Annotated in this window: 55 protein-coding genes (1 of these 55 running past the window's edge); 41 read left to right on the top strand and 14 right to left on the bottom strand. The window is 61.8% G+C overall.

Annotation, left to right across the window (positions count from 1 at the left end):
• A protein-coding gene (locus FQV27_RS14150; RefSeq protein WP_147099709.1) for an FAD-binding oxidoreductase crosses the window boundary here: on the bottom strand, nt 1-626 show its beginning. 862 nt of this gene lie to the left of the window's left edge; only the first 626 of its 1488 coding nucleotides appear in the window; its start codon is at nt 624-626; its stop codon lies off the left edge, out of view.
• Between the two features lie 188 nt (nt 627-814).
• Between FQV27_RS14150 and FQV27_RS14145 the strand changes: the two genes are divergently transcribed.
• From FQV27_RS14145 to FQV27_RS14115, 7 genes are all read left to right on the top strand, one after another.
• Entirely contained in the window at nt 815-3109 is a 2295-nt protein-coding gene (locus tag FQV27_RS14145; protein WP_147099707.1) for a bifunctional salicylyl-CoA 5-hydroxylase/oxidoreductase, read from the top strand.
• Nucleotides 3106-3849, top strand: a complete 744-nt coding sequence (locus FQV27_RS14140) for an SDR family NAD(P)-dependent oxidoreductase (RefSeq protein WP_147099705.1) — start codon at nt 3106-3108, stop codon at nt 3847-3849. The genes FQV27_RS14145 and FQV27_RS14140 overlap by 4 nt, the downstream gene beginning before the upstream one ends.
• A complete protein-coding gene (locus tag FQV27_RS14135; RefSeq protein ID WP_147099703.1) occupies nt 3850-4650 on the top strand; it encodes an enoyl-CoA hydratase family protein in 801 nt (266 codons plus the stop codon).
• Nucleotides 4650-5810 (top strand): acyl-CoA dehydrogenase family protein, encoded by a 1161-nt coding sequence (locus tag FQV27_RS14130; RefSeq protein WP_147099701.1) that lies wholly within the window; start codon nt 4650-4652, stop codon nt 5808-5810. The genes FQV27_RS14135 and FQV27_RS14130 overlap by 1 nt, the downstream gene beginning before the upstream one ends.
• A 1-nt stretch (nt 5811) precedes the next feature.
• Nucleotides 5812-6222: an acyl-CoA thioesterase gene (locus tag FQV27_RS14125; protein ID WP_147099699.1), complete on the top strand. Its 411-nt coding sequence runs from the start codon at nt 5812-5814 to the stop codon at nt 6220-6222.
• Nucleotides 6219-6620 carry a RidA family protein gene (locus tag FQV27_RS14120; protein WP_147099697.1) on the top strand — a complete coding sequence of 134 codons (402 nt, stop codon included), beginning with the start codon at nt 6219-6221 and terminating at the stop codon, nt 6618-6620. The genes FQV27_RS14125 and FQV27_RS14120 overlap by 4 nt, the downstream gene beginning before the upstream one ends.
• A 111-nt stretch (nt 6621-6731) precedes the next feature.
• Entirely contained in the window at nt 6732-7874 is a 1143-nt protein-coding gene (locus FQV27_RS14115) for a hypothetical protein (protein ID WP_147099695.1), read from the top strand.
• Here FQV27_RS14115 and FQV27_RS14110 read toward each other — a convergent pair.
• Entirely contained in the window at nt 7871-9391 is a 1521-nt protein-coding gene (locus FQV27_RS14110) for an indolepyruvate oxidoreductase subunit beta family protein (protein WP_147099693.1), read from the bottom strand. The genes FQV27_RS14115 and FQV27_RS14110 overlap by 4 nt on opposite strands.
• Nucleotides 9388-11535 (bottom strand): thiamine pyrophosphate-dependent enzyme, encoded by a 2148-nt coding sequence (locus tag FQV27_RS14105; RefSeq protein WP_147099691.1) that lies wholly within the window; start codon nt 11533-11535, stop codon nt 9388-9390. The genes FQV27_RS14110 and FQV27_RS14105 overlap by 4 nt, the downstream gene beginning before the upstream one ends.
• A gap of 335 nt (nt 11536-11870) precedes the next feature.
• Between FQV27_RS14105 and FQV27_RS14100 the strand changes: the two genes are divergently transcribed.
• From FQV27_RS14100 to FQV27_RS19285, 15 genes are all read left to right on the top strand, one after another.
• Entirely contained in the window at nt 11871-12344 is a 474-nt protein-coding gene (locus tag FQV27_RS14100; protein WP_147099689.1) for a MarR family winged helix-turn-helix transcriptional regulator, read from the top strand.
• 164 nt (nt 12345-12508) lie between these two features.
• Nucleotides 12509-13684, top strand: a complete 1176-nt coding sequence (locus tag FQV27_RS14095) for a thiolase family protein (protein ID WP_246133112.1) — start codon at nt 12509-12511, stop codon at nt 13682-13684.
• Nucleotides 13681-14934 (top strand): SDR family NAD(P)-dependent oxidoreductase, encoded by a 1254-nt coding sequence (locus FQV27_RS14090; protein WP_147099685.1) that lies wholly within the window; start codon nt 13681-13683, stop codon nt 14932-14934. The genes FQV27_RS14095 and FQV27_RS14090 overlap by 4 nt, the downstream gene beginning before the upstream one ends.
• Entirely contained in the window at nt 14931-15707 is a 777-nt protein-coding gene (locus FQV27_RS14085; RefSeq protein ID WP_147099682.1) for a cyclase family protein, read from the top strand. The genes FQV27_RS14090 and FQV27_RS14085 overlap by 4 nt, the downstream gene beginning before the upstream one ends.
• A gap of 195 nt (nt 15708-15902) precedes the next feature.
• The gene (gene dctP / locus FQV27_RS14080; protein WP_147099681.1) at nt 15903-16880 is read left to right on the top strand and encodes a TRAP transporter substrate-binding protein DctP; all 978 of its coding nucleotides are present in this window, start codon (nt 15903-15905) and stop codon (nt 16878-16880) included.
• 96 nt (nt 16881-16976) lie between these two features.
• Nucleotides 16977-17489, top strand: coding sequence for a TRAP transporter small permease (locus FQV27_RS14075; RefSeq protein WP_147099679.1), 513 nt, complete (start codon nt 16977-16979; stop codon nt 17487-17489).
• Complete coding sequence (locus FQV27_RS14070) at nt 17489-18799, top strand: TRAP transporter large permease (RefSeq protein WP_147099677.1); 1311 nt, start codon at nt 17489-17491, stop codon at nt 18797-18799. The genes FQV27_RS14075 and FQV27_RS14070 overlap by 1 nt, the downstream gene beginning before the upstream one ends.
• 2 nt (nt 18800-18801) lie before the next feature.
• Entirely contained in the window at nt 18802-19473 is a 672-nt protein-coding gene (locus FQV27_RS14065) for an EthD family reductase (RefSeq protein WP_147099675.1), read from the top strand.
• On the top strand, nt 19463-19888 hold the full coding sequence (locus FQV27_RS14060; protein ID WP_147099673.1) for an organic hydroperoxide resistance protein: 426 nt from the start codon (nt 19463-19465) through the stop codon (nt 19886-19888). Before FQV27_RS14065 ends, FQV27_RS14060 begins: the two co-directional genes overlap by 11 nt.
• 4 nt (nt 19889-19892) lie before the next feature.
• Nucleotides 19893-20693 carry an aspartate/glutamate racemase family protein gene (locus tag FQV27_RS14055; protein WP_147099671.1) on the top strand — a complete coding sequence of 267 codons (801 nt, stop codon included), beginning with the start codon at nt 19893-19895 and terminating at the stop codon, nt 20691-20693.
• Nucleotides 20690-22291, top strand: coding sequence for an ATP-dependent acyl-CoA ligase (locus FQV27_RS14050; RefSeq protein WP_147099670.1), 1602 nt, complete (start codon nt 20690-20692; stop codon nt 22289-22291). Before FQV27_RS14055 ends, FQV27_RS14050 begins: the two co-directional genes overlap by 4 nt.
• Nucleotides 22292-22461: 170 nt before the next feature.
• Nucleotides 22462-23907: an oligosaccharide flippase family protein gene (locus FQV27_RS14045; RefSeq protein WP_147099668.1), complete on the top strand. Its 1446-nt coding sequence runs from the start codon at nt 22462-22464 to the stop codon at nt 23905-23907.
• A gap of 14 nt (nt 23908-23921) precedes the next feature.
• Entirely contained in the window at nt 23922-24956 is a 1035-nt protein-coding gene (locus FQV27_RS14040; RefSeq protein WP_147099666.1) for a hypothetical protein, read from the top strand.
• A 47-nt stretch (nt 24957-25003) separates the two neighbouring features.
• The gene (locus FQV27_RS14035) at nt 25004-26107 is read left to right on the top strand and encodes a cellulase family glycosylhydrolase (protein ID WP_147099664.1); all 1104 of its coding nucleotides are present in this window, start codon (nt 25004-25006) and stop codon (nt 26105-26107) included.
• 75 nt (nt 26108-26182) lie between these two features.
• The gene (locus tag FQV27_RS19285) at nt 26183-27670 is read left to right on the top strand and encodes a cellulase family glycosylhydrolase (protein WP_147099662.1); all 1488 of its coding nucleotides are present in this window, start codon (nt 26183-26185) and stop codon (nt 27668-27670) included.
• Between the two features lie 24 nt (nt 27671-27694).
• On the opposite strand, the gene FQV27_RS14025 is transcribed toward FQV27_RS19285, so the two are convergent.
• Together FQV27_RS14025 and FQV27_RS14020 are read right to left on the bottom strand one after the other, a co-directional pair.
• On the bottom strand, nt 27695-28810 hold the full coding sequence (locus FQV27_RS14025; RefSeq protein ID WP_147099660.1) for a glycosyltransferase family 4 protein: 1116 nt from the start codon (nt 28808-28810) through the stop codon (nt 27695-27697).
• Nucleotides 28797-29747, bottom strand: coding sequence for a glycosyltransferase family 2 protein (locus FQV27_RS14020; protein ID WP_186827311.1), 951 nt, complete (start codon nt 29745-29747; stop codon nt 28797-28799). Before FQV27_RS14020 ends, FQV27_RS14025 begins: the two co-directional genes overlap by 14 nt.
• Before the next feature lie 220 nt (nt 29748-29967).
• Here FQV27_RS14020 and FQV27_RS14015 point away from each other — a divergent pair, with 220 nt between their 5' ends.
• From FQV27_RS14015 to FQV27_RS14000, 4 genes are all read left to right on the top strand, one after another.
• Complete coding sequence (locus tag FQV27_RS14015) at nt 29968-30996, top strand: glycosyltransferase family 2 protein (RefSeq protein ID WP_147099656.1); 1029 nt, start codon at nt 29968-29970, stop codon at nt 30994-30996.
• A 284-nt stretch (nt 30997-31280) separates the two neighbouring features.
• Nucleotides 31281-32297, top strand: coding sequence for a Wzz/FepE/Etk N-terminal domain-containing protein (locus tag FQV27_RS14010; RefSeq protein ID WP_147099653.1), 1017 nt, complete (start codon nt 31281-31283; stop codon nt 32295-32297).
• Nucleotides 32294-33127: a glycosyltransferase gene (locus FQV27_RS14005; protein WP_147099650.1), complete on the top strand. Its 834-nt coding sequence runs from the start codon at nt 32294-32296 to the stop codon at nt 33125-33127. The genes FQV27_RS14010 and FQV27_RS14005 overlap by 4 nt, the downstream gene beginning before the upstream one ends.
• Nucleotides 33124-34518 carry an O-antigen ligase family protein gene (locus FQV27_RS14000; protein WP_147099647.1) on the top strand — a complete coding sequence of 465 codons (1395 nt, stop codon included), beginning with the start codon at nt 33124-33126 and terminating at the stop codon, nt 34516-34518. The genes FQV27_RS14005 and FQV27_RS14000 overlap by 4 nt, the downstream gene beginning before the upstream one ends.
• Here FQV27_RS14000 and FQV27_RS13995 read toward each other — a convergent pair.
• The 6 genes from FQV27_RS13995 to FQV27_RS13970 form a co-directional block, all read right to left on the bottom strand.
• Nucleotides 34490-35185: a sugar transferase gene (locus FQV27_RS13995; protein WP_147099644.1), complete on the bottom strand. Its 696-nt coding sequence runs from the start codon at nt 35183-35185 to the stop codon at nt 34490-34492. The two genes, FQV27_RS14000 and FQV27_RS13995, sit on opposite strands and share 29 nt — an antisense overlap.
• A gap of 310 nt (nt 35186-35495) precedes the next feature.
• Nucleotides 35496-36005: a MarR family winged helix-turn-helix transcriptional regulator gene (locus FQV27_RS13990; RefSeq protein WP_147099642.1), complete on the bottom strand. Its 510-nt coding sequence runs from the start codon at nt 36003-36005 to the stop codon at nt 35496-35498.
• A gap of 86 nt (nt 36006-36091) precedes the next feature.
• Nucleotides 36092-36811 (bottom strand): SDR family oxidoreductase, encoded by a 720-nt coding sequence (locus FQV27_RS13985; protein WP_147099640.1) that lies wholly within the window; start codon nt 36809-36811, stop codon nt 36092-36094.
• Complete coding sequence (locus FQV27_RS13980; protein ID WP_147099637.1) at nt 36808-37275, bottom strand: aromatic-ring-hydroxylating dioxygenase subunit beta; 468 nt, start codon at nt 37273-37275, stop codon at nt 36808-36810. The genes FQV27_RS13985 and FQV27_RS13980 overlap by 4 nt, the downstream gene beginning before the upstream one ends.
• The gene (locus tag FQV27_RS13975) at nt 37272-38591 is read right to left on the bottom strand and encodes an aromatic ring-hydroxylating dioxygenase subunit alpha (RefSeq protein ID WP_147099634.1); all 1320 of its coding nucleotides are present in this window, start codon (nt 38589-38591) and stop codon (nt 37272-37274) included. The genes FQV27_RS13980 and FQV27_RS13975 overlap by 4 nt, the downstream gene beginning before the upstream one ends.
• Before the next feature lie 11 nt (nt 38592-38602).
• Nucleotides 38603-39559 (bottom strand): PDR/VanB family oxidoreductase, encoded by a 957-nt coding sequence (locus FQV27_RS13970; RefSeq protein WP_147099630.1) that lies wholly within the window; start codon nt 39557-39559, stop codon nt 38603-38605.
• A gap of 168 nt (nt 39560-39727) precedes the next feature.
• On the opposite strand from FQV27_RS13970, the gene FQV27_RS13965 reads away from it, so the two are divergent.
• The 5 genes from FQV27_RS13965 (at nt 39728) to FQV27_RS13945 (ending at nt 43726) form a co-directional block, all read left to right on the top strand.
• A complete protein-coding gene (locus FQV27_RS13965) occupies nt 39728-40354 on the top strand; it encodes a nucleoside/nucleotide kinase family protein (RefSeq protein ID WP_147099629.1) in 627 nt (208 codons plus the stop codon).
• A gap of 121 nt (nt 40355-40475) precedes the next feature.
• The gene (locus FQV27_RS13960; protein WP_147099628.1) at nt 40476-41495 is read left to right on the top strand and encodes a TRAP transporter substrate-binding protein; all 1020 of its coding nucleotides are present in this window, start codon (nt 40476-40478) and stop codon (nt 41493-41495) included.
• Nucleotides 41492-41971: a TRAP transporter small permease gene (locus FQV27_RS13955; RefSeq protein WP_147099627.1), complete on the top strand. Its 480-nt coding sequence runs from the start codon at nt 41492-41494 to the stop codon at nt 41969-41971. Before FQV27_RS13960 ends, FQV27_RS13955 begins: the two co-directional genes overlap by 4 nt.
• Before the next feature lie 9 nt (nt 41972-41980).
• Nucleotides 41981-43267 carry a TRAP transporter large permease gene (locus FQV27_RS13950; protein ID WP_147099625.1) on the top strand — a complete coding sequence of 429 codons (1287 nt, stop codon included), beginning with the start codon at nt 41981-41983 and terminating at the stop codon, nt 43265-43267.
• A gap of 12 nt (nt 43268-43279) precedes the next feature.
• Nucleotides 43280-43726 carry a MarR family winged helix-turn-helix transcriptional regulator gene (locus FQV27_RS13945; RefSeq protein ID WP_147099623.1) on the top strand — a complete coding sequence of 149 codons (447 nt, stop codon included), beginning with the start codon at nt 43280-43282 and terminating at the stop codon, nt 43724-43726.
• A 1-nt stretch (nt 43727) separates the two neighbouring features.
• Here the strand turns inward: FQV27_RS13945 and FQV27_RS13940 are convergent, their stop codons facing one another.
• Complete coding sequence (locus FQV27_RS13940) at nt 43728-44387, bottom strand: helix-turn-helix domain-containing protein (protein WP_147099621.1); 660 nt, start codon at nt 44385-44387, stop codon at nt 43728-43730.
• A 95-nt stretch (nt 44388-44482) separates the two neighbouring features.
• On the opposite strand from FQV27_RS13940, the gene FQV27_RS13935 reads away from it, so the two are divergent.
• From FQV27_RS13935 to FQV27_RS13920, 4 genes are all read left to right on the top strand, one after another.
• On the top strand, nt 44483-46771 hold the full coding sequence (locus tag FQV27_RS13935; protein ID WP_147099619.1) for a cytochrome P450/oxidoreductase: 2289 nt from the start codon (nt 44483-44485) through the stop codon (nt 46769-46771).
• A 23-nt stretch (nt 46772-46794) separates the two neighbouring features.
• A complete protein-coding gene (locus tag FQV27_RS13930) occupies nt 46795-47889 on the top strand; it encodes a TRAP transporter substrate-binding protein (protein WP_147099617.1) in 1095 nt (364 codons plus the stop codon).
• A gap of 62 nt (nt 47890-47951) precedes the next feature.
• Nucleotides 47952-48452, top strand: a complete 501-nt coding sequence (locus FQV27_RS13925; protein ID WP_147099614.1) for a TRAP transporter small permease — start codon at nt 47952-47954, stop codon at nt 48450-48452.
• A 7-nt stretch (nt 48453-48459) separates the two neighbouring features.
• The gene (locus FQV27_RS13920) at nt 48460-49749 is read left to right on the top strand and encodes a TRAP transporter large permease (RefSeq protein WP_147099612.1); all 1290 of its coding nucleotides are present in this window, start codon (nt 48460-48462) and stop codon (nt 49747-49749) included.
• On the opposite strand, the gene pyrF is transcribed toward FQV27_RS13920, so the two are convergent.
• The gene (pyrF, locus tag FQV27_RS13915) at nt 49744-50436 is read right to left on the bottom strand and encodes an orotidine-5'-phosphate decarboxylase (protein ID WP_147099610.1); all 693 of its coding nucleotides are present in this window, start codon (nt 50434-50436) and stop codon (nt 49744-49746) included. The genes FQV27_RS13920 and pyrF overlap by 6 nt on opposite strands.
• Before the next feature lie 83 nt (nt 50437-50519).
• Between pyrF and FQV27_RS13910 the strand changes: the two genes are divergently transcribed.
• The 4 genes from FQV27_RS13910 to clpB all read left to right on the top strand — a co-directional run bounded on the left by FQV27_RS13910 (nt 50520) and on the right by clpB (nt 54731).
• Entirely contained in the window at nt 50520-51413 is an 894-nt protein-coding gene (locus FQV27_RS13910; RefSeq protein ID WP_246133111.1) for an SPFH domain-containing protein, read from the top strand.
• A complete protein-coding gene (locus FQV27_RS13905; protein ID WP_147099608.1) occupies nt 51413-51682 on the top strand; it encodes a hypothetical protein in 270 nt (89 codons plus the stop codon). Before FQV27_RS13910 ends, FQV27_RS13905 begins: the two co-directional genes overlap by 1 nt.
• 24 nt (nt 51683-51706) lie before the next feature.
• A complete protein-coding gene (locus tag FQV27_RS13900) occupies nt 51707-51970 on the top strand; it encodes a hypothetical protein (RefSeq protein ID WP_147099606.1) in 264 nt (87 codons plus the stop codon).
• Nucleotides 51971-52094: 124 nt separating this feature from the next.
• Nucleotides 52095-54731, top strand: a complete 2637-nt coding sequence (gene clpB, locus FQV27_RS13895) for an ATP-dependent chaperone ClpB (protein WP_147099603.1) — start codon at nt 52095-52097, stop codon at nt 54729-54731.
• Between the two features lie 65 nt (nt 54732-54796).
• Here clpB and FQV27_RS13890 read toward each other — a convergent pair whose 3' ends face one another.
• The gene (locus FQV27_RS13890) at nt 54797-55393 is read right to left on the bottom strand and encodes a hypothetical protein (RefSeq protein WP_147099601.1); all 597 of its coding nucleotides are present in this window, start codon (nt 55391-55393) and stop codon (nt 54797-54799) included.
• Between the two features lie 31 nt (nt 55394-55424).
• Between FQV27_RS13890 and msrP the strand changes: the two genes are divergently transcribed.
• Nucleotides 55425-56321: a protein-methionine-sulfoxide reductase catalytic subunit MsrP gene (gene msrP, locus FQV27_RS13885; protein WP_147099599.1), complete on the top strand. Its 897-nt coding sequence runs from the start codon at nt 55425-55427 to the stop codon at nt 56319-56321.
• Between the two features lie 50 nt (nt 56322-56371).
• Nucleotides 56372-56926, top strand: a complete 555-nt coding sequence (locus FQV27_RS13880) for a protein-methionine-sulfoxide reductase heme-binding subunit MsrQ (RefSeq protein WP_246133110.1) — start codon at nt 56372-56374, stop codon at nt 56924-56926.
• Nucleotides 56927-57065 lie beyond the last annotated feature (139 nt).

Raw genomic sequence — 57065 nt, 5'->3', positions numbered from 1 at the left:
GCGAGGTTGAAAAGCTCTGGGTTTTCGTCACGGGAACATGTGACCAGATCCCCCCGAGGCAGGATCATGCGCAGCGACCGGACGGTCGATCCCATCGGTCCGAACGGCACCGGCCAGCCATGCGCGTTCACGCTGAAGGTCGCCGCGACGCCGAAATCGTGATTCGACTGCATCACCGCTGGCGAAAACCCCTGCGGATCAAGCGCATGTATGACCTGCGACCAGCGAGCACCCGCATGGACACGATAGGTCCCGGCGCTCGTATCGGTTTCGACCAACCCATTGTCCAACGTCACGGCGATGCCGTCGCGCGGGATTGCCTGTCCGCCCATCGAATGACGCGCCGCGCCAATATTGAACGCGCGGCCATCGGCTGCGGCCGATTTCATCTCTGTCCGGAGGGCGTCGATCAATGCGTCGCCGGGGTCCTGTTCAAGCGTGATATGGCGATGAATCGGCGTTGGCGACAGCCCGCTGGCGTCGTTCAGCATGCCGTCATCGGTGCGCGGCACGATCGAGGCAGCGCCTGCCAGAACTGGCAGCCGGGCATGGAACAGGTCAGAGGCAGCCCATCCGGCAGCGCCACCCGCAGCGAGCAGCAGAGAACGGCGGCTGAGGTTACGCATTGAAACTCCGACACTGGATATATCATGTTTCTAGGGTGCATCCGTGCCGGATGTCGAGACTTGGCGCGGTGGCAACGGCACTGATTACAATTTGTGTTTAAATATTTTGAGATTGAAGTTAATACAGGATTGGCCTAGCCTGCCCCACACTGCCAAAGTGGCAGCGCGCTGATCCAGGGGGAAATCTGATGCGAGTCGCCTGTCTCGGGGGTGGGCCAGCCGGTCTTTACTTCGCGATCTCGATGAAGGTCCGCGATCCCGGCCACGAGGTCGTGGTGATCGAGCGCAACCGCGCCAATGATACGTTCGGATGGGGCGTTGTCCTGTCGGACGAGGCGCTGGAAAATCTGCAGACCAACGACCCCGAAAGCGCACAGGCCATTCGCGACCATTTCGCCTATTGGGACGATATCGCGGTGATCCATGATGGCGTGCGCACCGTTTCGGGCGGGCATGGCTTTGCCGGCATCGGACGCAAGCAGATGCTGATTCTGCTGCAGCAGCGTGCCCGCGAATTGGGCGTCGACCTGCAGTTTGAAACCGAATTCCGCTCGGCCGAGGATTATCGTCGCGAATACGATCTTGTCGTCGGCTGCGACGGGCTGAATTCCCGCGTCCGCAGCGAATATGCCGATGTGTTCAAGCCCGATATCGAAACCCGCGAATGCAAGTTCATCTGGCTGGGCACGCATCAGAAATTCGACGACGCCTTTACCTTCATATTCGAAAAGACCGAACATGGCTGGGTCTGGGCGCATGTCTATCAATTCGATGCCGACACCGCGACCTTCATTGTCGAATGCCAGCAGGACACCTGGGATAGCTGGGGGTTCGAGGGTATGTCGAAAGAAGAAATCGTCGAAACCTGCCGCAAGATATTCGAACGCCATCTGGGCGGGCACAAGCTGATTTCAAACGCGGCCCACCTGCGTGGCTCGGCTGTCTGGATGAACTTCCCGCGCGTGATCTGCGAGAAATGGCACCATGAAAATGTCGTGCTGATGGGCGATGCGGCGGCGACGGCTCATTTTTCCATCGGATCGGGGACGCGGCTGGCCTTCGAAAGCGCGATCTCGCTGGCGAACTATCTGCACAGCGAAACCGATATGGAAGCGGCCTTCGAACGCTATCAGGAAGAGCGTCGGCTTGAAGTGCTGCGCCTGCAATCCGCAGCTCGCAACAGCCTTGAATGGTTCGAGCAGGTCGAGCGCTACCTTGGCCTTGACCCCGTGCAGTTCAACTATTCCCTGCTGACGCGCAGCCAGCGGATCAGCCACGAAAACCTGCGCCTTCGGGATCCAAAATGGCTGAAATCGGCCGAGAAGTGGTTTCAGGAACAGGCGGGTGCGGGGGCCGATGCGCCGGTGCGTCCGCCGATGTTCGCGCCTTTCCGTCTGCGGAACATGAAGCTGCAGAACCGCATCGTTGTCTCGCCCATGGCGCAATACAAGGCCGTGGACGGCACGCCAACCGATTGGCATTTCGTCCATTATGCCGAACGTGCCAAGGGCGGGGCGGGGATGATCTATACCGAAATGACCTGTGTTTCGCCGACAGGCCGCATCACGCCGGGTTGCCCCGGTCTTTATGCGCCTGAACACGAGGCCGCGTGGAAGCGGCTGGTCGATTTCGTGCATACCGAAACGGATGCCAGGATCTGCTGCCAGATCGGCCATTCGGGGCGCAAGGGCTCCACGAATGTCGGCTGGGAAGGCATGGACAAGCCGCTGGCATCCGGCAACTGGGACCTGATTTCGGCATCGGCGATACCGTGGTCGGCAGGGAATGCCACACCACGAGAGGCGACGCAGGAAGACCTTGATGCGATCAAGGCGCAGTTTGTGGCAGCGGCGGAAATGGCCGAACGCGCGGGCTTCGACATGATCGAACTGCACGCGGCGCATGGCTATCTGATTTCGTCTTTTATCTCGCCTGTGTCCAACACACGGACCGACCAATATGGCGGCAGTCTGGAAAACCGTCTTCGCTGGCCGCTGGAGGTGTTCGAGGCGATGCGCGCCGTCTGGCCCGAGCATAAGCCCATGTCGGTCAGGATTTCCGCGACTGACTGGCTGGGCGAGGACGGCGTGACCCCCGAAGACGCGGTGGAAATCGCCCGCGAGTTTCGCGCTGCAGGGGCGGACCTGATCGACGTGTCTGCGGGCCAGACCTCGGCCGAGGCGCGGCCAGTCTATGGACGCATGTTCCAGACCCCGTTTTCCGACCGCATCCGAAACGAGGTGGGCATTCCGACGATGGCGGTGGGTAATATCTACGAGGCGGATCACGCCAATTCGATCCTGATGGCGGGGCGCGCCGATCTGGTGGCGGTGGGCCGTCCGCATCTGGCCGACCCCTATTGGCTGATGCACGAGGCCGCGAAGATCGGCGACCGCGCGCAGGCATGGCCGCTGCCCTATCTGGCGGGCCGCGATCAGGCGTGGCGGCTTGCCGACCGTGAAGCAGAGGCGATCCGGGCATGAAAGCATCGGGCAAGCATATCGTCGTGACTGGTGGCGGTTCGGGCGTGGGCGCGGAAATCGCGCATGCGCTGACACTGGCGGGCGAGAAAGTCACAATCATGGGGCGCAGCGAGAAGCCCCTGCGCGATCAGGAACTGCCGTATCAGATTTGCGACGTGACCGATGCGGCGCAGGTCGCAGCGGCCTTCGATGCCGCACGAAAGGCGCAGGGCCCGATCCTTGGTGTCGTCGCGAATGCGGGCAATGCCGAAAGCGTGCCTTTCGCCAGGATGACGCCCGACCAGTTGGGCGCGATGCTGGCCGTCAATCTGGTGGGCGTTGCAAATGTCTGGCAGGCCGCGTTGCCCGATATGAAAGCGGCAGGCTGGGGGCGGATGATCGCCGTCGCTTCGACCGCGGGGCTGAAGGGCTATCCCTATGTCTCGGCCTATTGTGCAGCGAAACACGGCGTGGTGGGGCTGACCCGTGCGCTGGCATTGGAACTTGCGCAGACCGGCATCACCGTCAATGCCATATGTCCCGGCTTCATCGACACGCCGCTGCTGGACCGTTCGATTGCGAATATTGTCGAAAAGACCGGGATGACCGAAGATGACGCCCGCAAATCCCTGACCAAAGGCAACCCCCAGCGGCGCTTTATCCAGACGGACGAGGTGGCGAGCGCCGCGCTGTATCTGCTTTCGGATGCCGCGCGTTCGGTCAATGGTCACACCCTGACCCTGTCGGGAGGAGAAATCTGAATGCGCAGCAACGTGAAGCACTTCAAACTGTCGACAAAGGACGGGATTGCCACCGTCTCGCTCGACCGGCCGGAACGAAAGAACCCGCTCAGCTTCGACAGCTATGCCGAGCTGCGCGACTGGTTCCGTGACCTGCATTACGCGGACGATGTGAAGGCGGTGATCTTCGCCCCGAATGGCGGCAATTTCAGCTCTGGCGGGGATGTGCACGAAATCATCGGCCCGCTGACCAAGATGAACATGAAGGACCTGATGCGCTTTACCCGCATGACGGGCGATCTGGTCAAGGCGATGATCGGCTGCGGCAAGCCCATCATCGCGGCGGTGGACGGCGTCTGCGCGGGTGCGGGCGCGATCATCGCCATGGCGTCCGACCTGCGCGTCGCCACGCCCGAGGCGAAGACGGCGTTCCTGTTCAACCGCGTGGGTCTGGCCGGTTGCGACATGGGGGCCTGCGCGATCCTGCCGCGCATCATCGGGCAGGGCCGGGCGGCGGAACTGCTGTATCTGGGGCGCGCCATGACGGCGGATGAGGGCCTCGCATGGGGCTTCTTCAACCGCGTCGTGCCGCAGGCGAAGCTGATGGATGAGGCCGGCGATATGGCGGCGCGCATCGCTGCGGGCCCGAATTTCGCGAACATGATGACCAAGACCATGCTGGCGCAGGAATGGTCGATGAGCCTCGATCAGGCGATAGAGGCCGAGGCGCAGGCGCAGGCGATCTGCATGCAGGGCCAGGATTTTCACCGCGCCTATCACGCCTTTGTCGCCAGGGAAAAACCCGTGTTCGAGGGCGACTGATGGCAGATAAATCCTTCCTCGACTGGCCCTTTTTCGATGACCGCCACCGCGAACTGTCGGCGGCGCTGGAAGCGTGGGCGCCCGATGCGCTGGCGCAGATCGACCATCACGACACCGATGCCGCCTGCCGTTCGCTGGTTTCGGCGCTTGGCGATGCGGGGTTTCTGACCCATTCCGCAGTCGATCCGGCCGGCGGCACGCTGGATGTGCGCAGTCTGTGCCTGATCCGCGAGACGCTGGCGCGATATGACGGGCTGGCCGATTTCGCGTTCGCCATGCAGGGGCTGGGGACGGGCGCCATTTCGCTGTTCGGGACAGACGAGCAGAAGGCGGAATGGCTGCCCCAGACCCGCGCAGGCAAGGCGATTTCGGCCTTTGCCCTGACCGAGCCGCGATCGGGATCGGACGTGGCCAATTCGACCATGACGGCCACGCGCGACGGCGGTGATTATGTGCTGAATGGCGAAAAGACCTGGATTTCCAACGGCGGCATCGCGGATGTCTATACGCTGTTCGCCCGCACCGGAGAGGCGCCGAGCGCGAAGGGCCTCTCGGCCTTCATCCTGCCCGCCGGTCTGCCGGGGTTCGAGATCGCAGAGCGGTTGGAAACCATCGCGCCCCATCCCCTTGCCACGCTGCGCTTCACCGATTGCCGCATCCCGGCAAGCGCAATGGTGGGCCAGCCGGGGCAGGGGTTTCGCATTGCCATGTCTGTGCTGGATGTGTTCCGTTCGACCGTTGCCGCTGCCGCGCTTGGCTTTGCCCGCCGCGCGCTGGATGAGGCGCTGACCCGAGTTATCAGCCGTCAGGTGCAGGGCGCGCCGCTGTTCGATCTGCAGATGGTGCAGGGTCATATCGCCGACATGGCGCTGGATGTGGATGCCAGCGCCCTGCTGGTTTACCGCGCCGCATGGACCAAGGATTCCGGCGCGCCCCGTGTCACGCGCGAGGCCGCGATGGCCAAGCTGTTCGCCACCGATCAGGCGCAGCAGGTGATCGACAAGGCGGTGCAGCTTTTCGGCGGCGATGGGGTGCGTTCTGGCGAGGTGGTTGAAAGGCTTTACCGAGAAATCAGGGCCTTGCGCATCTATGAAGGCGCCAGCGACGTGCAGCGCGTGGTTATCGCAAGGCAGGCGCTTTCGGCGCATCAGGGGGGTTAGGATGGCGCATTTCACCTTTCCCCAGAAAATCCTGTTCAAGCATTGCGACCCGGCGGGGATCGGCTTCTACCCCCGCTATGTCGAAATCATCAATGACGCGGTCGAGGCGTTGTTCGGCGACTGCCTTCGCTGGTCCTTCGCGGAAATCGTGAAGGTGGGCGGCGTGCCGACGGCCCGGCTGAACATCGACTTCAAGGCACCCTGCCGCCTTGGCGAACAGATCCGGCTGGACATCACCATCGACAAGCTGGGCCGGTCCAGCATGGGCCTGACAATCGTCGCGCATGGCGAAGGTGTGACGCGCTTCACCGTCGATCAGGTCATCGTCTGCATCGGCAATGACGGCAAGCCGCGCAGCTGGCCGGATGCCGTGCGCAAGACAGTCAGCGACATCATGGAGGGGACGGCATGAAGCCAGAGACGATTCACCCGGACGGCTGGGCGCCCGCGCTTGGATACGCCAATGGCATGCTCATGCCAGATGGCACGCTGCATATCGGTGGGCAGATCGGCTGGAACCGCGACAAGGTGTTCGAGACCCACGATTTCATCGGCCAGATGGAACAGACACTGACGAATATCGCCGATGTGGTCCGCGCGGCGGGCGGCGAAGTGACCGACATTGGCCGCCTGACATGGTTCGTGAAGGACAAGGGCGAATACCTGTCCCGCCAGCGCGAGGTCGGAGAGGCTTATCGCCGCGTCATGGGCCGCCATTTTCCGGCCATGTCGATGCTGGTCATCAAGGACCTGATCGAGGACGAGGCCCTGATCGAGATCGAGGCGACGGCCTATATCCGCAAGGTATGAATGAAGGCAGCGTCAGATGCTGCCCGGGCGAATCGCCAACAGGCCGGTTTGAATTGCCTGCCGACACGATTTGACTAAGCTGGAAGGCGTTGTGTCTGTCGGGGAGTTACCTTGTTTTCCTTTCGCCATTTCGCGGCGGTTTTGGCCGCTGCATTCTTAACCAGTCTCGCCGCACCCGCGCTTGCCGTGCAGGATTGCACAACGGCCGAACCGACCGAAGGTCCGACTTTCCTCAGCGGGCCGGATTGCACCATCAGTTGGGTCGAGCGGGGCCAGTTGCATACAGTGATATGGCGGCAGGTGCAGGATGATTTTCAGGATGCCACGCTGGAACAGACGCCCGAAGGCGCGGTGCTGACGGCAAGCTATCTGCCCGATCTGATCGACGTGGATCAGGACGGCTGGCTTGATCTGGTGACATTCGTGCGCGTCGGCATGGTCAATGGGGTGTTTGGTATATTCTTCCAGAACCCCGACAGCGGACAGTTCATGCAGCCGGAATTGATCTATGGTCATTCCCTAAGCCGGGATCGCGACGGCTATATCGTCGCTGCCAGCCGTAACGGTGCCGGACAGCTTTTGCAGCTTTATACCGCCGCCAACCGGACGCTTTCCTTTCAGGTCGAGATAGATCCTTTCGCGATACCGCCATCTGGCGGGGATGGATTTGCATGTGACATAAGCGCTGCCATGCAAGGCGGCATCGCCGAGCCGCTGCCCGTTGGCAAGGTGCCGGATAATCCCGACCTGCTGGACTATTACTGCACGCCGACCCCGTCAGGAAAGCGTCGCGATGCCGACATCGAAGAAGACCCGGCGCAGGTGGACCGCGTCCCGACCGACACGGTGTTTTATTGCCGGCTTGAAGGCGGCACCCATGCGGTGACGATCAGCCGAACCGAAACGGGGATGCGCTACAGCTATGGCCCGCTGAACGGCGCGGCAGAACTGGTTCTGGACCGGGACTTGGACAAGCTTCGCATCCTGCCGGAAAACGGCGCAGGCCCAAGCCGCTTTGGCGAGATCAGCTTTGACAGCGGGGATTACACCTATACCGCCTTTTACAGTTATGAACCGTCCGACGATGCGGGCGACTTGATCCGGTCGGACCCTGACAGCCCCTATCCCAACGCCAGCTTCAAACGCGGTCTGGTCGTGACCAAGGGTGGCGACGCGGCCAATCCGGTCTTTGCGAAGGACTGCCTGCTGGCTCATTCCTATGACGCGCTGGCGACGCTGGAACCCCTGCCTTAGGCGAAGCTTTTCACCGTCTGCAGCGCGCCATCCAGCGCCTTGCCTTCCTCGTCCTGCAGCGCCGCCTCGCGCAGGCGGCGTATCCAGTCGGCGGCGTCCTCGCGATGCTCGACCAGGCGCGCACCCTCCATCACGCGGGCGAATTTCGACTGACCGCGGGCATGGGTGTCGGAATAGCCCTTGATGAGGCGCTGGTTTCGCAGAAGCTCGATCGCGACGGGTTCAGGCGCAGACTGCACGCGCGCAAGCCAGGCGTCGATATGCGCCATTTCCTGAGCGTGCCGCAGGGTGCGGCGTCGCCAGCCCTTCATGCCACCAAGGAGATACAGCATCGAAAACCCGATGATCCCGTCGCTGCGGATGCGCCGACCGCGATTGAACAGCCGGTCGATCAGCTTCATCCGCGACGGGTTCTGTTGCCAGCGTGCGCCCATTCTTGCCGGCAGGATCGAGACGATTTCCTCTGCGCGGGGATGCATGAATTCTGTTACCTGCATCAGTTGCCCGCCGGTCAGGCGCATATCCTGCGCGATGCGCGCGGTGCGGCCGGCGCGGGTCTTGGCATCGGCGACGCGGATCAGGTCGTCATAGGCCATGGCGTTGGCAATGTATTTCGCCGCCTCTCGTGTCAGGTTGCCGTCGCCGCTGTCCTGCGCCGCGATCACATCCAGACGATCCAGATATTCGCGGCCATAGGCGATGTCCTGAAAATCGACCACCTTGCGCAGACCGGCATCGGCAATATCGCGGGCCGGCGCCGGCGAGACGCCGAGCCGGTCCTGAAGATGCGCCCATTCGGCAAGCAGCTTTTCCGGCCCGCTGACCCGGTATGGAGCGTCTAGCGTTTCTGGTGGCGTTGCGTCGGTGCCGCTTCTGGCAGCGTCAAGGCCGACCGCAAAAGCGCGCAGGCTTGGCTCTACCCCTTTTCCACCGGCGCGGATCGCGTCCTCGAACGCCTCACGCCGGAAGGGAAGCGCGCCGGAGCCGGCAAGTGCGCCAAACAGAGTCGCAGAGATGACAGAGCCGCTTGCGATGGCGAGCGCGTCGAAATCAGCATGGATGACACGGCGTGCGGCAATCTCGGCGGCGGCCAGCACTTCTTCCGATGATGCGATGCCGTCGCCAGGCACCATCTTTTCGGATACCGCGAGCGCGCGATGTGTCGAGGTGATGAGCGTGGTCCGGTCCGGTGTGACGAAGCCGCGCATGATGGCGCGCCCGGCTTCCATCAGTTCGGCGGTTATCATGATATCCACGTCGCCAGCGGCGGGCATCAGGGAAAAGACCGTCTCCTTTTCGCCCGCAGGTGCCATCTCGACGTAATAAACCGTCGCGCCGGTGCGCTGCGCGACGCCAGCCACGCTGGTTGCCTGCGCCTCGTGGCCATTTGCGCGGGCAAGCGCTTCTATCCAGTTTGTCAGAACGCCGCCGCCCTGCCCGCCCACGGCAAGGATCGCCAGTTTGATGATCCCGCCTGCAGCATCATCAGACCGCATCGGACGGATCGGCGCATTCATGGCGAAACCCCCAGATCCAACCGGCGCTTCGCGCGTCGCGCGCTGAGATAGCTGGTGATACGGCCCCGGAATCGGGCGAGTCGCTGTTCGACCGGCCCCGGATTATGGATGACATCCGCGCGATAGAAGCTGGGGCACAGGATGGCGGCATCGGCGACCTCGCCGCAATTGCCGCAGCCGACGCAGCTTTGGTCGATGCTGGCAACAGGATCGTCGCGCAGAGGATCGTCCAGCTTCTTCAGCGACAGCGAAGGGCACCCGGACAGCCGCATGCAGGCGTGATCGCCCGTGCAGACGCTTTCATCCACGCCGAAACGCGGCACATCGACACGCCTGCCTTCTCGGATCGCGGCATTGCGCAGCGGCTTTTCCCGGCGCTGCCGGTTCAGCATGCATTCGGACGAGGCAACGATGACTTTCGGGCCCTTTTCGGCGGTCGTCAGCGCCTCGCGTATCGTGTCGCGCATCTTGCCGACATCATAGGTCCGGTCGATCTGGCGCACCCAGTCGATACCAATTCCACGCAAGGCCCTGCCAATGGGGTTCCTTGTCGATTTGGTCTTGCTTGCCGCGCGCGAGGACATGACGTCCTGCCCCCCTGTCGCCGCCGCATAGAAATTGTCCACGACGATTGCCAACCCGTCGGATTTGTTGAACGCCATGTTCCCGAATGAAGAACTGAGGCCGTTATGCCAGAAGCCGCCGTCACCGATGATTGCGATGGGTCGCTTGTCGCCGCCGCCGTCAAAGGCCCCGTTCGCCGCCGGGCCAAGCCCGTATCCCATCGTCGCGCCGCCGATCTCGAACGGTGGCAGGGCGGCGAAAAGATGGCAGCCGATATCGCCGGCGATCTGGTGCTTGCCCAACTCTTTCTCGACCAGCTTCATGGCGGCGAAAATGGGGCGTTCAGGGCAGCCGGTGCAAAAGCCGGGCGGACGGATGGGCACGGTTTCCGACAGGTCAGGGATTTCCAGCGCCTCGGTATTCGGCGCGCGCACCGTATCGGGCAGGATCTGCGGCGCGGCGTCTTTCAGGAAGGCGGCGATACCGTCGCGCATGACGGCGCCGGTATATTCGCCAGCCATCGGAAACACATCCTTGCCATGCAGCCGGACCTCAGAAGTGGCGCGGTAAAGGAAGCTGCCAAGCTGGGTTTCGATGAATTCCGGCTGACCCTCCTCGATCACAAGAATTGACGTCTTGCCGGCGCAGAAATCTGCAAACTCATCCGCGACCAAGGGATAGGTGACGTTCAGAACATAAAGCGGGATTTCGGAATCGCCGTGAATATCGGCCAGCCCCAATTGCTGAAGCGCGCGGATGGTGCCGTTATACATTCCCCCTTGCATCACAATGCCGACCGGTGCCGTTGCCGGGCCGAATATCTCGTTCAGATGTCGCTCGCGGATGAACCGCTCTGCCGCAGGCCAGCGGCGTTCGATCTTGTCCTGCTCGTGCCGATAGGATGCAGGCGGCAGCACGACGCGCGAGAAATCTGACCTTGGCGCAGCGACGCCTTCTTCGACGGTAAGTTCGGGTCGCCGGTTGTCGCGGCAGGTAAAGGTGCCGGTGACATGGCAGGCGCGGATGCGCACGGTCAGCATGACCGGAGTATTCGACGCCTCGGACAGGTCGAACCCGTCGGAAACAGCCTTGACGATGGATGGCAGATTGGGCCGGGGATCAAGAAGCCAGAACTGCGATTTCATCGCGAAGGCATGGCTGCGTTCCTGCATGATCGAGGAGCCTTCGCCATAATCTTCCCCGACGATCACCAGCGCGCCGCCCGTGACGCCCGAGGATGACAAATTGGCAAGCGCGTCGGATGCGACATTGACCCCGACCGGACCCTTGAAGGTCACGGCACCCCGGATCGGGTAATGAACAGATGCCGAAAGCATGGCGGCGGCGGCTGCTTCGTTGGCATTCGCCTCGAACCGGATGCCAAGATCGGACAGCAAATCCTGAGCATCCGCCAGCACATCCATCAGATGCGAAATCGGCGCGCCCTGATAGCCCCCCACATAGCCGACACCGGATTCCAGAAGCGCCTTGGTGATCGCCAGAATGCCTTCTCCGGTAAACTTCTGGCCTGCACCGAGCTTCAGATGTTCGACTTCAGCCTTGAAAGAACGTTCAGCCATCGCATTTCCCCGAGGTCGTGGCAGCCATTGTCGATCTCGCGGATTTCTCGGGGCGTATGGCCGGTGTTCCGGTTCCTCCGACCCGGCGCGACAAAGGCCGGTTGCATTATTATATGATAAGTCATGTAAAAAGCAAGAATTCTGTTCCCGGTGCCTTGGCGTGTCGCTTCGTCGTGCCGGGCCTCAGACAGGTTCGCTTCCTGTAACAACATGAAATGCGGTTGAAAAATTATGCCGAACGCGTCGGCGGGACGGATTCAGCTATGGCGTCATCCGGCCATCGGCGTTACGAAAGGGCCGAAACTTTGCATCCCGTATGAACGAATGAGCCGGAAATGCCTGAACATCATGAACAGGTCACAGAACTGGAACTGGAAGGAATGCCGTCCTTCCTGCTTAATCATATCGTTCACCAGTATCATCAGATTCTGCAGTCCCGCCTGCGATCGGTCGGGGTCTCGACGCTGAAGATGCGGGTTATCATCTCGTTGCGGATTTACGGCCAGCTTACGGTCAGCGAGCTTTGCAGCTATGCGATCGCCGAGCAGCCCACGATGAGCCGCGCGCTGGAAAGTCTGGACAAGCAGGGCTTTGTCGAACGTCAGGTCGGGGCAGAGGACAGTCGCCTGCGGCTTGTCAGCCTGACCGACGCCGGACGCCGGATCTTCGAAAGGATCGAACCGGAAATATCGCAGCTCAACGATTCCATGACGGCTGGTCTTCCGCCCGAGGAACGGACCGCATTCCTGGGCGCGCTGCGGCATGTTCTGGGCAATCTGCGCAATGTCGCAGCGGCGTCGGCGCGCTGATCTTTCGGGCGGGCTATGGCCGGATCGCCTTTCGGGGTAGCATCAAAAAACTTGCCACGCGGCAATTCATATGAATAATCATCTAAATGGCGCGCGCGATGCCGCGCCGGGCGAGGAGGGGCGTCGATGAGATTACCCGTTGCAGATGGATGTGGACCGGTCCGGTGAAACGGTCACGCCAATCATATGATGGTGTGGCACTGGTCGCGCCGGCCTCGGTTCCTTATCGGCGTTACTCTATCGAAAGCGCGCATTGGTGGATCGCGCAGGCGCTGCGGACGTCGCTGCAATCGGCGGGGCTGCAAAAGGCGGATCTGGACGGGCTTTGCCTTGCCAGCTTCACCCTGTTTCCCGATACGGCAGTCGGGCTGACCCAGCATCTGGGTCTTTCACCGCGCTGGCTCGATCATATTCCGATGGGCGGCGCGGCTGGCATCGTCGCGATGCGCAGGGCGGCGCGGGCTGTTCAGGCTGGCGATGCTGATATCGTGGCCTGCGTGGCGGGCGACACCAACCATATCGACAGCTTTCGGCAGCTGCTTTCCAGCTTCTCGCGCTTTGCGATGGATGCAGCCTATCCCTACGGCTATGGCGGCCCGAACGCGAATTTCGCGCTTCTGACCGACCGCTATATGCACGAATATGGTGCCACCCGAGAGGATTTCGGGCGCATTGCCGTTTCTCAGCGCGCGAATGCGCTGAAAAATCCGCGCGCAATCATGAAAAAGCCGCTGAGCATGCAGCAATATCTTGACGCTCGCCCGATTGCAGACCCGATTGCCTTGTTCGATTGCGTAATGCCATGCGCGGGCGCAGAGGCGTTTCTGGTCATGACCGTCGAGGAGGCAGAGCGGCGCGCCCTGCCCTATGCGACCCTTGCCGGCGCAATCGAGCGGCACAACGCCCATGCGGACGATCCGGTCCAGCTTCGCGGCGGCTGGACGATTGATGCAGGCGAGCTTTACGAAATGGCCGGCTGCACACCGCAGGATATCGACCTGCTGCAAACCTATGACGACTACCCGGTGATCTCGCTCATGCAGATCGAGGATCTTGGCTTCTGCGCAAAGGGCGAAGGTCCGCAGTTTCTGCGAAGCCGCGACCTGACGATTTCGGGCGACTTCCCGCACAATACCTCGGGCGGTCAGTTGTCCGGGGGACAGGCCGGTGCCGCGGGCGGGTTCATTGGACTGGTCGAGGCGATCCGGCAGGTCACAGGCCGCGCCGAGGGCACGCAGGTGGCAGGCGCGCGCACGGCAATGGTGTCAGGCTTCGGGATGATCAACTACGACCGGGGGCTGTGCACAGGTGCAGCCATTCTGAAGGGGGCCGGGCCATGACCACACCGCTGACGCCGCCGCCACGCAAGAACCCGGAAAAGCGCACCGTCTCGCCAACGCTGCCGCCGGCGATGCGCAGCCGGGCGGCGATGGGGATGACCGCCGCAGCTTCGGAAGGGCGCTTTGCGCTTCAGGCCTGCGCTGAATGCGGTGCGCCTCAGTATCCGGCGCGTGACGCCTGCGTCGGGTGCCTGTCGCCCGATCTGCGCTGGCAGGATGTCTCGCCCAATGGCAAGCTGCTGGCAGAAACGACTGTCCGGACCTCGACCAACCTTTATTTCAGGGAACGTGCGCCGTGGCGCACCGGCACTGTCAGGCTGGACGTGGGTCCAGTCATCATCTGTCACATTCACGGCGATGTCGCGCCGCATGCGCGGGTGCGGCTTTTGAACAGGCTGGACCGGTCGGGGCAGGGTGTCCTGATCGCCATGCCGGAACACCCGACACCGGATATGCAGGACGATCCCGAGATGCGCGTTTTGACCTCTGACCCGAAACTGCGGCGGGTGCTGATCGCCGACGGTCGCAACCCCAATGCACCCGCGATTGCGGCGGCGCTTGGCCGCGCCGGTGCGACCACGATATTCGTGGGAGAGGCGGAACGCTGGCGTCCGAATCCTGTTCAGGCTGCGCTTTTGGACCTGCCTGGCGTCAGCATCCTGCCGCTGGATGTGACCGATACCGCAAGCGTTCAGGAACTGGCCGGAGAGATTGGCGGAAAGGTCGATATTCTGATCAATAACGCGCGCTTCATCCGGCCCGGCGGGGTGCTGTCGCGCGGGGACACGGCGTTCGCGGCGCAGGAGATGGAGGTGAATGCGCTTGGCCTGATGCGTCTGGCGCAGGCTTTCGGTCCCGGCATGTGCGCGCGCACCGCCGATGGCGTCAACTCTGCCGTCGCCTTCGTCAATGTCCTTTCGGCGCATGCACTTGTCAGCCTGCCCGATTACGGCAGCTTCGCGGCGTCACAGGCAGCGGCGCTCTCGCTCAGCCAATGTCTGCGATCAGAGTTCCGGGCCAGCGGCTTGCGGGTGATGAACCTGTTTGTCGGCCCGACCGACGACGACTGGCACCAGCCGCTGCCACCGCCAAAGGTGACACCGAAGGCGATAGCCGCCGATCTGGTGCGCGGACTGCAGGACGGGCTGGAGGACGTCTTTTGCGGCGATGTGGCGAAAGAACTGGTTGAGCGTTTTCGCGCCGGTCCCAAGGTGCTGGAACGCGAAATGACGATGGGAGGAGGATCATGAGCGTACTTTCCGATCTGTCAGCGGCGCTTCGTTCGGGCGCGGTGCAGGTTGTGGACCTGACCCACAGGCTGGACCAGGACTTTCCCGTCATCGTGCTGCCCCCCGAATTCGGCCAATGCGCCCGGTTCCGGATGGAAGAAATCAGCGCCTACGACCATCGCGGCCCGGCATGGAAATGGCACAATATCAGCATGAGCGAGCATACCGGCACCCATTTCGACGCGCCGATCCACTGGATTTCCGGGCGTGACGTCCCGAATGGCGCAGTGGACGAGATCGACCCGGCGATGTTTGTCGGCCCGGTCGTTGTCATCGACTGTTCCGCCGGTGCGCAAAGGGATGATGATTTTGAGCTTACCCCGGCCATAATCGAAGGGTGGGAAGCCGAACATGGCCGTATCCCCGTCGGCGCCTGGGTGCTGATGCGCACCGATTGGTCAAAGCGAAGCGGCGCGTCATATCTGAACCTGCGCGAGGATGGCGCGCATTCGCCGGGACCGACTCCCGATGCGATCAGGTTGCTGGTCCATGACCGCGACATTCGCGGTTTCGGGACAGAAACAGTGGGAACCGATGCCGGGCAGGGCGGGCATTACACACCGCCCTACCCCGCGCATTTCACACTTCACGGGGCTGGCAAATACGGGCTGCAATGCCTGTGCAACCTCGATCTGCTGCCACCAACTGGTGCTATGCTGATCGCCGCACCCCTGAAGATCAAGGGCGGCACCGGCAGCCCGCTTCGGGTCATGGCGCTGATCGAGCGCCAATAGCCAGAAAAGATGCGATACTCGGTCGCCGGACCGATTCGGTCCCTCGGCTTGCATGGGGTCAGCCGAGGTTGCCCGAAACGCAGGCAGAAGAATGCTATCAAACCAAATATTTTAAGTTTGAAGTTGTATTTCATGATTAATCATGTGTAGGATTAAAGGAGTGGGCCAGCAGATCCATCGACAGGGGGAAGTCGGATGAACTTTTGGAAAACCATCGCCGTCGCAGCCATAGCGGGCGCTACCCTTTGTCTGCCCGCGCGGGCCGAGGATCGCATCAACGCCGTTCACTTCACGCCGACCCAGGTCGGCTTTGCGCAAAGCTTTCTGCGCTTCGTCGACAAGGTGAACGAGCGCGGCAAGGGGATCGTCCAGATCGACGTGCGCGGCGGCCCCGAAGTCATTCCGAACACCCAGCTTGGCGCGGCGCAGCAGTCCGGCCTGATCGACATGATCAACAATCCGGCCGGTCTCTATCTGGAAATCGTGCCCGAAGGCGACGCATTCTCGGCTGCGACGGTCACGCCGTGGGAAGCACGAGAGAATGGCGGCTGGGACGCCATTGACCAGATCTATCAGGAAAAGGGCAATGCAAAGCTTCTCGCCTGGGTCGATACCGGCGTCGGCTTCCATATCTGGACGGTGGACGAACCGAAGCTGCAGCCGGACGGAATGCTGGATTTCAACGGGTTGGTTCTGCGCGCATCGCCGCTTTACAAGCAATTCTTCGACAGCATCGGCGCGCAGGCGGTGGTGATGCCGATGGGTGATACCTACACCGCGCTGGAACGCGGGATGATTAACGGGCTGGCCTATCCCTCCATCGGATACAAAGCTTTCGGCTGGGACAAGTTCACGCGCTACCGCGTCGATCCCGGCTTTTTCGGGATGGACGTGCTGATCTCGATGAATCTCGACGCGTGGAACGACCTTACGGATGAATCGAAGGCGTTGCTGACCGAAGTGGCGCAGGAATTCGAACGCGAAAGCTCGGATGCCATCCGCAAGGAGGATGAGGAGACGCGTGCCCTGCTTGAACAGGAGGGGATGCAGGTTGTCGAAATGACCGGCGAGGGGCGGCAGAAGTTTCTTGACGCGGCCGCAAAGTCAAGCTGGGACCGCATGACTGCACGCGACCCCGCCCATGTCGATCAGCTTCGCGATCTGTTCAATTAAGCCTTGCCGGGCCGGGCTGTGGGTCGCGGCATTCCGCGGCCGGGCGACTGAGGCAGGGCCGAGGGAGCAAACCCTTCGCCAGTAAGAGGGCATATCTTGGACCGGCTTTTCGAATACACGGGCTACCTGTCCTGGCTTCTGGTTTCGGTGGCGAAGGTGATGATCGGGGTGGTAATCCTTCTGGTCATTGCCGATGTGGCGGCGCGAAACTTCGGTTTGCGCGCCATGACCTGGGCGATATCGGCGACGGAATACAGCCTGCTTTACATCACCTTTCTGTCGATGCCCTGGCTGGTCCGCATCAGGGGTCATGTCTTCGTAACCTTCCTGCGCGCGTTGTTCCCACCGAAGGCGCAGCGCTTGCTGGAGACATTGGTTTACCTCACCTGCCTCGGGCTTTGCCTTTATCTTGGCTATGTCGCCTTCGATCAGATGATGGCGGCAATCGCGAAGCGCAGCTTTGAAAGCCGCACTTTTGACATGCCGAAATGGGCGATCTATCTGCCTGTTTTTCTTGGCTTCGCACTTTCGGCCGTCGAATGGCTGCGCTTTCTGCTTGCGCCCGTCTCGATCTATGATGCCGGGCCACTGGATGCCGAGGGGCTGTGATGGACTGGCTTTATCCCTTCGCGGTGCTGGTCGGGACGGTCATCACGCTTATGGGGCTGGGTCTGCCAGTAGCCTTTGCGTTCTTCGCGACCAATATCGCGGGCCTCATGCTGTTTTTTGGCGGCGTCCGCGGGATTGAACAGATGGTGTCCAACTTCTCGGAGGCGGTTGGCACATATGCCTTGGCGCCCTTGCCGATGTTTCTGGTGATGGGCAGCCTGTATTTCCGGTCGGGGCTGGGCGAGCGGGTGATCCACGCGCTTGATCTTGTCGTCGGGAACCTGCGCGGGCGGCTGTCCTATGTCGTCCTTGGGGCGGGCGCGATCTTTGCGGCATTGTCGGGGTCGAGCCTGGCAAATGCCGGCATGATGTCATCGCTGATGGCGCCAGAGATGACAAAGCGAAGATACAAGCCGCATATGGCTTACGGGCCTGTTCTGGGCGCGGGGAACCTTGCGGTCATCATCCCGCCCTCGACGCTGGCGGTGCTTCTGGGCTCTCTCGCGCAGATAGATGTCGGCGCGCTTCTGATCGCGGGGATCATGCCGGGGCTTGTGCTGACGACGATGTTCTGCGGCCTGATCTGGTTTCAGACGCGTATCGACCCGGACGCCGCGCCGCAATATCCCGTGCCGCAGATCGCGGGTCGCCAGAAGCTGAAGGCCGTGATGGTCAATATCGTTCCGATGTCCTTTCTGGTCTTTACGGTCGTCGGCACCATCATCATGGGCATCGCCACGCCCACAGAATCCGCGGCCCTTGGATGCGCCGGGGTCTGTCTGCTGCTGGTCATATACCGCAAGTTCAGCTGGGGCGTCGTCTGGCGGTCGCTGGACGATGCGATGAAAGTGACCGGCATGACGTTCCTTATCATTTCGGCCTCGATGACGTTTTCGCAGGTCTTCGCGTTCTCGGGCGCGTCGAACGGGTTTATCCAGTCGGTGATCTCGCTTGATCTGGGGCGTTACGGGATCATTCTGCTGATGGTGTTCACGCTTCTGATCCTGGGGATGTTCATGGATCAGGTTTCGATGATGCTGATTACACTTCCGATCTTCATGCCCTTCGCTGCGCAATACGGTTTCGATACAGTCTGGCTCGGCCTGATCCTTTTGCTCGCGATCGAGGTCGGGCTGGCGACGCCGCCCTTCGGGCTGTTGCTTTATGTTGTGCTGGGGGCCTCTGGCGGGGATATGAAGCTTGCGACGGTTGCGCTGGCGGCGCTGCCATATGTGCTGCTGACACTGGTGCTGATCGCGTTGGTGGTGGCCTTCCCGCAGCTTGCGCTGTGGCTGCCGAGCCTGATTTGAGCATGACGGTCGCGCTGATACTCACATGGGATGGCGATGCGGCGCAGCTAACGACGACGCGGCTTTCGGCGGTTCTTGCGTCGGTGCCGGGTCTGCGGCGTGCCCTGCTGCACCGGCCCGCCGACTGGCCGGAACAGGAGGCGAGAGCGCCCGCCCTTGTGCTGCAACTGGAATTCGACGCGCTGGCTTCGCTGCAGGCTGCCTGCGCGGCGGAGGGCGACCTGCAGGTGTTTCCTGAATTGCTGAGCGGGATGGAACCTGCCAGCCAGCAAGCTTTCCGTCTGCGCCGATACGTGACGCCGGAACCGGCTGGCCGCGTGTCCTACCTCGTCCACTATCCCGGCCCCGCGCTTAGCGCGAGCGATTGGCTGGACCACTACGCCAGCCACCATATTCCGCTGATGCAGAAACTGCCCGCGCTGCGAGAGATGGAGATGCTGACCCCGATTGATCACGTGTCGGCACTGCCGTTCCCGCAGGCAAATCACATGCAACGCAACCGCGTGGCCTTCGACAGCCTGTCCGCGCTTGCCGCCGCGCTGCGCTCGTCCGTGCGCGACGAGATGCGTGCGGACGTCGCCGAATACCCGCCATATCGTGGCGGCGTATTTCATTTCGCCATGCAGACCGGGCAAATCGTCCCGGCCAGAAAGGAGTCCTCAGATGTCGCCTGAAACGCTGATCTACACCGCCGAAATGGTTTCGACCGCCGGTCGCGACGGACGCTCGAACCGACCAGATGGAAGCTTCCCGCTGAAGTTGACCGTTCCTGAGGCACTGGGCGGACCGGGGGGCGAGGGCACCAACCCGGAAGAGCTGTTTGCCGCCGGATATTCCGCCTGTTTTATCGGCGCGCTTAAAGTGGCGGGCCGGCAAGCGAAACAGCCGGTGCCGGAAGATGTGCAGGTCACGGCCAAGGTCGGTATCGGCAAGGTCGAAACCGGGTATGGGCTGGCGGTCGAACTGATCGTCGATCTGCCCGGCATGGACCGCGACACGGCGCAGTCGCTGATCGAACAGGCGCACCGGACCTGCCCGTATTCCAACGCCACGCGCGGGAATATCGACGTGAAACTGACACTGGCCTGACCCGATGCGCATCTGGTGGCAAAGCTTCATAGACGCGCAGTCGAACCCGGATTACATGGCGCGGCTTTCGGCCTATCTGAACGAGATCGCGTCGCCGGGGACCGAGGTTTTGCTGCGCGGGATATCTCCGCCGGACCGCGATTTCAGCCGGCTGTCAGAGTTTCGTTGCGCCATTCAGGCCATCGACCAGGCGCTTGATGCGGAGGCAGAGGGCTTTGACGCGGTCGTCCTTGGTCATTTTCAGGACCCCGGCCTGATGGAACTGAAATCCGCTGTCTCGATTCCCGTGATCGGTGTGGGCGAGGCAAGCTTGCACATGGCAGCCCAGCTTGGTCGCCAGATCGGGCTTGTGACGCTCGACCAGACTTTCCGGCATCTGCATCACGAGCAGGCCGATCTTTACGGGCTTGGTGGGCGGGTGACGCATATCGCGGCGCTGAACCTCGCGCCGCAAGATTTCGCGGGCGCTTTTCGTGGTGACAGCGCGGCCCGCGACAGCATGATCGCGGCGCTGCAGGGTATCGCCGCCCCGATGGTCGCTGCGGGGTGTGACGTTGTCGTGCCGGCCGGCGTGCTGCCGGGGTTGCTTATCAGCGCCGAAAAAGGGCTTTGCGTCGATCATGCCCCCGTCGTCAATTGTGTCGCGGTCGCGCTTTTGCACGCGGAAATGCAGGTCAGGCTGCACCGGATAAGCGGGCTCGGTCCCAATCGAGGGGCGTTTTGCGCCCATGCTGGCCAGCAGGCGATTGCCGATTTCCGCGCTTTGCTGGTGCGGCACGCGACCGCAAAGGAGCCACCGCAGTGAACCGGATCGACAAACTGAAGGCAGAATTTCCCCCAGCGGACCGCGTATTGCCGCGCCTGCTGATAGAGCGTGATGCGCAGCTTGGTGACGCTCCGCTGTTTTCCTGCGGCGACAGCAGTCTGAGCTATCGCGAGACGCGGCAGGCGGCGGCGCGCAATGCTGCGGCGCTTGCTGGTGCAGGCATCGAACAGGGCGACAGGGTCGCGATCCTGTGCGGCAACCGCGCCGAGTTCATGCCGATTTTTCTTGGATGCGGCTGGATGGGCGCGGTGTCGGTGCCGATCAACACGGCGTCGCGTGGTTTCCAGCTTCAGCATATTCTGTCGAATTCCGGCGCGAGGCTGCTGGTGATCGAACACAGCCTGCTGGACGCCTTGGACGGGCTGGAACTGGATCAGCTTGCGCTGGAAAGGCTGTGGGTGATTGGCGAGGGGTCATTGCCGGAACAACCCGGCCTGATCGCGGAAAGGATGCACGTGACCGAAGCCGAGGCCGCGCCCGGCGCGATCCGGCCAAGCGATCCGCTGACGATCCTTTACACGTCCGGCACGACGGGGCTGTCGAAAGGTGTCGTCTGCCCTCATGCGCAGTTCTTCTGGTGGGGTGTTTACACCGGCGACATGCTTGGGCTGCGGGCAGGCGATGTGCTGCACACGCCCCTGCCCCTGTTTCACACGAATGCCCTCAACTGCTTCTTTCAGGCGCTTCTGAATGGTTGTCAGCAAGTGGTCGAGCCGAAATTCTCGGTCTCGGGGTTCTGGAAGGCGATGACGGAATCGGGCGCGACCGTGACCTATGTCCTTGGCGCGATGGTTCCGATGCTTCTGTCGCGCCCCGCCTCGCCCGACGAACGTGGCCACCGCATCCGCGTCGCGCTGGCGCCGGGCGTGCCGGCGCCGGCAGCCGAAGCGTTCACAAAGCGCACCGGGATCGTCCTGCTGGACGCATATGGGGCGACCGAAAGCAATGTCGTGATCGGCAGCCGGATGGACGAAAACCGGCCCGGCTGGACCGGCTTTCTGCTTCCCGGTTTCGACGTGCGGATTGTCGACGAGGCCGACAACCCTCTGCCAGATGGCGAGGCAGGAGAGCTGGTGATTCGCGCTGATGAGCCTTTTGCGATGTCGCTTGGCTATTTCGGGATGCCCGAAAAGACCGTGGAAGCATGGCAGAACATGTGGCTGCATACTGGCGACCGGATGCTTCGTGCGCCGGATGGGTGGTTTCGGTTCATTGACCGGATGAAGGACGCGATCCGCCGCAGAGGAGAGAATATTTCATCCTACGAGGTCGAACAGGTGCTTGCCTCTCACCCGGCGGTGGCCGAGGTCGCGGTCTTTCCGGTGGCGTCCGAATTGGCCGAGGATGAGGTGATGACCACGATCATCCTTCACGACGGGGCCACGGTCACGCACGAAGAAATCCTGCGTCACTGCGAGGGCAAGATGTCATATTTTGCAGTGCCGCGCTTTGTCGAATTCACCGACGAACTGCCCAAGACCGCCAACGGCAAGGTGCAGAAGTTCAGGCTGCGCGAACGCGGTGTCAGCGATGCGACCTGGGACCGCGAGGCAGCGGGGATCAAGCTGCGGCGCTAGCCCGCTTTTGGCGAGGAATTGCGCCCGTCGGCTGGCGTGGGCCGCGTCGACCGCGCAGCGCGACGGCACAGAAACCGGCAATCTTTGACCGATTGAGGGATGCACGGGCAATCCCCGCTTGCCTGTGCTGTGATTTGGCTGCATTAGCGGCCGGATTGCCGAGGGTAGTGATGGCGAGTTTTAAGCTTTGGATCGGTGCATCGGCCGCCGACACGATAACACGCCTTGCCGTGCAGCTTGGCAGCACGATGGTCGTGGCACGCCTGCTGACCGCCGAGGAATTCGGCTTGGCCAGCCTTGTTCTTGGCGTGACGACGATCATGTCCGCCTTTATCGGCCTGCCGTTCGAGGAATCGCTGGCGCAGAGGCGCAAGCTTTACACGACCCATCTGGAAACTGCGCTTTTCGTGTCCGCGGTGCTGACGGTCATCTGCGTTGGACTTTCCGCACTTTTCGGGCCGGTGGTCGAACATTTCGCGAAGGCACCGGGCTTCGCCGTCGCGCTCGTCATCTCCAGCCTGTTGCTTTTCGCGCAAGGGCCGGGATCGGTCGCGCGCGCGATCGCGAGAAGGCACAGGCGATTCGTCGATCTTTCGACCAGCAATGCGCTCAGCACCGTTCTGGCCTGCGCCGTCGCGGTTCTGGCGGCCTTCGCGGGCTGGGGTGTCTATGCGCTTCTTCTGCAACGTTTGTTGCCGAACGTCTTCTATCCTGTCCTTGCGCTTGGCATTCTGAAGTGGCGCGGCCAGCGGATCTGGGTTCCGATGCGCTGGCATGGCGTCCGCTTCCGCGAGCTGTTCCGTTTCTCGTGGCTGCATCTTGCCGATGTGCTGGCGACGAATGCAGGGCCGGCGGCGCTGTCCTTCCTGATTAACGGCTTTTTCGGGCAGGCGATTCTGGGCATGCTGAATATTGCCTTGCGTATCGTTGATCCGCTTCGTTCAGCCTTGCTGAGCGTCGGGCACAACCTTGTGTTTTCGGTGCTGGTGCGGATGCAGAACGACGCGCGCAAGCTGACCACCAAGGCGGCAGAGATTTCCACCGGCGTCGCCTTCGTTGTCGTGCCCGCCTTTGTCGGGTTGGCCGTAAGCTCTCCGGTTCTGCTGCCGATGCTGGTCGGGCCGGGCTGGGAAAGCTCTATCCCGCTGTCGCAGCTTTTGTGCCTCGCGGTCGCCTTCTCGTTCCCGTTCAACTTCTACTTTTCGGGGTATTCTGCGCTTGGCAGGCCGGAATTCGGCCTGTTCGGCAGCCTGTTCTCGCTGATCGCGATGGTGCTGATCTTCGTGGTCGCGGCGAAACTGGGCATTCCGAATGTGGCGGGAATCGCCTTCGTCAGCTACGAAGTCGCGAAGGTCATCGCGGCGCTGATATTCGCGGTACCGGCATCGGGGCGCAGCCTGTGGCCGCCGCTGAATCAGCTTCTGCGCATCTGGATCGGCGCGCTGATTATGGCGGGCGTGATTCAATGGTTGTTTTTCAGCGGCACCCCGGCACAAGTTTCGGTTGTAAATCTGGTAGCCATTGTCTTGTGCGGTGTGATCGTATATCCGCTCGCCATGCTGGTGGTGTGTCGGCGTTGCCTGATGCAATTCCTCCAGCTTATGCGCGGTAACTAGTCCAGAGCCCCAAATTGCTTGCCTTCGTCCTTTCCGAGGATCATCAGTATGCCGTCCGCGATGTGCTTGAGACACGTCCGCACGGCCTGCATAAACGCATCTTCATCCTCTCCTACACCGAATTCCTGTCACTGCCGGAACTGCCTGTCGCGACGTATCTGTTTCTGGATATCGAGCGCCTGACGCCGCCGAAATATGCGGGCAGCATCGCGCGGCTGGATGCGCTTCTGGAAAAGCGCCCTGATCTGCGGGTTCTGAACCGCCCTGACCAGATCGTTGACCGTATGGAAACGATGAGCCGGCTTCACGCCGCAGGCATCAACGAATTCCGCCTCGTTCCCATTGATACGCCCGCATCCGAACTTCGCTTCCCGGTTTTCCTGCGCGGTGTACAGGATCATGAGGGCCCGAAATCCCAGCTTTTGCATAACGCCGATGAACTTGCGGCGGCCATCGCTGCGCTGCCTTCGCCGCGCGGCTACGGGATTACCGAATATATCGACGCGCGGAACGCTGACGGCCTGCATGAGAAGCGGTCATATATGCGCATCGGCGACCGGCTGTTCCCGGCGGCGCGCGATGTCAGCCTGCACTGGGTCTGCAAGGGCGAGTATACCGATCCGGCGGGTGTGCCCCAGCCGGAAGAGGAAATCGCCTTCCTGCGCGGCGAGCAGGATATGGAGGTCATGCGACGCGCCTTTGACGTGGCCGGGATTGAATACGGGCGTGCCGACTATGCTGTCGTCAACGGCCATCCGCAGATTTTCGAAATCAACACAAACCCCTGGCTGGAGCCGCCCGAGAATGTGCCTGCCAAGGCCCGGCGCGGCGCCCAGCTTATCATCGACAACTATCTGGACGGACTTACCGCGCTGGATACGAAGTCCGGTATTCCGCGGCCTGAATGGGTTGCGGTGCCGGGCGCGCTGACACTGCCTGCGCGCATTCTTCAGCGCCGGTCGCTGGTTCATAAGGTGCTGCGCGTGTTCGGGCGTCTTCACTGGGAAACGCGCGTCATGGGCCGTTTGCGCAGAATGCGTATTCTCTGACGCGACCATTCTGTTTCCGGTTCCGCGGATAGCGAGAGGAGATTGCCATGCAACTCGATCGCAGGTCTTTCGGGCTTGGTGCGGTGGCACTTTTGACCAGCAGCGTCTGGCATTGCAGCAGCGCGTCTGCGCAGGCGGTTCTGCCCGAAGCACCGGTTTCGTCCGGCACGCCCGGAATCGCCGTCGGGATGAACAGCTATCGCAATCGGGACGAGGCGGATCTGCGCGCCGAATTCGCCGATTACGTGACCCTTGGCGTGCGCTGGCTGCGTACGGACCTGTATTGGGCCGATGTGCAGGCTAACGGTCCGGGCGCCTATGATTGGTCCGAGTTTGACCGGATCGTCGATCTGTCAGCGGAATATGGCATCCAGCTTCTGCCGGTTGTCGGCACCACGCCCGGTTGGGCAAAAAAGGATCAGCAGGGCGCGTCGACGCCGGCCAATCCCGAAAGCTTCGGCCGCTTCCTGACGGCTGCGGTGCAGCGCTATCGCCCGCGTGGGATCCGGGTCTGGGAGATATGGAACGAGCCCAACCTTGCCGGAAACTGGCCACCCAATCCCGACCCAGCTGCCTATGCCGAAATCCTGATCGCGGCCCATAAGGCAATTAAAGAGCAGGACCCCGGCGCGACGGTGATTCTGGGCGGTATGGCCGCGGCACGCTGGACCGGCCCGCCGTTCGACATCCAGCACTATACCGCCCCCGCCTTTCTGGAAGCGGTTTACAAGGCTGGCGGCGGGGACGCGTTCGACGCCGTCGGTTATCACCCCTACAGCTATCCCGATGCGCCCGATCCCGATTGGCGCTGGAATGGCTGGGGCATGATGAGCGGTCCGCTGCGCAACGTGATGCAGCGGCATGGCGACGAGAAAAAGAAAATCTGGATAACCGAGTTCGGCGCGCCGACCAACGAGGGCGAAGGCGGCGTCAGCGAGGATGAGCAGGCGCAATACTTGCGCGACGCGGTGAAGCTAGCGCGCGATTCGGACTGGTCTGGGCCGCTCTTCTGGTATGCATTTCGGGACGTTGGCGGCGACATCGGCGATAATGAGCTATGGTTCGGTATTCTTGATGAAAATTCTCGGCGAAAACCTGCTTGGGATGCGTTTCAGGAAAGTTTTAAGCATAATCCTGTGGGGGGCGAGTAGCGACACAGTCTAGGGTTGTGGCTGAATCCGGGACGAAACACCGGATGGACTTCAACCAGAACGGATAGTGATACTATGGCTGTTAGCAAAGTGACTCCGGGTCAGCTCGGCATGGCGACCCCTTTCGGCGAACTGCTGGGCAGTTCGAACGCGGAAATGCAGGCGGAACTTGCAGATTACGCAAAGCTTGGCGTCGATTGGGTTCGGCTCGACATTCACTGGGATCTCGTGCAGCCCAAGGCGAATGGCAGCTATAACTGGACGCTAGTCGACCGGGTTTTTAACGCCATTGACGCGGCGGGCATGGAAGTGGTCGCGGTTCTGAATAACGTGCCGTCATGGCTGGATGACACGCTGTCGGACGCGGCATCCCAGAAGGCGCTTGCAGATTTCGCCAAGGCCGCGGCCCAACGCTATGGCGACAAGGTCAACTACTGGGAGATTCTGAACGAACAGAACAAGCACGGCGTCGATCCCGCAGACTATACGGCGGCGCTGAAGCAGACTTACACGGCGATCAAAAGCGTCGATGCCGACGATACCGTGATTACCGGCGGTCTGGCGGCGGTGCCATCGACCGGGAACGGAATGTGGGGTGCGGTCGACTATCTGAAGCAGATCTATGCCAATGGCGGCGGCGATTACTTCGACGCGGTCGGCTATCATCCCTACACCTATCCGCTGACCCCGAAAAACAACGCCTCCTGGAACGGCTGGGAGATCATGGAAACAGGTATTCGCGGCACGATGGTTGCCAATGGCGATTCCGACAAGCAGGTCTGGATGACCGAAATGGGCGCGCCGACCTGGGGCAACAAGGTCACCGTGACCGAGGCGGAGCAGGCGCAGATCCTGAGCGAAGCGGTGGAACTGGCGAAATCATACGACTGGGCTGGCCCGATCATGTGGTTCAGCTATCAGGACTCGGCGCTGGATACCGGGTTCGGCCTGCTGGATTCATCGGGCAACCAGAAGCTTGCCTATTCGACCTTCCGCACGCTCGGGAATCAGGACAACGACGTATCGTCCGTCAGCGCCCAGCCCATCGTGGTCGATATCATCGGAACGATGAACGGCGAGACATTGAACGGCACCGATGACGACAATCGTATCGACGGCAAGGGCGGCAATGACTATCTGCGCGGCCATGGCGGCAACGACACGCTTTTCGGCGGTGCCGGTGACGATCAGATCGGCGGCGGGGCCGGCAATGACAAGATCTATGGCGGTGCCGGCAATGACGCACTGGCCGGTGGTGACGGGGCTGACACCTTCATTTTCGAAGGCAATGTGGGCTATGACCGGATCACCGATTTCGACCAGAGCGAGAATGATCTGCTGGACATCTCATCCTTTGATGCCAATTCGCATGTCGCCGGAAACCAGTCCTTCACCTTCATCGGGGGCAGCTACCTCAGCAAGGCCGGGCAGGTAGGGGTCTATATCGACAAGTCGAACGGCTATACCTACGTGCAGGGCGACACGAACGGCGATGGGAAGTACGATTTCAGCATCAGACTGAACGGGGTCTATAACATCACCGCCGACGATCTGATCCTGTAGCAAGCGCGCTAAAACGGGCCGGGTTTATTGCGACAGAAGCTCGCGATAAAGCCCGGCCATTTCCTTTGCCATACGTTCCGCCGTGTAATGGGCGCGGTATCGCTCCAGCCCATGCCGACCATATTCGGTCAGATCCTGGTCGCTCGTCTCGCGGATCATCCTGACGATCTCATCGGGCCGATCGGGGGTGAAAAGCCGCCCAGTCTCGCGGTCCAGAACGATATCCTGCAGCCCGCCGACGCGGCTGGCAAAGACCGGCAGCCCGGCCTGCATCGCCTCGACCGCGACAAGTCCGAAGCCCTCCCAGCGGGACGGCATCAGAAGCAGGTCGGCGCGGCGATAAAGGGCGAAAACCTCGTCCCTCGGCTGCCACCCGAGAAGTTCGATATTTCCCGGAAGATCAGGCATCTCGTCCGACGACACGATGGCGCTGCCGACTGCCACACCACGCGCCTCGTCGCCAAGCTGGCGCATCACCTCGACAAAGGTGTCGAAACCCTTCTGGCGATCAAAGCGGCCCGCAAAGGCGATCATGCGCGGCGCGCCCGGCTGGGGCGGGGTGGGTTCGTGCAGAATGTCGCGAGGACTGATTCCATTGTCGATCACGGTAAGCCGTTTGTCGGCGATGCCGATATCCAGCGCCGCCTGACGTTCGTATTCCGAAATGCAGACGATGCGGTCCGTCACAAGGCTGAGCGCGCGTTCCACAAGTGCCGTTCCCCGCTGCATCTTCCGGCTGCCCTGGCGCGAAAATGCCCAGCCATGGGGGCAGTAAACAACCTTGGTCCCGCGCGGGATCAGCGGTGACATTCCGCGGATCGCGGCACCGGCGAAGGTGGAATGAATATGCAGGATCTCGGGGCGCCTTTCCCGCAGGTGGCGGATCGTGCGCCGCGCCAACCCGTACAGGTCGCGGGCAGAGCCGCGTTTCATCGGAAATCCGATGATGCGGAAATTCGGCCCGTGCAACTGCTCAAGCGCGGGAAGGTTGATCTCAGGTGTTATCAGGTCGATCTGCGTGTCAGGCATCCCTTCGATCTGGGCCGCGACGAGTTCTTCCAGATAGGACACGACGCCGCCGAGCGGCGCCTCGGTCACGTGAACGATACGGGTCGGTGTCTTGCCGTCAGCTTCTGCCATGACGCACCTTCACGATTGAATCGCGCAGACGGCGATAGGTTGCAGGTGCCAGGCCGCGAAACAGGATTGCCGCCGCGCGTTTCGACGAAAGCGCCCCGGTTGCCACGGCGCGCCGCAATATGGACATGGCCTTGCGCGGTTTCGCGCGGGCGATCTCTGGCACGAGGAAACGCGCGAGAAAGCCGCTTTCAGCTTTGGGCGTCAAGCGCGGGGCCTGCTGCCGCGCCCAATCCGCCACCTCCTCGGGGCGGGTGGTGTAGGACAGTCGCCCCTCTGCCTGTTCGTCATACCAGATGACCAGTGGTTCGGGCAGCATGTGAAATTTTGCCCCTGCTTCTTCCAGCCGCAGGCACAGGTCGAGGTCTTCGAGGCAGCGCAGACTGGTGTCGAAGCTGACCTGTGCGAAAAGTCCGCGAGGCACAACCAGAGTCGAGGTCTGCATCAGCCCGTCGGCGGCAAAAAGATAGTCGCCAACAGGCTCATTCGGGCCGATTGCACGGTCAGGTTTGACCATGCGGTTTTCGTCGCTGCGATGAAAGTATAGCGGCGAATACCAGACCGCAGGCGCCCCGCCCGGCGTTGCCATGATTGCCGCCCTGACCCGTGCAAGCTTGTCGGGCAGGAATTCGTCATCCGAATCCAGAAACGCGAGATAATCGCCGCGGGCTTCGGCCCCGCCCCGATTGCGCGCTGCCGACGCGCCCGCATTTGCCTGCCGGACGACCCGAATGCGGGGGTCCCCGACAGCCTCTGCCGCCTCGGCCGTGGCGTCCTTTGATCCGTCATCAACCACAACGATTTCGAAATCCGGGTCGGTCTGTGCCAGACAGGATTGAAGCGTACGTCCGATTTTGTCCGCGCGGTTATAGGCCGGTATGATGATCGAGAAATAGGGCCGCTTCGCTGCGACGTCGTGGCTTTGCTGGGCTTCTGTCATCGGGCGTCCATCGAACAGGTCAACTCGGGAAATGCGGTCCCTGTCTGTCCAGCAGGGTCGCGAAGGTCGGCGCATCCTAGATTTTGCAGCCCGCGCTGCAAGACGATTCCGGCGAAACGCCGCCAGACGGCGGGTTTGCGCCCCGCCGGGCTTGCGACCTTGATGGAACTCGGGCAGGGGAAGCGGGTTCGTATCCAGTTCTATCAGCCGGGACAAATTCATGGATGATACATTTCTGCTTTCGGTCGTGATCCCAAACCGCAACCGCGCCGAATCGCTGTTGCGGGCCGTCCTGTCGCTTCGGGACCAGACAGGGGACGAGATCGAGATCATCGTCGTCGATGACTGTTCCGACACAGATCTTTCGGCTGAATACGCGTTGCTTGAATCGATGGGGGTGCGCGTTCTTCGTCAGGACCGGCATCTGCGCGGCTCGGCCGCGCGAAATCGCGGCGCGGCTGAGGCGCGGGGCAGCCATATCAGCTTTCTGGATTCAGACGATCTTTGGCTTCCGGGGCGGTATGACCGGATCAAGACCTTCTATGCCGACCCGGCAAATGCGCGGAAGGTGCTGGTCAGCGGCGCAGTTCTTCATGTCGATGGAGAGATACGGCCGTCGGTTCAGCCCGAATGGCCGGAAGGTTCGTCGCTGGTCGAGTATGTCTATCGCGATGGCGGCAGAATACAAACCTCGATGCTGACGATGCCCGCCGAAATCGCGCGCGAATATCCGTTCGACGAAAGCCTGCGCGTCAATCAGGATACGGACCTTGCGATGCGCCTTGATCGTGGTGGCATCGGTTTCGTCATCTCGCCCGAACCGGCCCTCGCGAAAGAAGAGACGCCGCGCAAGGACCGCCTGACCACCGGGCACGAAACGATTGACCTGTCCTATGACTGGTTCCGCCGCGAAAACCACGATTGGTCGGGTGCCGCAAAAAGTGGTTACTATCTGCAGGACCGGGTGTGGCGGCTGGCGGATGCCGGCAGGCGGCGCGAGGCGTTCGTGGCGCTGATGCGCACGCTTTCGCCGCCGGTGGCCCCGCGCGAAACCGTGCGCCGCGGGATCAGCATGCTGCTTGGCGAACGTGGCTATGCGCTGCTCAGGCGAGGGTATCGCAAGGCTTCGGGCGACGCCGATGCGCCCCGCGAGGGAAGCGATATCCTTGACCGCTGGAACCGCCTTGACCGTGAAGCCGTTGCGCTGGCGGAATCGGCCCGTGAAAGCGGGGCCGCGCAGCCGACCTGACGCCGAAAACTGCACGAAAAGGGACAAAGAGCAGACGAAAATCCGCTTAAAGCTGCCGAAACGCCGCGTTTCGTGAAGTTTAACGGTTTTCGCTTTCTCGACCTCGGGCATGGATCGGGTTAAGAGAATTGCGTCAGCGCCTGACCGCGCGGACGCTGTTGGTGTTGAAAGGTGACTGGTTTGGGCCAGAAAGATTTGTGTTTGACGATCCGGCATCGCTGTCCTGCGGGCTCTGCGCTTGATGGCCACGTGACTGGTAACGTGTCACCCCCTCGGAAAGGCAGATGATGCGCGCAGCCCCTGACTCATTCACGTTCTGGGACATTTTCGTCGTTCTATGGCGCAATCTTCTGATTGTTCTGTTGCTTGCCGCTCTTGGAGGCGCTGGCGCCTACTATGTTGCGGGGACGATGCCAGACCGGTATTCCGCGACGGCGCAGCTTATCTCGGACGCCGGACGATCCGGCCTGATCACGGTCGATGACCAGACGCCCGACCAGTTCGGCGAGGCGAGCGCGACGGCAACCATCGTCGAAAGCATTCATACCCCGGTCGTTCTGGAACATGCGCTGCGCAAGATGTCGCCAGAGGTTCTGGATCAGCTTGCCGTTTCGGCGAATGTGCCGACGCCGGTCGGCGATCTGGACAGCCTGGACGAGGAAACGCACCAGTCATTGCTGCGCACCCTTCGCCAGAATCTGGAGGTCAATAACAGCGGTCGCTCCTTCGTGATCTCGTTGAGTTATGGCGCGGAGCAGCCTGAATTGACCGCAGGCGCGGCCAATGCGGTCGCGCACGGATATCTCGATTACCGCGAGGAGATGCGCAACGAGGTCTATTCGCAGATGCTCGACAATCTTTCCGGTCAGATCGTGCAATTGACCGATGGGCTGGAAAGCTCTGAAATCACCGCCCAGACGATGCGCGAGAAGCTTCGTCTTCTGGGGCAGCGGTCGGATGTCTGGGCGTCTAACCAGCAGGATGAAGCGATTGCGGAAAACGCCTCGATCTATGCGCGCCAGCGCGAGGCGGAACGTGAGGTTGATGCCACCGCGCGCGTCTATGAGGAGCTGCTTCTGGAACACCGCCAGATCCAGAGCCGTATGGGCGAGCCCGAAATCGCGGTTCAGCTATTCTCGCCCGCCGTTGTGCCCACCCGGCCAAGCGGTTTCAACATCAAGCCTATCCTTCTGGTGCTCGGGGTGTTCACGGGCTTTTTGCTGGGCCTGTCAATCGGGTTGATCCGCGATCGGCTGCGCCGCAACCGGAACGCGCGTCGGCTGCAGGAGGCGGGGGCATGATGGACGATACTGCGCCACTCCCGGCCGATACCGGCGCCGCGCGGCCCGATATCTGCGTGCTGATCCCGGTCTTTCGCGATCAGCAGGGCCTGACTGAGACGCTTCGCATTCTGGAAGCAGAAACCTTCCCCTTCGACATCGTCGTGGTCGATGACGGCTCTCCGGAAGTCATCACCGCGCCCGAGCAGGTTGGCAACCACAGGTTGAAACTTCTGCGGCTGGATCGAAATCGTGGCATCGAGCACGCACTTAATGCGGGTATCGAGGCGATCTTCGAAGCCGGCTATCGCTACATTTCGCGTCTGGATTGTGGCGATATTCCGCTTGAGGGCCGGTTCGAGAAGCAGTTGGCCTTCATGGAGGAGAACCCCGATGTCGGGATTCTGGGCACCTGGGCGCGTTGTGTAAACGATGATGGCGAATACCTGTTCACTTTGCGTTTCCCCACCGACTTTCAAGCGATGAAGCGCAGGCAGCGATATGTCCCGGCCATGCTGCATCCGACCATAATGATTCGCAGCGCTGCGCTGAAGGATATCGGCGTCTATTCCGACAGCTTCAGAACCGCAGAGGATTATGATCTGTTCGTCCGCATGGCCCGCAAGCACCGGATCGCGAACCTTCCCGAGGTGCTGACCCAGTATATCGTCAGCGAAACCGGCACCACGGCCGCGAAGCGCAAACGCAACCTCGTGTCACGGCTTGGCGTCCAGCGTGCCTATTTCGGCTGGGCCGATCCGCATGCCTATCTGGGTGTCGCGCGGACGCTGGCATTCATGGCGATTCCGTTCGACTGGATGACTGCGGTGAAGAAGAAGGTCTGGAAATGACCCAGACTGCGGGGCGGATGCTGCCCCGTCTTATGGTCATTCTGCTGATCGTTTCGACGGTCTTCAATGACCTGAGGCCGCTTCTGCCTTTGGGCGAACTGGCGAAGGACGGATTCAGCTATCTGTTCCCGGTCGCCTTCCTGCTTTTCCTGCGCCGGCCAGGGCAGATCGCCCTGCCGACCGGCTTCACGATAATCTTTCTGGCCTTCATTGCGACCATCGTCATCAGCGTCGCTATCAACTATGGCGAGGTTTCGACCGCGCATTTCAAGGGTCGCAGCGGGATGAGCAGGGTCATCACGCAAGGCATGTCAGTGGCCCTTGGCGCAATGGTCGTGATGGTGTTCTACAACCTCTCGCGCTATGACCAGCTTCGCGACATCTCGCGCGGGGCAGAGATCGCGCTTCTGACCATGGCCGCCGTCGGCGTGCTTGAGGTCACATCCTGGTATGGAATCCCCGGCCTGTCGCAGTTTTACGGCGGGCTCTCGCTGCTGGTTCATGCCGAGGTAAACGACTTCTATCCGATCCGCATGCGCATGACTGCCTTCGAGGCGTCCTGGGCCGCTGTGATGATGAGCTTTATCTTCCCGTTCGCGATGACCCGCGCCACCGGAAAGAAGCTGTTCATCTATGCGGGCATCGTCGTCGTGTCGATGTTCCTTGCCCAATCGCGCACGGCGATGCTGGTGATCGGTTTGCAGTTCATGATCCTGATGCTGGCCTTCATGCGTCGCCGTAAGGATCTGCTGCTGCATTGCGTGACGGCATGTTTTGTTCTGGCTTTAGCGGTATTCGCGACACCCGGCGTGCGTGAGAACGTGGTGCTGAAAGTCTCGAACATGATCGAGTATGGCAGCTCGGAAGGCCTGATCGACCCGTCTGGCGGCGATGAAAACATGTCCAATGTGACGCGCCTTGCCGCGGTGCGCGCGGGCATGGCGATGTTCCACGACCGCCCGGTCTTCGGAATCGGCTTCGGTCAGTACGGGTTCAATTACCCCAACTATATCAAGATGGACGACATGCGAAGCTGGGAGGTGCGCAGCTACGTAACCGAGGCGGATATCGAGCTCGGCTGGCCGCCGGTCTATTCGCTGCATGTGCGCCTGCTGGCCGAAGTCGGACTGCTTGGCTATCTGTTCTGGATGCTGGCGATCGTGCCGACGCTGCTGCGCTCTCTGTTCATGGCAGATGGCGCAACGTATCTGGGCAGGATGCACCTTGCGGTGGCCATGACCCTGATCGGCTGGATGTTGTTGGGGGTAAGCATCGACAGCTTCCGGTTCTTCGGCGGCTGGATCGCGCTTGGAGTGGGGCTGGCGCTACCGCGCCCGCCCCGATCTTCTGGGCATCACCGGATTACTTCCCCGTCCGGCGAAGCATCGTAACAACCGTCATCACCATGATGCGCAGGTCTTCCATCAGGGTGATCTCGCGTGCGTAAGCCACGTCCATCTGCACCCGTTCGTCATAGCTGACATCGTTGCGACCAGTGGTCTGCCACGGGCCGGTCAGGCCGGGGCGAAGGCTCAGATACGACGTGGCGTGCTCGCCGTAGCGTGCCAGTTCGTCCTGAACGATGGGGCGCGGTCCGACAAGGCTCATCTCGCCACGCAGCACGTTCAGAAGCTGAGGCAGCTCGTCCAGGCTGGTTTTGCGCAGGAAATTACCGACGCGCGTGATGCGTGGATCGTTGTCCAGTTTCTGGCTTTCTTCCCATTCCGCACGTGCTTCAGGCGACGCGGCGAGCAGGTCGTTAAGACGCTCTTCCGCGTTCATCTCCATCGAGCGCAGCTTGAGGCAGCCGAAGCTGTTGCCGTCTTGGCCCACACGTTTGTGGACGAAAATCGGCTTACCGCGATCATAGAGATAAATTATCGACGCGACCACAACCAGAAGCGGGGTCAAAATTACGAGAGCGAATGCACTCGCAGCGATATCCAGTAACCTTTTGCCGCCATTCCGGTATAGCCCGTCGTCCGGCTGCTGCCGGCGGGAAAGGTTACGCGTGTTACCCGCAGGATGGGTAAGGTATTGATTTTCCGACGTAATCATTCAGATTCACCATCAGTTTCGTGTGTTACTCTGCCACACAGCTCGTTACTTCCGGGCAGCTCCACCCGTTAAGGTTCGTTAACGCCGGTTGGTTCCCCTGTAAAGCGCTGCAGTGCAGCGTTAGCGAATATCAGCCAAACAGATCGGTATGTTTAATTATGGGTAGTTAAAACTATCTGCAGTTGTATTTTGTCGAATATGTTGCAGTTCACGCGCCGGGGGACACAGCGACAAACCGCCCGCTTTCGTGAAGCGGGCGGTTGCGACTAAACCTTCGTTGATTGGTTAAAGGACCGGCCTGTCGGTCGCGTCAGCTCTGCGGATCGTCGGGCGGCATGGCTGCGTCGTTCGCCGAAAGCCCGGCGCGAAGCCGGCGCAGCAGATCGCGCATCATATCGAGGTCATGGCTGTCCAGGCCGCCGAAAAGCCGGTCAACATGCTCCCGGTGCTCGACTGCCGCGGCCTCGAACATCTCCAGCCCCTCGAGGGTGAGCCTGACGGTAATGCGCCGCCGGTCCTCCTCGGAATGTATGCGCGTGACGAGTCCGTCTTTCACCAGCCTGTTCACGACAGTCGTGGCGTTCCCATTCGATATCAGCAGGGTCCGCGAAAGCTCGGTCATCGTCAGCCCGTCGCGCCAGCGGTGCAGCGCGGCCATCACGTCGAAGCGCGGCAGTGTGGTGTCGTGTTCGACCCGCAGGAACTCTCGCAATTCGTTCTCGACCTGGCGGGTGACGCCAAGCATCCTGATCCACAGCCGAAGCCGACGGGTTGCCGCATCGTCGGCGGACTCAGGGGAAACAGCGGCAGCGTCGGTCATGAAAGAACTTCTCAACATATCGGATTGCGCGAACATACAGGCAGTATCTTAACCATAAATATTTCGAGCGCGAAGATTCAACCCGCTCAGATCGGGACGGTGCCGATACTTGCACCGCCGCAGACAAACAGCGTCTGCCCGGTGATGAAGCCCGCATCGGGATCGGCCAGAAACATGAAGGCGCGGGTCACATCATCGACCGTGCCCAGCCGTCCAACCGGGATACGGCGGGCAAGGTCGCTTTCCTGATCGCTGCCCTTGGACACGATGCCCCAGAAATTGTCGGTCAGGATCGGGCCGGGGGCCACCACGTTGACGGTGATGCCATGTTCGGCCAGCTCCAGCGCCCATGTCCGCGCCATGCCGATCATCCCGGCCTTTGATGCCGAATAGGCAGTGCGGGTCTTCGCCCCAAGTGCCGCGCGTGAGGCGTTGAACAGGATTCGCCCAAAGCCGCGCGCCTTCATCGCGGGCAGAAATGCCTGCGTCAGGGACAGCGCCGCGCCAAGGTGAAGCTGGGTCAGCGCCAGCATATCCTCGGGTCGGGCGTCCTCGATCAGGTTCGGCAGGATGATCCCGGCGTTCTGCACGAAATGAGTCACCTGATGGCGTGCGGCGATGTCCGCGCCGGCTTGCGCCACGGCGACCGGATCGGACAGGTCGCAGATGATATGTTCGACTTCAGCCGCCTCGCCCGTATGCCGCGCCAATGAGACGACATGCCAGCCCTTCGCCACCATCGCTGCCGCCAGATCGGCACCGATGCCCTTGTTTCCGCCCGTAATGACGGCTGTGTATTCGGTCATGGCAGCAACTGAATATTGCCGAATGCGGCGTCGCAATTCAGGATATCGACGCGCTTGCCGGCGATGCGGATGCCGTCCGGTGTGGCTTTCAGGTCATGGGTCACCGTCAGCGCCAGCATCTGCTGTTCGTCCAGCCGCGTCTCGACATAGTGCATTTTCGTCACCGCCTTGGCGCTGTGTTCAGTCAGTTCCAGAATGCGGGGGCGGTTCAGCACATGATGGCAGCGGCTTTTCGGCTTCTGGCTGAATGTGCGCGCGCCGGCCAGCCGTTCGATCCGCAGGCGCAGCATGAAGTTGTCTTCATACAGCAGCGAGGTTTCATTGATCGGGTCCTGCTGGTTCCAGTTCAGCGGCATCCAATAGACCGCGTCGGGCAGCCACAGGTCCAGCCATTCGTGAAACTGGCCCTCGTCCAGCATCCATGCCTCGTCATAGATGAAATCGGTGACCTCCTCGCGGTTCATGCCGCACCCCCCAGCATGAAGCGTTTCCATGCGTCGAACTGGTTGCGCATCTGGCGTTCGGTGGTGCCGTTCAGCTCGGCCGTTTCGGTGAAATCCTCGCCGTCTTCGTACAGCCGCTGGATGTTCACAAATTCCAGCCCGTCCGACATCAGCCCTTCCTGCGCGCGTTCGTACATTTCCAGATCGTCATGCCCCACCATCGAGGTTGGGGCGTTGATCATCCGGTTATACATCGCCGTGCGGGCGGTCAGTTCGGAAGGCGCGCCATCCAGCGCGAAGATCCAGCTTTCCACCAGCGTCTTGTCGGGACCCAGCGGAATGAAATTCCGCAGCTGCTGGATCGGCCCCTTGATCATGATATTGGGGAAATAGACGGTGTTGTGCCGGTTCTCGCCCAGAATTTCCTGCGCCCGTTCTTCGCCGTAAGCCTCGATCATGGCGTCGTAATAGCCGGGAATGTCCGAATAGTCGGAATGGATCGAGTGATGCACGCCGGTATGGCCATGCCCGTTCGGCCAAGTGCGGATGCCCATGTTTTCAAAGAACTCATAGGGCGACATGAAGGGCGCAATGATCTGCATGGCGGGCGGCGTGGGCGTGCCTTCCGGCTTCTCCATCTCCTCCCAGATCTTCACCGCCGTTCCTGCGCTGGATTCGTGGGCGACCATCGGGTGGCAGGTATCGGTCTGATTTTCGACCAGCATCTTCCAGTTGCATTTGTGCATATAGCGCAGCGGCGCGCCCGCGACGGTCAGTTTCCCCTCGGGCGAGCGATCGACCATATTGTCCAGAGATGACAGGGAATCGCCGAAGAAATCCTCGAAACTGATGCCTTCCTTTGCCAACCGGGCAAAGACGAAGCCGCGATAGTTCCGCATCTCGCCGACATGGGCCAGACCCTTTGCGGCCTCTGTCTCCTCCAGCCCGGTGCCCTCGTATCCCTTCTTCAGTGGGATCGCCAAAAGGCAGCCATCGGTCTTGAAGGACCATGCGTGATAGGGGCAGCGGAAGAATTTGCCGGTATTGCCCGCCTTGTCGATGACGATCTTCGTGCCCTTGTGCGGGCAGCGGTTATACAGAACGTGAATTTCGTTATCGGTATGGCGCACCATCAGCAGCGGCTGGTCGCCGATCTGGGCGGTGATGTAGTCGCCCTTGTTCGGGGTCTGGCTGTCATGGCCGATATAGACCCAGCAATTCGGGAACAGATGCTTCATTTCCAACTGATAGACGTCCGGGCTGGTATAGACATCGCGATGCACCTGCTGGGGGCGGATCAGGTCATCGACGCGGGATTGAAGGTTTTGTTCGGTCATGGCTGTCTCCTTTACAGGTCGAGCTTGAGACGGGGGGAAAGCGCGCGGCTGACGCAGATCTGCATGACCTTGCCGCTGGCGCGTTCATCCTTGGACAGCACCACGTCGCGGTGGTCGGGGATGCCTTCCAGCACCTCGGTCTGGCAGATGCCGCAATCACCGCGCTGGCAGTCATAGATCAGGTCCACGCCTGCGGCTTCCAGCGCCTCGATAATGGTCTGGTCGGCGGGGACGGTGATGATCTGGCCGGTCGAGGCGATTTCGACCTCGAACGGTTTGTCGCCTGCTTCGTGAGAGGCATTTTCGAACAGTTCGGCGTGAAATTGGGTGTCGGCGCGGCCCGCAGCGTCCATTGCGGCGCGGGTGGCATCGATCATCGGTTTCGGGCCGCAGACATAGACATGGGCGGCCGGGTCCAGGTCTGAGATAACGGCGGCCACGTCAAGCGGTCCGCCGTCACGGGTGTCGTGATGGAGCGTCAGCAGGTCGCCATGCGCGGCGGTCAGCCTGTCGGCAAAGGCCGCCGCCTCGGGCGAGCGGCTGGCGTAGATCATCCGGAACGCGCGCCCCTGCCGTGCAAGCGCTGCGGCCATTGAAATCAACGGCGTCACCCCGATGCCGCCCGCCAGCAGCAGGACCGGCGCATCGCCCGGATCCAGCTGAAAGTGGTTCTTCGGCAGGCTCGCGGTGACGCTGTCGCCGGGTTTCAGATCGTGCATGAAGCGCGACCCGCCGGCGCCCGCATCATCGCGCCGAATGCCCAGCACATAGCTGGTGGGCGCGGACGGATCGCCGTCCAGATCAATCAGCGAATAGGCGTTTTCACCGCCATCGGGCAGCGCCAGAATGATATGCGCCCCCGCCTGAAACGGCGGCAAAGTGCCGTCATCGCTGGGGCCAAGTTCGATTTCCCGGATCAGTTCCCCGGCATCTTCGGCGCGCCGGACGATCAGAGTCAAATCAGTCATGCCTTCATCCCTGCTGGGTGTGGGTCATGCAAAACTATCCGTGACGGGTCCGGCTTTCGTCAAGGTTTAAGTTTGAAATAGTGAAAATTCATGTTTTGGCGGCGGCCGTTTGAAATTGGCGCGCCACGCGAACTGCCTTAGGAAGATGCGCAGAGAATGGGGTAGGATATGTCAGAAGACGTTGACTTCGAAGGGTTGCTGTCGCTCTGCAAGCAGCAATTGGACATGCCGGGGCGCCGGATCGTCGCAATCGTCGGTGCACCGGGGTCGGGCAAGTCGACTCTGGTCGAAAAGCTGGCCGAATCACTGGGGGATATTGCTGCGATCCTTCCGATGGACGGGTTTCATTACGATGACGGGCTGCTGCACCAGATGGGACGCAGGCCGTGGAAAGGCGCGCCGGACACTTATGATGTGGGTGGGCTGCGAAGCGCGCTGATCCGTCTGCGCGATCCCGGCGAAGGCGCGGTTGCGGTGCCGGTATTCGACCGCGACCTGGAAATCTCTCGTGGCAGCGCGCGGATCATCCCATCCGAGGCACGGATAATCCTGGTCGAGGGCAACTATCTGCTTCTGAACGACGCGCCGTGGCCCAGCCTGCGACCGCTTTTCGACGTGACCGTGCGCATTGAGGTGCCAGAGGATGAATTGCGCCGTCGCCTGACCAAGCGCTGGGTTGACTATGGCCTGACCGAGGCGGAAATCGCCTTCAAGCTGGATGAGAACGACCTGCCGAACGGGCGCATGGCCGTGAATAACAGCATCTCTCCTGATTATCTTCTGCATCCTTCCTAGGTGCTTCGGATGGTTATTTGAATTCGAAATAGTGAATATTCATATTTTTCTTGCCTGAAATATCAGGCGGTGGCACGGTTGAGTCCGGGAATCGCAGCAACACGCTACGAAAGGAACAATCATGCGACTGACGGGGAAATTCATTCTGCCGGCCATGCTGGCACTGGCCTTCGGGGCGGGTGCCGGCGCGCAAGAGGTGACGTTGCGGCTGTCGAACTGGCTGCCGCCTTCGCATCCGGTGGTCAAGGACATCATGGTCCCTTGGGCCGAACAGGTGTCCGAAGCGACCGAGGGGCGGGTCGCTGTCCAGATCCTTGACGCGCCGCTGGGGCCACCGCCCGCGCATTTCGATCTGGTTGCCAGCGGTGCCGCCGATCTGGGCTTTTCAGCGCACAGCTATACACCCGGGCGGTTCACCCTGACCGAAATCGCAGAACTGCCCTTCCTGACCCCCAGTTCCGAGGCGAATTCGGTCGCGCTGTGGAATGTCTGGTCGAACATGCTGGCCGACAAAGGCGAACATGCCGGGGTCAAGGTGTTGGGCCTGTTTGGCCACGGTCCGGGGCATCTGTTCACTACCGAACGCCCTGTCTCTCCGCTGGACGGCCTGCAAGGCGCGAAAATCCGGGTTGCGGGCGCCGTGACCGATCAGCTGGTGCAGGGGCTGGGCATGGTGTCTGTTCAGGCACCGTCGTCCGAAAGCTATGAACTGCTGTCGAACGGCGTGGCCGACGGGATCGTCTTTCCCTACGAATCCGTGCCTTTCTTCAAGCTGGACGGGCTGGTCAAACACGGCCTGCGCGTGCCGGGGGGGATGTATAACGTATCCTTCTTCTTCGTGATGAATCAGGCGCGGTTCGACAGTCTGTCCGACGCGGATCGGGCGGCCATCGAACAGGTCTCGGGTCAGGCGCTGGCGCGGATGGCAGGCAGGGCCTGGGACGCGGCCGATGCCGCCGGGCTGGCCGCGCTGGAGGGCAAGGTCGCCTTCCACGACGCGACCGAGGAGGAGATCGCGACCTTCAAGGCCGACGCCGACGCGATCTATGACCGCGTGCGGCAGAACTATGCCGCGAAGGGCGTCGATTTCGATGCGGCGCTGGCAATGTTTCAGGAAGAACTGGCGAAGGCGCAGCCATGAAGATCGCCGACCTGCGCCAGCGGGTCGGCACAGCCACGGCGATCATTCTGGGGGTGATGCTGCTGGCGCTGACCTGCATCACCGTGATGGACGTGACCGGACGCTATCTGCTGAACGCGCCGTTGCCGGGTGGGGCTGAGCTGACAGAATTGCTGGTCATGGCGGTCATTTTCGCCGGTCTGCCAGCGCTTAGCTTGGACGACGGCCATGTCACAGCCGATCTGCTGTCACATCAGCTTGGCCCCACGGGCCGCGCGGTGCAACTGTTCGCGGCGCGGGCCTGCGCGGTCGTGGCACTGGTGCTGATCGCCAAGCAGATGTGGGAACACGGGGCGCGGTTGACGGGCTATGGCCAAACGACGGTCTATCTGCACATCCCGGTCGGGCCGGTCGTGCAGGCCGCGTCCGTGGTCTGCGCGGTATCGGCGGTCATCGTGGCGGCACTTGCGGTGACACGCGCACCGCAGGGCGGTTAGGGGCGCGCTATGGACTGGCCCATCGGAACCGCGATCCTGTTCGCGCTGCTGTTTTCCGGCATCCCCATCGGCTATTGCCTGACGCTGATTGGCTTTGGTGGTGTGGCCAGCATCATCGGCATCGACCCCGCGCTTGCGATGATCGGGCAGGTCTATTCCGATGCGGGGCGCAGCTATACCCTGTCGGTGGTGCCGTTGTTCCTGCTGATGGGCAACATGATCGTGCAATCGGGCATCGCCGACGAAATCTATGACGCCGCCAATGCCTGGTTGCGGCACCGCAAGGGTGGGTTGGCAATGGCGACCATCGTCGCCTGCGGCGGCTTCGGTTCCGTCTGCGGATCGTCGCTGGCGACGGCGGCGACGATGGGCCGTATCGCGCTGCCGGCGATGCGGAGGCACGGTTATTCCGACAGCTTGGCAACGGGGGCGATTGCGGCGGGCGGCACGTTGGGGATCATCATCCCGCCCTCGGTCATCCTTGTCATCTATGGGATCCTCACGCAGCAGGATATCGGCAAGCTGTTTTTGGCCGGGATTATACCGGGCCTGCTTGGGGTCATCGGCTATATGCTGGCGGTGCGGCTGTCGCTGGTCATGCGCCCCGAAAAGATCGCCGATCTGCCCCGCCTGTCACTGGCCGAGCGCCTTGCCGCGACCAAAGGCGTGGCGCCCGCGCTGCTGCTGTTCGCCTTTGTGCTGGGCGGCATCTATCTGGGCGTCTTCACCGCGACCGAGGCCGCCGGCATGGGTGCCGGTGCCGCGATCCTTCTGACCGCGCTGCGCGGCAAGCTGACATGGCGGCCCACGTTGAACACCCTGTTCGAGACGGGCAAGACCACGGCCGTCATGTTCTTCGTGCTGTTCGGGGCGTTGTATTTCCTGAACTACGTCAACCTGTCCGGGCTTTCGACGGATATTCGCAACTGGGTGCTGGCGCTGGATATGCCGCCACTCGGCGTCATTCTGATGATCATGCTGATGCTGCTGGTGCTGGGCAGCCTGCTGGAAAGCCTGTCCATGGTCATGCTGGTCACGCCGATCCTGTTTCCAATCGTCACCGCGCTCGGGTTCGATCCGATCTGGTTCGGGGTGTTTCTTGTCGTGGCGACCGAACTCAGCTACATCACGCCGCCGATGGGGATGAACGTCTTCGTGCTGCGGGTTGTGGCGCGCGATGTGCCCATCGGACAGATTTTCCGGGGCGTGGTTCCGTTTGTCATTCTGGATCTTTTGCGGCTGATCTTGCTGATCCTGTTCCCGATCCTGGCCTTGGCGATCCCGCGGTCTATGTAAGTGGGGACGTGGATGAGCGACGAGGCCAATGGCGGGTTTCTGGACAGCTACACGCTGTTTCTGATGGCGATGGCAAGCGCGAATGTCAGCGCAGGGTTCCACCGGATCGCAGCCGAACAGGGGCTGTCAGTGCCGGAATGGCGGGTGCTGGCCTGCCTGCATGACCGGGGCGCGGCATCCGTGACCGAACTGGCGCGTCTGTCACTGATGGAACAGTCGCGGCTGACCCACATGATCGGGCGGATGCAGACGCGCGGGCTGGTTGACCGGCAGCGCAGCGCCCATAACCGCCGCAGTGTCGAGGTGACGCTGACGCCCGAAGGTGCCGCGCTTGCTGCCGATATGGTCGCGCAGGCGAAGGCGCATGAAAAGACGGCGGTGCTGGACCGGCTTGGACCTGCGGATACGACGCAGTTTCACGACCTGCTCCGCAAGCTTATGACCGATCCGTCGCAATAACCTACCAAAGCGCGCCGATTGCGTCGGCGCATGAAACCACCTGCTGCGCGGCATCGGGCGGAAGTTCCTGCAAGGCGACGACCGAGACGGCGGCCTCGATCCCTTCGGCGGGGACGGGGGCGGCGATGCCGACCGCGCCCGGCTGAAGCTCTCCGCGCGTCAGGGCATAGCCTTGTTCGCGCGCCTGCTGGACGCCCGGCGGCTCGTCGTCACTGGGGGGGCGGCCTGACAGTATGGCAAGACCCGGTGCTCCGCGTGTCAGCGGGTGGCGGACGCCAAGGCGGTAAGTGACACGCAAGAAGCCGTCGCCGCCTTCATGGACAAGCGCCACGACCGCATTCGCGCCATCGGCCAACACAAGGCAGGATGTCGTCCGTGTCACCGCTGACAACGTCGCCAGCAAAGGTGCCGCCGCTGCCAGCCGCTGCTTTTCCACACGCGACGCCAAGGGAATCAGTCCTGTGCCCAGCACCGCGCGCCCATCCGGCAGGCGACGAACAAGGCTGTGCGCTTCCAGCGTGGACAGCAGGCGATAGGCGATGGCCTTGTGCACCTCGAGCCGCTCTGCCAGCTCGGCAGGCTTCAGCCCGGCGGGCGCCTCGGCCAGCAAAGACAGGGCCGCAAGCCCCCGATCCAACGTTTGAAGTGTCGTTGCAACCATGACCATATTCCAATTCGTTGACAGGGATCCGAACGATGCGTTACAGTATGAGTAACAGATAGTGCACTATTCGACAATATGGTGGGGAGGCCAAGTTGAACGCACCAGCGAAAGGCAAGTCTTGCCCATTTTCCGCGCAGGCACGCAGCTTCGATCCGTTCGGCCCCGCCTATCAGCAAGACCCGTCCGAGGCGCTGCGCTTTTCCCGCGACTCCGAGCCTGTCTTTTACAGTGAGGCGATGGGGTATTGGGTTGTCAGCCGCTACGATGACATCAAGGCGGTGTTTCGCGACAATATCACCTTCTCGCCCGCCAATGCGCTGGAAAAGATCACCCCCGCCACGCCCGAAGCGATGGATGTGCTGAAGCGCGAAGGTTACGGCATGAACCGGACGCTGGTGAACGAGGATGAGCCGGTCCACATGGCCCGCCGCCGCGCGCTGCTGGATGCCTTCGCGCCCGAGGCGCTGGCGGAACACGCGCCGATGGTCCGCCGGCTGGTCCGCGAAAAGATGGACGCGATCATCGACCGTGGGCAGTCCGATCTGGTCGAGGACATGCTGTGGGACGTGCCCTTCACGGTCGCGATGCAGTTTCTTGGCGTGCCGGTTGACGACATCGACCGGCTGCGCAGCTTCTCGGTCGCGCATACGGTCAACACATGGGGGCGCCCGACGCCCGAACAGCAGGTCGCCGTGGCCGAGGGCGTGGCGAAGTTCTGGAATTATTGCGGCGAAGTTCTGGCCCGCATGTCCGCGCAGGTCGATGCGGGCGAGGATGTGCAGGGCTGGATGTATGACATGATCCGGCAGAACCGCGTCATGCCGGACATCGTGACCGACAATTACCTGCATTCGATGATGATGGCGATCATCGTGGCGGCGCATGAAACGACGGCGTTGGCTTCTGCGAATGCGCTGCGTCAATTGCTGACACATCGCCACCAGTGGCAGGCGATCTGCGACGACCCCGCCCTGATCCCCGCAGCGGTCGAGGAATGCCTGCGTCATTCCGGGTCCATGGTCGCATGGCGGCGGATCACAACGAAAGACGCCGAAGTCGGCGGCGTGACGATCCCGAAAGGTGGGCGCATCCTGATGGTGATGGCATCCGGCAATCACGATCCGCGGCATTTCGAAAACCCCGATCAACTGGATATCTGGCGCGACAACTCGGCCGATCACCTGACATTCGGCTATGGCGCGCATCAGTGCATGGGCAAGAATATCGGCCGCATGGAAATGGCGATCATTATCGAGGAGATCAGCCGCCGTATCCCGCATATCGAGCTGGCCGATCAGGACTTCACCTATCTGCCGAATATCTCGCTACGCGGACCAGAGGCGCTGCATGTCCGCTGGGATGTGACGCAGAACCCGGAACGGCGCGACCCCACGCTGCGCGATCAGCGCCGCGATTTTCCCGTCGGCGCGCCGGATCGCAAGGCAATCGTGCGGCAGTTGACCGTCGCGGACGCTACGCCGCTGGCGGATGGTGTGCTGGGGATCACGTTGCAAGACCCCTCGGGCGCGCCGCTGCCGTCATTCTCGGCTGGTGCGCATATCGACATCGTGCTGCCGGAGGGCGGCAGCCGGAACTACTCGCTTTGCGGGCCGGTGGATTCGGGCGACTGGCGCATTGCCGTCCTGCGCGACGAAGCCGGGCGGGGTGGATCAAAATGGATGCACGACCATGCAAAGCCCGGCGCGGCGCTGCGCGTGCGCGGCCCGCACAACCATTTCAGGCTGGATGAGGACGCGGCCCATCACATCCTGATCGCGGGCGGCATCGGGATCACCCCGATCCTTGCCATGGCCGACCGGCTGCGCGCGCTTGGGCGGGATTTCGACTTCCATTATGCGGGCGCTACGCGCGCTGGCATGGCATATCTGGACCGCGCAACCGACGATCATGCGGCCAGCCTGCATGTCAGCGGCGAAGGGACGCGCGCCGATCTTGCGGCGCTTGTGGATGCTGCACCGTCTGGCAGCTTCATCGCGGCCTGCGGCCCGTCGCGTCTGCTGGAAGCGCTGGATGAACTGGTCGCCAAACGCCCGGATCTGACGCTGCGCTTCGAACATTTCTCGACCGATGAATCTGCTGGCGATCTGGCGTCGGGACAGCCGTTCAGCGTCGAATGCGCTGACAGCGATCTGGTGCTGGACGTTCCGGAAGATCGCAGTCTGCTGCAGGTCTTGCGCGCGGCGGGGCTGGATGTGCCGTCCGACTGCGAAGAGGGCCTGTGCGGAAGCTGCGAAATCGGGGTGGAGCGGGGCGAGGTCGAACATCGCGACCGGGTCCTGACCGGGTCCGAACGCGAAGCGGGCGACCGCATCATCACCTGCTGTTCACGCGGCAGGGGCAAGTTGAAACTGAAGATCTAGGAAGACCCAAGGGAGGACTACCAATGAAAAAAACGATCATCGCCAGCACGCTGGCACTTGCAGCGGCATCGCCCGCGCTGGCGGAAACGAAGCTGAGCCTCAGCCACTATCTGCCCGCCGTTCACGGCATCCACACCGACTTTATCGAGCCGTGGACGAAGCAGGTCACCGAATGCACCGGCGGCGAGGTCACGTTCGAGATATTCCCCGGCGGCACGCAAAAGGGCAATGTCGCCAAGCAGCAGGAACAGGTTCTGGCGGGCGTCGTGGACATCGCGCATGGCCTGTCAGGCATCCCGCGCGGGCGCTTCAACCGCACCTCGCTGGTGGAAATGCCCTTCCTGACCCGCGATGCGGGGGCGGCGACCCATGCGCTGTGGTCGCTGTATAACGAAGGCGATCTGGGCGACGAATATAACGGCCTGAAGGTGCTGGCGCTGCACGCCCATAATGGCGGGCTTCTGCACACGAACGGCAAGCATGTCGAAACGATGGAGGACATGAAGGGTCTGCGCATCCGCACGCCATCCCCGCCGGTTTCCGAAATGCTGACCTTCCTTGGCGCGACGCCGCAGGGCCTGCCGCCGGGCGAGGTCTACGAAAACATCCAGCGCAAGGTGATCGACGGCACCGTCTTCCCATGGGATCCGGTCAAAAGCTTCGGTCTGAACGAGGTGCTGACGGATCACCTCGATATGGGCGCATACACGGTGTCTTTCTTCTTCGTGATGAATCAGAAGAAGTATGACAGCCTGCCGGAAAACGTGCGGACCTGTATCGATCAGGCCTCGGGCGATGCGCTGGTGCCGAAATTCGGGGACTGGTGGGACAAGTGGGACGCCGCTGGCCGGGAAGAAGCCGAAGCCGCGGGCCACACCATCACCGTCCTGTCAGACGAGGAACGCGACCGCTGGCGCGAGGCGCTGAAGCCGATGATCGACAAATATATCGAGACGATGAAGTCCGAAGGGGTCGAGGACGCGGACGCGCTGTATCAGAAGTTCCAGGATAAGGTGGCAGAGTTCGAGGCGAGCGCACCTGCGGCACCCGCTGCGGCTGAACCGGCTGCGGCCTCTGCGGAACCGGCGGCAGAGCCCGCCGCCCAACCGGCCAACTAAGCGTGATGGGGCGCGGCACTGCCCGCGCCCCGCGATCCGCGACAAATTCCGAAGGACAGGATATGGCTTCGTTTCTGCGCCGCGTTGACGGCCTGATAGAGTTTTTGGCCGCAATCGGCGTACTTGCCTATTGCGCCGCCGCCCTTGTCAGTGTGGCAGATGTAATTGGCAGGCGGATCGGCACCCCCGTGCCGGGTGTCGTCGATCTGGTGCAGCTTTTCATCATGGCCGGAGCGTGGCTTTCGATCCCCTGGGGGTTCTCGGTCGCGGCGCATGTCGGCGTCGATTTCCTGCTGGAACGTATCCCTGAGGGGCTGGCGCGTCTGCTGCGGATCATCGCTGCAATCGCGGCGATTGTCCTGATGGTGCTGATCTTCGTTGAATGCATTCCGACCTATCGGATGCAGGTCATGCTGGGCGACAAGTCGCAGCAGCTTGGCATTCCCATCGCGTTCTATTGGCTGCCGCTGCTTCTTGGCGTCGCTGCATCCGTTCTGGCGCTGATCCCCGTTCTGTTGCGGCTGCTACTGAACCTGCCGCAAACCCGCACTGCCGCGCATTGAGGTCGCCATGTCCATGCCCTTCATCGGCCTGACCGGCTTTATCCTGACCCTTGTCCTGATTGCCCTTGGCTTTCCGGTCGCGATTTCCATGGCGGTCATTGGAGTTGCCGGTATCGCGATCAGCGGCGGTCTGGATCAGGCAGCCTATGTGCTGTCGACCGCACCGTTCGAATCGATCTTTCCCTACAGTTTCAGCGTTATTCCGCTGTTCGTGTTGATGGGCGTTTTTGCAGCCCATGCCGGGCTGTCGCGGTCGCTGTTCGATGTCATCAATGCGTTTGTCGGACAGTGGCGCGGCGGGCTGGCGGTATCGACCGTTGGCGCATCCGCCGTGTTTGGCGCGATCTGCGGGTCGTCGCTGGCGACCGTGGCCACCATTGGGCGCGTCGCCATGCCGGAAATGCGGCGATATAACTATGATGACAGCCTTGCCGCCGCCTCGGTCGCGGCGGGGGGGACGCTGGGGGTGCTGATCCCGCCATCCATCATTCTGGTGATCTTCGGGCTGTTGACCCAGACGCCCATCGGCGCGCTGTTCATGGGCGCGATCATTCCGGGCATCCTTGGCACCGTGCTGTATGCGCTGGCGGTGATCGTGCGCACACGCCGCAACCCGGCGCTGGGTCCTGCGGGCGAGCGCGTGGATTGGGGCCGCAGGGTAGCACTTCTTGGCCGCGTCTGGCCGGTTGTTCTGCTGTTCGGGCTGGTCATCGGCGGGATGCAGCTTGGCTGGTTTTCCCCGACCGAGGCCGCAGCCGTGGGCGCTGTTGGTGCCTTCCTGCTGGCGCTTGTCATGGGTGGGCTGAGCGGGCCAGTCTTGCGAGAGATCATTCGCGAAACCGCTGCCCTGACCGGCATGATCTTCCTGATCCTGATTGGTGCCGCCTTCTTCAACTTCTTTCTGGAAACCACCGGCCTGCCGATGATGCTGGCCGATGCCATCGGCGCATCGGGTCTGCATCCCACGCTGGTGATGGTGCTGATCCTGATCTTCTACATCATCCTTGGTTGCTTCATGGATTCGATGTCGATGATCCTGCTGACGGTGCCGCTGCTGGCCCCGGTCGCGCTGGCGCTGAACTTCGACATGGTGTGGTTCGGGGTGCTGGTCGTGACCGTTGCCGAAATTGGGCTGATCACGCCGCCGGTCGGGATGAACCTGTTTGTCGTACAGGCCACTGCGCCGGGACTGAAGCAGGAAACGGTCATCCGCGGCATCCTGCCATTCATTCTCGCTGATGTACTGAGGATGGCGCTGCTGCTGATCTTCCCCTGGTTGGTCTGGTCGGGGCTATAGCGCGGCCAGCTCGGCCTGAATCGCCTGCGCTGCCTTGCGCGGATCGGCCGCCTGCCAGACCGGGCGGCCGACAACGATATGATCGGCCCCGGCGGCGATAGCGTCGGCAGGCGTTTCCACCCGCTTCTGGTCGCCAAGCGCGGCACCGGCGGGGCGCACGCCCGGCGTCACGATCAGCCGGCCCGCCGATTGGGGCAGGGCGCGGATCGCCGCCGCCTCTCGCGGGCTGGCAATTACGCCATCGGCCCCGGCTTCGAACGCGCGGGCGGCGCGTTCCACGGTGATGTCATGAATATCGCCCGGCACGATCATCGAGGCATCCAGATCTGCCCGGTCGAGCGACGTCAGCACGGTGACGCCCAGAATCTTCATCTCCGACCCCGCTGCCCCTTCCTTGGCCGCGCGGACGACCTGCGGGTCGCCGTGAACGGTCAGGAAATCCAGATCAAACTGGGCAAGGCCCCGTACCGCGGCCTCGACCGTGGCGCCGATATCGAAAAGCTTCATATCGAGGAATATTTTCTTGCCGTGCTCGTCCTTCAGTTCTTGCGCCAGCGCAAGACCGCCGCCGGTCAGCATCCCCAACCCGATCTTATAGAAGGAAACCGCATCGCCTATCCGACCGGCCAGTTCCAGTCCGGCGAGTGCATTGTTCACGTCGAGCGCCACGATCAGTCGGTCGTCCATCACCGTCTCCTCTCAGGGATTATCTTGATATTCTGGCGGTCGCTGTTCAATCTACGACCCGAAACCGATTAGCGGAGCCCGTTTTGGAAAGCCAGTTCATTACCGATTTTCTTGGCAGAAATGCGACATTCATCCTGATCGCGGTGGTGATCCTGCTAATGGTGATGATGGCGGTGCGTATCGTGCCGCAATCAGAAAAATACGTGGTCGAACGCTTTGGCCGTCTGCGTTCGGTTCTTGGGCCGGGGATCAACTTCATTTTCCCCTTCATCGACCGCGTCAGGCACAAGATCTCTATTCTGGAACGCCAGCTTCCGACCTCCAGCCAGGATGCGATAACCGCGGATAACGTTCTGGTGCAGGTCGAGACGAGCGTCTTTTACCGCATTCTGGAACCTGAAAAGACCGTCTACCGGATCCGCGACATTGACGGCGCAATCGCAACGACGGTTGCCGGGATCGTCAGGTCAGAGATCGGCCAGATGGAGCTGGATCAGGTCCAGTCGAACCGCGCGCAGCTTATTCAGCGCGTCAAGGAGTCGGTCGCGAATGCGGTAGATGACTGGGGCGTAGAGGTGACGCGGGCCGAGATCCTAGACGTCAATCTTGACGATGCGACCCGCGCGGCGATGCTGCAGCAGTTGAATGCCGAACGGGCGCGTCGCGCCCATGTGACCGAGGCCGAAGGAAAGCGTCGCGCGGTCGAGCTTGCTGCGGATGGCGAGCTTTACGCTGCCGAGCAGCAGGCCAAGGCAAAGCGCATACTGGCCGAAGCGGAAGCATTCGCCACCACCGCTATTGCCGAGGCCATCGCGAAGGGCGGGCTGGAAGCCGCGCAGTATCAGGTCGCCATGAAGCAGGTCGATGCGCTGACGACGATCGGGCAGGGCGACGGGAAGCAGACTGTGCTTCTGCCGGCCAGCCTGACCGACGCGCTTGGCGATGCCTTCAAGATGCTGCGCGGGGCTTCGCGCTGATGTGGCTGAGCGGGTGGACATGGCTGATCGTCGGTCTGGTGCTGTCGGTGTTGGAACTGCTGGTGCCGGGATATATCTTCCTGGGTATCGCAATATCGTCCGCGCTTGTTGGACTTGCGCTGTTAAGCGGGTTATTCGCCCCCAGCCTGCCGGTCTTGCTGATTGTCATCGCTGCGCTGTCCGGCATTATCTGGCTTATCCTGCGCCGCGTCGTGGGCGTGCGTCAGGGTCAGGTCCGCATCTGGGACCGCGACATCAACGATGACTGACGAGACGCCCTGCGAGGTGTGCCAATGCCGTTGATGATCGGACTTCTGCTGATCGCCGCGCTGCTGGTCTGGCAGCTTTGGGGGCGTGACCGGACACAGGCGGAGCTGTCAAACCGGCTGGACCCGTTCTGGTATCGGATATTTCGCCGCAAGAAGTGCCGCTGGCACGTCATAGACGACCGCCGAACCCTGAAGGAGTTCCGCTGCGAGACCTGCGGGGTTACCGCGTATAGTCGATCTGATCGCGGCCCCGTTGAATGCAAGCGCCAACTGCGCAGCACCTTGTAAGCGGGAAAACCTTGCGGAACTGCTTGCAGCGCCCGGCCCTCCTTCCCATCTATTCAGACGAGACCCGGACCACGCCGTGCCATTGCGGGCGGCGTAAAAACCGGGGGCTGAGAAGGAGAAGTCCATGGACATGGAAAAATTCACCGAGCGTTCGCGCGGATTCATGCAGGCCGCGCAAACCATAGCGATCCGCGAGGAAAATCAGCGTGTCGTGCCGGAACACCTGCTGAAGGCCCTGATGGATGACGATCAGGGGTTCGCAAGCAATCTTATCTTGAAATCGGGTGGCGATGCGAAGGCCGTCCGCCAGGCCGCAGATCAGGCGGTGGCGAAACTTCCCAAAGTGAAGGGCGGCGATGGTCAGGTCTATGTCGATCCGTCGCTCGTGCGCGTGCTGGACGAGGCGCAGAAGGTCGCCCAGAAGGCCGGCGACAGCTTTGTTCCTGCCGAACGCCTGCTGACCGCACTTGCCATCGTGAACACGAATGCCCGCGATTCGCTGCAGGCCGGTGGCGTGAACGCGCAATCGCTGAACAGCGCCATCAACGACATTCGAAAGGGTCGCACCGCCGACAGCGCGAGTGCAGAGGACAGCTATGAAGCGCTGGCGAAATACGCCCGCAACCTGACCGAAGCGGCCGAGGAAGGGAAAATCGACCCGATCATCGGACGGGATGAGGAAATCCGCCGCGCCATGCAGGTTCTGTCGCGCCGCACCAAGAACAACCCCGTTTTGATCGGTGAGCCAGGCGTGGGTAAAACCGCAATTGCCGAGGGCCTTGCCCTGCGCATCGTCAACGGCGACGTGCCGGAAAGCCTGCGCAACAAGCAGCTTTGGGCGCTCGATATGGGCGCGCTGATCGCGGGCGCGAAATATCGCGGCGAGTTCGAGGAGCGGCTGAAGGCGGTCCTGAAAGAAATCGAAAACGCGGCCGGCGAGGTCATCCTGTTCATCGACGAGCTGCACACGCTGGTTGGTGCCGGCAAGACCGATGGCGCGATGGATGCGGCGAACCTTATCAAGCCTGCGCTTGCGCGCGGAGAGTTGCATTGCGTCGGCGCAACGACGCTGGACGAATACCGCAAATATATCGAGAAGGATGCGGCCCTTGCCCGCCGTTTCCAGCCCGTGATGGTCGAGGAGCCGACGGTCGAGGACACGATCAGCATCCTGCGCGGCATCAAGGAGAAGTACGAGCTTCACCATGGCGTCCGCATTTCCGATGCCGCACTCGTTGCAGCCGCTGAACTGTCGAACCGGTATATCACCGACCGCTTCCTGCCCGACAAGGCGATCGACCTTGTTGATGAGGCCGCCAGCCGCCTGCGGATGGAGGTGGATTCAAAGCCCGAAGAACTCGACGCGCTTGATCGCCAGATCCTGCAGATGCAGATCGAGGCCGAGGCGCTGAAGAAGGAAGACGACGCGGCCAGCAAGGACCGGCTGGAACGGCTGGAGAAAGAGTTGGGTGACCTGACCGACCGCGCCAAGGCGATGACCGCACGCTGGCAGGCCGAACGCGACAAGTTGGAAGGCGCGCGGGGACTGAAAGAACAGCTCGACCGTGCGCGGGCGGAACTGGATCAGGCCAAGCGCGAAGGCAACCTCGCCCGCGCGGGCGAGCTGTCTTATGGCATCATTCCGGGTCTGGAGAAGCAGCTTTCCGAGGCGGAGGACAGCGAAAGCGACGGCGTCATGGTTGAAGAGGCCGTGCGTCCCGAACAGATCGCCGAGGTCGTCGAACGCTGGACCGGTATCCCGACCAGCAAGATGCTGGAAGGCGAGCGCGAGAAACTGATGCAGATGGAACAGATCCTTGGCCAGCGGGTGATCGGACAGGGCGAGGCCGTGACCGCCATTGCGCGTTCGGTTCGCCGCGCCCGCGCGGGCCTGAGTGACGAGAACAGGCCGCTCGGCAGCTTCCTGTTCCTTGGCCCGACCGGTGTCGGCAAGACTGAGCTGACCAAGGCCATGGCCGAATACATGTTCGACGACGAGAATGCGATGATCCGCATCGACATGTCGGAATACATGGAAAAGCATTCGGTCGCCCGCCTGATCGGCGCGCCTCCGGGTTATGTCGGCTATGACGAAGGCGGGGCGCTGACCGAAGCCGTGCGGCGCCGGCCGTATTCGGTGATCCTGTTCGATGAGGTCGAGAAGGCGCATCCCGATGTGTTCAACGTGCTTTTGCAGGTGCTGGATGACGGACGGCTGACGGACAGTCAGGGCCGCAAGGTCGATTTCAAGAACACGCTGATCGTGCTGACCTCGAACCTCGGGTCGCAGGCGCTGTCGCATCTGCCGGACGACGCCGATTCGACGCAGGCCCGGCAGGATGTGATGGAAGCGGTACGGGCGCATTTCCGCCCCGAATTCCTGAACCGTCTGGACGAAATGATCATCTTCCGCCGCCTGACGCGGGAAAATATGGACGGTATCGTCAAGATCCAGCTTTGGCTGCTGGAGCAGCGCCTTGCGCAACGCAAGATCACGTTGGATCTGGATGACAAGGCGATGAGCTGGCTTGCCAATGAAGGCTATGACCCTGTCTATGGCGCACGCCCCCTGAAGCGGGTTATCCAACGCGCCTTGCAGGACCCGCTGGCCGAAATGCTGCTTTCGGGCGAGGTGCTGGATGGCCAGACCGTGGAAGTCAGTGCCAATGAAGACGGCTTGCTGGTTGGCAACCATGTCGGCCGTGCAGGCAACAAGCTGGGCGCTGTGGGTGAGGGGCCGAAAGAGGCCACTATCCACTGACCTTAGCTTGAACGGTCAGCACCCCCGCCGCGACCGGCGGGGGTGTTTCGTGTTGGATGTCGCGCCTACCGAATCGTCCAGGTGGTGCCACCATCGAATATCACCTTGTCGCCATCGAGGCTGACGCCCTGGCATTCCGACGGAAAGTCCTGACTCGCCGTCCTGACGGCACGGCAGAACTTGTCGCGGCCCCACACCCATTTCGAAGCGGTGATCGGCTCTCCGTTGAGTGTGCCTGTGATCTGACCGCCAGCGTTTGCCGTTATCTCGTTCTCGCCGAGCATCAGCGTCCGGCCGACGACGGCGTCCCGGAACTGCTGCTCGTTGACGATCATTATCGGCTCGGCGGCGACACCATGAGCCATGAGGCCGGAAACCACGCAGACGATGGCAACTGTCATTCTTTGCATTGAAGTATCCCCATTTGTCTGGCGGAGCAGTTTGACAATCGCGGAACCAGACCCTCGCCCTACCGATTCCGTTGTTATCAAAGGATATTTTACACGTTCCTGCTGCTGGATACCCCATGCGGTTTGATGGGGCGCCCTTTTGGCGGCGTTTGTGCGGAGGTCAGCAAACCTGCTTGCCGGTTCCTGCGTCAGGATGGCGCAAACGCTTTTGTGACAACTCTTTTCTTGGTGGCCACCCGCCTTCTCGGGCATGATGATCCTAGCTGGCTTGCAGGAGAGCGCGATGAAACTAGGCTGGGCAGACGTCACCCCCGAAAGCGTTTGGCTGAACAGACGCGCCTTCATTGCCGGTGCGGCGGTTGTGACGGCCAGCCCCGCACTCGCTCTCAGTGGAAAGCAGTCGGCCTTTTCGACAGATGAGAAGCCGAACAGCTTTGAGGAAATCACCAACTACAATAATTTCTACGAGTTCGGCTTTGGCAAGGAAGACCCGGCGCGCCATGCCGGTGCGCTGACCACCGATCCGTGGTCTGTCGAAATTGGCGGTATGGTCGATAGGCCCGGCAGTTATGGTGTCGAGGACCTTGCGCCCGAATCCGCGCTGGAGGAACGGATCTACCGGCTTCGCTGTGTCGAGGCGTGGTCGATGATCATTCCCTGGCTGGGGGTGCCGCTGGCCAGCGTGCTGAACAAGGCGGGCGTACAGCCGGGCGCGAAGTTTGTCGCGTTCGAAACCCTGCTGCGCCCGTCCGAAATGCGCGCGCAGGCTGGTGGCGGCATCGACTGGCCGTATCGTGAGGGCTTGCGGTTGGACGAGGCAATGCATCCGCTGACGATTCTGGCAACCGGGCTTTACGACAAGCCGATGCCGAACCAGAACGGTGCGCCGATACGGCTGGTTGTGCCATGGAAGTACGGCTTCAAGTCAATCAAGTCGGTGGTCAAGATCACACTGACCGACAGCCAGCCGCGCACCAGCTGGCAGTCGCTTCAACCCAGCGAATACGGCTTTTATGCCAATGTGAACCCAGAGGTCGACCACCCCCGCTGGAGCCAGGCGAGTGAGCGTCGCATCGGCGCGGGCCTGCTGGGCGGTCGACAGGAAACGCTGATGTTCAACGGGTATGGCGATCAGGTGGCAAGCCTTTACGCCGGCATGGACCTGACACAGAACTATTGATGCAGCCTGTAAATGCCTTTCTGCGCCGCGTTCCGGAATGGGCCGTCTGGGTGGCCGGCGCGCTGCCGCTGGCGCTGTTGGTCTTCGATACCTTCAACGGTGGGCTTGGTGTAGATCCTGTCCGCGATATCGAACACCGCCTTGGCCGCACGGCACTGTATTTCCTGATCGCGACTCTTGCTGCTACCCCGATCCGCAAACTGCTGCGCATCAACGCCACCCATCTTCGTCGCGCGATCGGCCTGTTGAGCTTCAGCTATGCCTGTCTGCACATTACGGCGTGGATGGTGTTTGATATGGGGCTGCTTTGGCCGCAGATGCTGAAGGACGTCATCAAGCGGCCCTACCTGATCTTCGGCATGGCGGCGTTTGTGATTCTTCTTTTGCTGGCACTGACATCGAACCGATTCTCGATTCGGCGACTGGGGATTCGCTGGCAGCAGATTCACAAACTGATCTATCCTGCAGCAGTTCTGGCCAGCCTGCACTGGCTCTGGGCGCTTAAGCTGTGGACCGGGTGGCCGCTGTTCTGCGCCGGGGCGATTCTTCTGCTGCTGTCGCTGCGCCTTCCCCGAGTGATGGGCGGGATCAAAAAATACATATAAACATCAGCCACTTACGATTTTCGTATTATTTCTTTTACGAATTGGGTTGCGCGTTTTGTTTGGTGGGCCTAGATAGCCGCTCACCGAGACGGCGACGCTGGTTCGGTTGGGGCTCTGAGGGGTCGCGGAAGAAAAAGTT

This window comes from Paracoccus aurantiacus, from assembly GCF_007993065.1.
GTDB classification, from domain to species: domain Bacteria; phylum Pseudomonadota; class Alphaproteobacteria; order Rhodobacterales; family Rhodobacteraceae; genus Paracoccus; species Paracoccus aurantiacus.
Note: the sequence above shows the minus strand (reverse complement) of the source record. Positions and strands in the feature narration are given on the sequence as shown.

Excerpts from the sequence above, each read along its gene's own strand:
- FQV27_RS14145 (WP_147099707.1), top strand. The coding sequence starts at position 815 with ATGCGAGTCGCCTGTCTCGGGGGTGGGCCAGCCGGTCTTTACTTCGCG.
- FQV27_RS14140 (WP_147099705.1), top strand. The coding sequence starts at position 3,106 with ATGAAAGCATCGGGCAAGCATATCGTCGTGACTGGTGGCGGTTCGGGC.
- FQV27_RS14135 (WP_147099703.1), top strand. The coding sequence starts at position 3,850 with ATGCGCAGCAACGTGAAGCACTTCAAACTGTCGACAAAGGACGGGATT.
- FQV27_RS14130 (WP_147099701.1), top strand. The coding sequence starts at position 4,650 with ATGGCAGATAAATCCTTCCTCGACTGGCCCTTTTTCGATGACCGCCAC.
- FQV27_RS14125 (WP_147099699.1), top strand. The coding sequence starts at position 5,812 with ATGGCGCATTTCACCTTTCCCCAGAAAATCCTGTTCAAGCATTGCGAC.
- FQV27_RS14120 (WP_147099697.1), top strand. The coding sequence starts at position 6,219 with ATGAAGCCAGAGACGATTCACCCGGACGGCTGGGCGCCCGCGCTTGGA.
- FQV27_RS14110 (WP_147099693.1), bottom strand. The coding sequence starts at position 9,391 with ATGAATGCGCCGATCCGTCCGATGCGGTCTGATGATGCTGCAGGCGGG.
- FQV27_RS14105 (WP_147099691.1), bottom strand. The coding sequence starts at position 11,535 with ATGGCTGAACGTTCTTTCAAGGCTGAAGTCGAACATCTGAAGCTCGGT.
- FQV27_RS14100 (WP_147099689.1), top strand. The coding sequence starts at position 11,871 with ATGCCTGAACATCATGAACAGGTCACAGAACTGGAACTGGAAGGAATG.
- FQV27_RS14090 (WP_147099685.1), top strand. The coding sequence starts at position 13,681 with ATGACCACACCGCTGACGCCGCCGCCACGCAAGAACCCGGAAAAGCGC.
- FQV27_RS14085 (WP_147099682.1), top strand. The coding sequence starts at position 14,931 with ATGAGCGTACTTTCCGATCTGTCAGCGGCGCTTCGTTCGGGCGCGGTG.
- dctP (WP_147099681.1), top strand. The coding sequence starts at position 15,903 with ATGAACTTTTGGAAAACCATCGCCGTCGCAGCCATAGCGGGCGCTACC.
- FQV27_RS14070 (WP_147099677.1), top strand. The coding sequence starts at position 17,489 with ATGGACTGGCTTTATCCCTTCGCGGTGCTGGTCGGGACGGTCATCACG.
- FQV27_RS14065 (WP_147099675.1), top strand. The coding sequence starts at position 18,802 with ATGACGGTCGCGCTGATACTCACATGGGATGGCGATGCGGCGCAGCTA.
- FQV27_RS14060 (WP_147099673.1), top strand. The coding sequence starts at position 19,463 with ATGTCGCCTGAAACGCTGATCTACACCGCCGAAATGGTTTCGACCGCC.
- FQV27_RS14055 (WP_147099671.1), top strand. The coding sequence starts at position 19,893 with ATGCGCATCTGGTGGCAAAGCTTCATAGACGCGCAGTCGAACCCGGAT.
- FQV27_RS14045 (WP_147099668.1), top strand. The coding sequence starts at position 22,462 with ATGGCGAGTTTTAAGCTTTGGATCGGTGCATCGGCCGCCGACACGATA.
- FQV27_RS14035 (WP_147099664.1), top strand. The coding sequence starts at position 25,004 with ATGCAACTCGATCGCAGGTCTTTCGGGCTTGGTGCGGTGGCACTTTTG.
- FQV27_RS19285 (WP_147099662.1), top strand. The coding sequence starts at position 26,183 with ATGGCTGTTAGCAAAGTGACTCCGGGTCAGCTCGGCATGGCGACCCCT.
- FQV27_RS14025 (WP_147099660.1), bottom strand. The coding sequence starts at position 28,810 with ATGGCAGAAGCTGACGGCAAGACACCGACCCGTATCGTTCACGTGACC.
- FQV27_RS14020 (WP_186827311.1), bottom strand. The coding sequence starts at position 29,747 with ATGACAGAAGCCCAGCAAAGCCACGACGTCGCAGCGAAGCGGCCCTAT.
- FQV27_RS14015 (WP_147099656.1), top strand. The coding sequence starts at position 29,968 with ATGGATGATACATTTCTGCTTTCGGTCGTGATCCCAAACCGCAACCGC.
- FQV27_RS14010 (WP_147099653.1), top strand. The coding sequence starts at position 31,281 with ATGATGCGCGCAGCCCCTGACTCATTCACGTTCTGGGACATTTTCGTC.
- FQV27_RS14005 (WP_147099650.1), top strand. The coding sequence starts at position 32,294 with ATGATGGACGATACTGCGCCACTCCCGGCCGATACCGGCGCCGCGCGG.
- FQV27_RS14000 (WP_147099647.1), top strand. The coding sequence starts at position 33,124 with ATGACCCAGACTGCGGGGCGGATGCTGCCCCGTCTTATGGTCATTCTG.
- FQV27_RS13995 (WP_147099644.1), bottom strand. The coding sequence starts at position 35,185 with ATGATTACGTCGGAAAATCAATACCTTACCCATCCTGCGGGTAACACG.
- FQV27_RS13990 (WP_147099642.1), bottom strand. The coding sequence starts at position 36,005 with ATGACCGACGCTGCCGCTGTTTCCCCTGAGTCCGCCGACGATGCGGCA.
- FQV27_RS13985 (WP_147099640.1), bottom strand. The coding sequence starts at position 36,811 with ATGACCGAATACACAGCCGTCATTACGGGCGGAAACAAGGGCATCGGT.
- FQV27_RS13980 (WP_147099637.1), bottom strand. The coding sequence starts at position 37,275 with ATGAACCGCGAGGAGGTCACCGATTTCATCTATGACGAGGCATGGATG.
- FQV27_RS13975 (WP_147099634.1), bottom strand. The coding sequence starts at position 38,591 with ATGACCGAACAAAACCTTCAATCCCGCGTCGATGACCTGATCCGCCCC.
- FQV27_RS13970 (WP_147099630.1), bottom strand. The coding sequence starts at position 39,559 with ATGACTGATTTGACTCTGATCGTCCGGCGCGCCGAAGATGCCGGGGAA.
- FQV27_RS13965 (WP_147099629.1), top strand. The coding sequence starts at position 39,728 with ATGTCAGAAGACGTTGACTTCGAAGGGTTGCTGTCGCTCTGCAAGCAG.
- FQV27_RS13960 (WP_147099628.1), top strand. The coding sequence starts at position 40,476 with ATGCGACTGACGGGGAAATTCATTCTGCCGGCCATGCTGGCACTGGCC.
- FQV27_RS13955 (WP_147099627.1), top strand. The coding sequence starts at position 41,492 with ATGAAGATCGCCGACCTGCGCCAGCGGGTCGGCACAGCCACGGCGATC.
- FQV27_RS13950 (WP_147099625.1), top strand. The coding sequence starts at position 41,981 with ATGGACTGGCCCATCGGAACCGCGATCCTGTTCGCGCTGCTGTTTTCC.
- FQV27_RS13945 (WP_147099623.1), top strand. The coding sequence starts at position 43,280 with ATGAGCGACGAGGCCAATGGCGGGTTTCTGGACAGCTACACGCTGTTT.
- FQV27_RS13940 (WP_147099621.1), bottom strand. The coding sequence starts at position 44,387 with ATGGTTGCAACGACACTTCAAACGTTGGATCGGGGGCTTGCGGCCCTG.
- FQV27_RS13930 (WP_147099617.1), top strand. The coding sequence starts at position 46,795 with ATGAAAAAAACGATCATCGCCAGCACGCTGGCACTTGCAGCGGCATCG.
- FQV27_RS13925 (WP_147099614.1), top strand. The coding sequence starts at position 47,952 with ATGGCTTCGTTTCTGCGCCGCGTTGACGGCCTGATAGAGTTTTTGGCC.
- FQV27_RS13920 (WP_147099612.1), top strand. The coding sequence starts at position 48,460 with ATGTCCATGCCCTTCATCGGCCTGACCGGCTTTATCCTGACCCTTGTC.
- pyrF (WP_147099610.1), bottom strand. The coding sequence starts at position 50,436 with ATGGACGACCGACTGATCGTGGCGCTCGACGTGAACAATGCACTCGCC.
- FQV27_RS13905 (WP_147099608.1), top strand. The coding sequence starts at position 51,413 with ATGTGGCTGAGCGGGTGGACATGGCTGATCGTCGGTCTGGTGCTGTCG.
- FQV27_RS13900 (WP_147099606.1), top strand. The coding sequence starts at position 51,707 with ATGCCGTTGATGATCGGACTTCTGCTGATCGCCGCGCTGCTGGTCTGG.
- clpB (WP_147099603.1), top strand. The coding sequence starts at position 52,095 with ATGGACATGGAAAAATTCACCGAGCGTTCGCGCGGATTCATGCAGGCC.
- FQV27_RS13890 (WP_147099601.1), bottom strand. The coding sequence starts at position 55,393 with ATGCCCGAGAAGGCGGGTGGCCACCAAGAAAAGAGTTGTCACAAAAGC.
- msrP (WP_147099599.1), top strand. The coding sequence starts at position 55,425 with ATGAAACTAGGCTGGGCAGACGTCACCCCCGAAAGCGTTTGGCTGAAC.